Consider the following 57,671-nt stretch of genomic DNA (forward strand, 5'->3'; position numbering starts at 1 on the left):
CCTCATTTTACGGTGGAAACTTTACCACCTAATTTGGTGTCCGGGATCATTAAACCACTACATAGGCTGGTCAATAAAATATAGGAAACATTACAATAATATCTCCTATTTAGGTTTAGTTTAAAAAGGCATGACACCCATTTTGATACCTTTTATATCTTGTGAGTTACTCCAGTAATTACATGTTGGCGTAACATTGATATCAACAGAATTTTGTTTAGATGTGTAGGCGGTTAAAGCAAAACTTACCATTTCTTTAAAGTTAGGAGCTGTACTATCGATTGCTAGGCGGCGTGTAGAAGCACAAGCGGGCATGCCTGATTTATCACCGTCAATATCAATAAATAGGATGCTATTGGCTCCACTATAGTAGATCCCAGCACCTACTATGGTCCTATTTCGATAATAATCTTCGGCTAATACATTCGTGGTAATAACTAGACCACATAAAATAAAAAGTAATTTTTTCATCGTTGTTTCATTATTGTAAAAGAGTTTAGTGCTATTTAATATAAAGCGCAGTTAGCTGACAGACGATATCATTGCCTCCGGTCGGAACACTGCGATCATCCACTTCCATTTTTATCGATTTTCCTGTTGTCCATGCCATTAACAAAGATGACAACAAGTGGCTGTCTTCCTTTAATAGATCAGCCGCATCCTGACGACAAGCTGTATCACCCCAAGGCGCAGGGTTTACATACACTCTGATCGTATCTTGAGTATTCGGTGATGCTGGGCGATTCGATGATATTGGGTGTATCTGAGTAATGGTAACATCACGGTTAGTATGACCTGCATATGCCATACCTGGGAGCAAGGCTAGAATAAAGCCTAATAACTTTGTAATATTAGTTCTATTATTCACAGTCTAATCCCTAATATGTAGATTTGAGATTGACATATGACAATTCACATTTGGGATGACCTTCCTTTATTCTTAGCCCTATTTTTTTACCTGCCATATAAGCAGATAAGAGACTAGAATAAATATGTGATGCATTTGCAGCATTAGGATTGAGGGTAAAATAAACACCAGATACTGTCTGACAATTAGCCTTTCTTTCATCTAGCGGTGTACCAATATAAATATCCCCTTCAGCATTTGTATACAATGTTTCTATGGTTGATATACATCCCCAAGTGGTACATTGATCTGCAAATGAAAAAGTTGAAAAAAATATCAACAGAAATGGTAGTAGCTTTAATTTCATTATATTGTTCCTAAATTTATGTACGAATTTAATTACCAATAAACACCAAACCAATTAAACCCTTGAAAAGTACTGTTGGTACTATTAAAGGGTGCACAAGTCCCCTCAACAGAAAAAGTAACAGGTTTAGCTTGAGCCTTAGCCGTCAAGTAACTTGAAAGAGCAGCCCGACAAGACTCTGGCGTAACTCCATATTTTTTTTCACTAATATTGCACGCATACCACCATGCTCCACCGCTCCCCTGATATAATCCCAATGTGCCGTCTTTGGTTACAAAATGATAAGGGAAGTTTTTTGAACAAGTAGAAGATTGTGCTTGTACCGAAAAACTAAAGATAGTCAGCATTGCTAAAGCAAATACTCTCATAACGTGTATTCCTTATAGATTTACAGCATTCAATAGCGCAGAAATGTTTTTATTTGTTATCCAAAAGTGTTCCACCAAATAATGGGTGGAACACTTGTTAATAACTAAGAGGTTATTTTAAATACACATAAGTTGGTAAATAGCCCGATTCAAAATCGAGGGTAAAACCGAATTTTTCATAGGCATATCGAGCAGCCGTTAACAAAGGCAAAGACACATAACCTTGGAACCGGCCGCTGAAATCCTCATCATGCGTCCACCACTCTTTGTGCATTTCGAGTGCTCGATGCATAGCGTTGCGATAGCCTTCCTGATCTTGCTGATGAACTGCTCGCATGACATCAAAAAAACCTAGCGTGATAGTAATACAATGAAAAGGCACCCACTCTCCCAGAGTAGAAGTATCTTTATTTTCGATAAGCTCAGTCAGCTGTTCAATGGCTGCGGAAATATCATCGCTTGTCTTAAGGCCAAGCATATGCAAAACAATTTCACAGTGCAGCGAACTGTTAATTCCAAGAAATTCTACTTGGTTACTGTCCAATAGTGCCATCAATGCATTCAGATCATGGTATCGCCCTGCAATAATGGTTATGTAAACCATGTTAAGCCAGTCAGGTGATGGGATATGTTGCTTTTTGCCTCTCGCCGGTACTTCAAAGTCGACACCTTGATAGGCAAAAGACACCACATCGCCTTCAGGCTGAGTCAGTGTGCGCTGCCATAAGGTTAAGTATTGCTGGGCAGACAATACATGCTCTGTCACCTCTTGCTGTGAGATTGAAGGCAAGTGATGGCCTATCGCAAATAACTTAAACTGATCTTCATAGCCAGTTTCAAAACCAAAGCGCGCTTTGATTTCATCTTCTAAGGCATTTTGGTTGATTTTGAGGAAACTTTTCAACGTCGCGTCATAGACTCGCTGTTTACCTTTCAAATTTCCTACATGCGACTTTAATGCTTTTCTCATAGCGATGCCGTGACCTCGAACTTAACATTGTTAGTGCGTTTAATACTACCATCTTTATTAAAGATAAGCTCAGCGCCACGGTACTCAATATAATCACTCCTACCAGAACGCTGATATTCTTTTAAGAGATCAAGCGTTTCACCCAACTGCTCCGTTTGATTACGATAGCTTGAATCAAGATCATACTTGTTACTTTCCATCGCTCTATCATACCTTGTTTGCATATTAGCCCAAATGGCTTTGTGATATTCATCACTACCTTGCCTAGCATCAATGATATTACCTTGCTCATTGGTGCCAACTTGACGGGTGCCGTAATGCGGTTTGCCAATACTGGCTTTACTTTCGCCACTAATCAGCTTTTTCACGCCAAACTTATCCACCACCTCATAAAGGCCATCCAGCTGTCCTTGTTCTCCGCGCCCAGGAACTTCAAAAGCCAAAGGTCTAACCGAGACAAACTCAGAGCGGATATTATGCTCAAAGCGGGCCACACCTAACGCATTGCCTAGATTTCTGACTTCAGCATCTAACGCCAGAACTTGATCACGATTTTGGGCAAAGTTTTCGCGCCTTAGCTTCTGCGCGAGTGCATACTTTTCTTTTCTTAAATCAATGGCACGTTCCACCGAGAACATTTGTCCGTCTGGTGGTAGCTTCACCTCTCGCTGCATAAAATCAGCCATATCTTTTTGCGCATCGATACCCAAGTCGATATCGCGTTTGTTTATATGATACTTAGGATCATCGGGTATATTAGCTTGTCGTTTTTCGATTCTTTGCCAATAACCTTGACCGACAATTGTGTATCCGTTCTCGCGCTGCTGAGCATAGCGTTCTGGACTAATCGATGTTTTGGGGTTCTTCTGAACATATCTGAAGTAATCTCCCATATCAGGAAGGCCATCGGAACTGATGTCATCAAAGGATACTTTGCCCGTTTTTAGAGCTTGGTAGGTTTCATTATCAAATTTTGTCGACCAAGTATCATAGTTTTCATTGCCACCTTGCTCACGGTAGAATTCATACTGATTCTGTTTAAATTTGATATTGTTGCTGATCTGTCTAAAGACATCACTCGCAACCTGATCACCTTGCATCGAGAACCTATGAGCAAGGTAGCCGGCGATTTCATCGACCGATGCTTGTTTTAATACTTCTTTGCTAACCGCTGTGACGGCCCCACCGATTGTAATACTAACGGCTGTTTCAAAGCCAAACTGCAAGGCAAGATTGATCATCTCTTGTTTGGCGGCTTCTTTTTCAGCTGCATTGCCACTGGTATACATGTGGTAGAGCTTTGACCCCTTCTCAAAGGTCTCTGGCACTGACATGACAAATTCTTTGGCTGTGTACGCTAGCATCATAGAAGAAAGCAGAGCCATGGACTCCTCTGATGCAAGTAGTACTAAAAGAAGCTGAAGAGCATTGTTTTCTGCCGCATTACCTGCTGTTGATATAGCAATATCAACATTTCCACCAAAGGCAAACACAGTCACACCCGCCATTAAACGCGAGATATCAGCCCCTCTAGCTCGCAAGCTTAGTAGCTCAGCTTTTAATGCTTCAGGGGACAAATCCGTTGCTCCTTGAGATTGAATATGATCGATAAGCTCTCCAGCTACGGCTTTAGTGTCAGTTTCAAGCTCAGTAATGTCTTCTAAATAGGTTTTAGCAACATATTCACCGATCACACCACCTGCAGCGCCCGATGCACATCCAGTGCGATTCGCATCACTATTGCCGCCATTAATACCTGAAATTGCAGTACCGAGCCCGCAGCCTAATGCGGCATGTACGATATATTGTGTTGCAGTATCAATGTCTGGTGCTTTGCCATCGGCTGTACTTGCCGCCTCTCCGATATCGTTAGCCAGCTCTTTACCAATACGCATTACAGCAGACATAGCAAGGCTTTGCACAAAAGCGTCACCAAATTCGTCAAGGCTATGGCCATTGGCAAGTGCTGAAATACCTGTCGTGACGGTTGAGTTAATCACCTGCATTATGGCTTGAGCCGCAAGCTCATTGCCCGCGCCAACAGCAGCATCAACCACATCACTTAGCGATAGTTGAGCCCCGTTTTCTCCGCCAAACATAGGGATATCTAAACCACTTAACACACCTGCGGTTACCATACTTGTCGCAAGGTTCGTTAGTGTCTGTTTTGACGCCAAATGCTTCATGGTCTGATTAACATCAAACCCATTGGCAAGCAGACTCGATGATGTTTGCACTACCAAAGCGCCAAAACCTGCATTTACTGCCGCAGCGAGCGCCACGTTAGAGATAGTAATCGTCGCACCCGCACCAGGCCCAGCGATTGCAAGACCACCAGGGCCCATCGCAACGGCCATAGCGATAGCTAAGATAGCCATAGCCGCAGGGCTTAGTCCTGACTGATCGTAATCCCATTCTTTCATGACTAGCTCAACAGATTCCCAATCTATGTCGCTATATTCAGGGTTGTTACGAATTTCCTGCATCCAAGCCAAATCTGAGCTTTGCGCCAATTCAGCCAGCGTTTGGTCAAGATCTTTTGAACCTGAGGCAACCTGAATCCTGACTCCTGTCGAGGCATCAAGGAATAAACCGCCGCTATTGACAAACTCGGAGTAATAAGCGACTTCTCGTTGATAACCATGACCTTTATGCCTGTAGGCTAATGATCCTTCAGACGAACTTGAATAACTGTAAGACTCCAGCAACTTTGCCAGCTCAAAATCAATCGCCCCATTTTCAGCAATAATTTTTGACATGCCTTTGTTGTCAACGGTTACCGCTTCAAGTAACACATTGCCGTGCACCGTAGAAAGCAGCATACTTTGCCCAGCTTTTAGCAAGGTACGAACAATTTTTGCTTCTGTACCGCTTTCCGCTTCACTCTCTTTAGTACCGAAAACTCCGCCACTTTCAGCCTCGAATTTGCGATCAAACGACTTGAGATCAGCAGCACTTTTTAGCGTAATACCATGACCCGCAAGGATTTGCAGTAGTCCTTGGCTTTGGATTTCTGCTCCCTGTATAAAAACTTGCCCACCGGCAATCAATGACAAGGTGTCAACCGCAGAAAGACTCGTTTGTAAGTTAACTAGGGACGACTCACTATCGGACCAACGCTGACCTGACTCCGCACGCTGGTCTTTTCTCGCCTGAGGAACAAGAATAATGTTGCCATTCGCTCGGATCTTCATTTCACCTTGAGAGCTAAACTCGCCGCCGTGGGTCACAACATCCGTTGCTGAGGAAATGTTAAGGCTACCTAGCGCAGAAATGCTGCCAATTTGATTAAAGGTCTCGGAAAAGCCATGACCATAGTCAAGTCTGGTCACTAAGGTGTTGTTGGTCAGTTTATTGGCAATAAGAGTCACGTCATCGCCAGTAATAGTACCAGATAAGTTTTGTAACTCGCGTCCTGTTCGAATCGTAAACTCTTGACCACTAATATGGCCTCTGGTGTTAATAAAGTCTTGCTCGACATCAATAAGCGCTTTGTGCTTAAACTCAACTCGGCTACCATCAATCACAAAAGTTTGAGTATTAATTTCGGCACTCTCTGCCACAAACGTGGATTCAAGTAATTGCTGCTCTTCTATCGTCGCTGATGTTAAGTATAAAAATGGCACCAAGTAATTTTGGCCATTGATGTCACGGATTTCTGGCCAAACAACGTCTTTTGTTAGCGCATTGATTTGCGCTTGAGTTAAACGTTGTCCGAGTTGATAATTATTTTGCTTGGCAATATCCACCGCATTTTCATACAGTTTTTTCGTTTGTTCGTTGTAACTTGAATAGCCAGGTTTACTCAACCAGCTTTTATTCAATATTTGCTGCATCTGCTGGCGAATAACACCGCGCTCAACATAAGGTGAACCAAAACGCGGAGGTAAACTGGTTAATTCAATATCCTGCTCTGATTCAGGCTGGTAGCCAGGGATCAATTCCGGGCGGTCTGCTCTAAGAAGTGTAAAAAAGTGGCCAAAACCATCAAATACACCCAGTTCATTCTTCTCTAACGCACCACGGTAAAGGTATTCATCCACCGACTCCATTAATTCATAACGGGCACTGTAGGTTATAGCCGATTGAATGTCTTCTAGCGCCACGCTGGTTTTGATGGATGCATACACAGGAAATGATAACTGTGTTAACAAAGTTGCAAGCAACGCATTCGAGGTTACTTTTTGCCACAAAGGCGATTTTATTGTGCTCATTTAACCAACTGCCTTTTATGCTTTAAAATTTGGATTAAGGATAAAGAAGGTGATTCCAGAGTTAATAATTGGAATATACTTACTTGGCTTTGGCTTAGGTACAGGTTTATCTGATGTAGCATATGGGCCAAAAATAATATCGCGCATATTCACGTTCCATTTACCAAAGCCTTGGTTTATATGGCCATCAACATAAAACACAAATGGAAATTGCGCCGTTACCTCATTTTTGGTTAAATCAGTCCTAGATGTGGTCCAGTGATCTGTTTTTCTCCTAATACATTTGCGCCAGATTTTTTTGGTACAATAAGTTCTGCTGTGATGAGTCACGGTTGTGGTTTCCCAGATATCACGTAAACTTAAGCCTTCCATCCAGACATTATTTACTGTTCCTACCACATCTTTTTTCACTTCAACTGCACTGTGCTCGTTGTTAAGGGACTGAGATGATAAAATCAGACTCCCTCCAGTATTAATTCTGGCTTGGGGAGATAAGGCCTTAATATATTGGTGATATTTTTTTATTGAAACATCTTGCGGGTTAGATCTTCTAATACAAAACCTACCGAAAATATACCTTTCACAGGTAGAACTTCTGGGTACATCTTCAGTATAAGTAAAAGTATCGGCCCATAAATAATAGCGTTCATTGTCAATTAAAGGCGCTTCGATTACTGTATTCCCAGTCCAAGATTCAGCAATGGATGACATGTTCCAAAAACGCTCTTTAAGTCTAAGATCTAAAGTATTTTCTGCTGATACAATAACTTGGCTGCTTTTATTGTATTCAAGTAACAGTTCAGGAACCTCAACTGACTGACGTTCAATATGGTATGGATTACCATTAGTAAATTGATTCGCTTCAATGCGGATGTTCTGTCCCAGAATAAAGGCCTCAAGTGTTGCTACTTCAACTGGCATCATTGTTTCTGGTGGCGGCGGTACCGATAAACGCGCACCAACTCGCTTTTCATTTATTGAGCTAGCTCTGGAAAGTGCCTGTACTCCCGCTGTAGCAGGGTCATCTTTTGGCAAAAGTCGAAATGGGTATAGCGAACCATTTACTACATCATGGTCTGACTTTAGCAAAATATTTTCACTCAGTAACACACCGCCAAACTGGTTTCTGATCTCTTCTTCACCATTGATATAAATATCGCGCGATGCTTCAACATCACCTTCGTTTACCACTTGCCGAGCCGATAAATAAACGCTTTCTCCCAAAATTGCACCGGTACTTTCAACGGTACCGACAGCAGCAATATTTATCTCGGCAGCACGGATATTATCAATGCCAAACCGAGCGACTCCACCTTCAGGAATGATGCGTATATCTTGGGTAGATTCAAGGTCGACCTTATTGGCAGCAATAATTTGGTCATAGATGAGGATGTCACCATTAGATTTGACATTAACTGACTCAAGAGGAACGATAGATTGATTGTTGTAGCGGCCAACATATGTCCATGCGCCATTGGCGAGAATACGGCCATCTATTGACACATCACCTTGCGCGTAGGTCGATTCTAGATGTAAGTTTCCAACTGCAATATCAGCATTCGAAGTTAAAGTAAGCGCAGTACCGGAAAAGGTATTAAAACTGGCATCTGACTGGCGGTCACTGTAACGAAATGCATTATCTCCCACTATAATTTGCACATCTCCATTTGAGACCTGCAAGGTACCAGCGGTATCGATTTCTTTTACTTCTTTATTAGCGCGTGTTACCACTCGACCTTTCATATTGGTAGTGAAAGGTGCATCGATAGTCACTTTTCCTGCAGCCAGATCAACCAAGCTACTCTGGTTTGCTGAAAAACCTAAGCCAGTGACCGAAATTTCACCTGAAGATAAAGCGATACTGGTTAACTCACCACTCTCATAGATCCCCTCGCCTGTAGCTAAGGTAACTCGCTCAGCATTAGTCACAGAGCAACCGTCACAACGTATGCCTTTAGGCGCCAGAATGACAACATCTGCCGCTCGCCCTTCAACTTTAATCTCAGAGAATGAAGCTATCTGATTAGCATTTAAGGCAAGGACAATTGTTTGAGCGGGTGAACCCGAAAGCTTAGGATTCATTTGAAGTGAATTGGCAAGTACTAAAGTTTTATCTTTTGTATCAAGCTCACTGAACGTATTCAGTGAATAGCCATACTCGTTGGATTTAGAAATTTTTACCAAATATTTTGTCGAGGTTTTAATGATATCAGGAGTATTCGCCCCAGAACCACTTAGAGGTGTTGTGACACCCGCATGAACACTAAAACCTGCAAACAAAGTCAGCAAAGCAAAGCGACACATCACTATTTTCACAACAGGAAAAATTTTATTTTTCATTGGTCAGTTATCATTTTATTTACGAAGGTGAGGCTGGGGATAGTTAATGGAACTTATAGTCTCCAGCAGTAAAAAGGGATTTTTATACAAAATGACAAATTCTAATCTTTTTTTATATATGTTCAACATATCATTTGCAGAGGACTGATATTGCTCACAATAAATTTATTATTTTTATTTATTCTTTCAGTCGCTTAAATTAGGCAAATCTTAAATAAGAGAATTTTTTGCGATCACCTCATCCTGAATGGCCAAACATCACAATTCTCTCCCCATTAACTGTTGGCCGAATAGATAGACTGATTGTCTTAACATCGAAATCTCGCTAGTGTGTATTTCGGTAATTTGTATCCCATCCATACCAATGAGGAGAAAAGCGATGGACAACCAAGCAATCACCTTAAATGCGCTGCAAGTGCTGCTTACTACCCCAGAATTTGATCAAACCGAAATTGAGCAGTACTTTGCCCCGAGTTATCAACAAACCGTCAATGGTGTAGAGTTAGGCTACGCCGAATTTGTCGCGCATGTGGCCAAGCTGAAAAAAGACACAAAAAATAGGCGCGTGACTGTGCTTGCCTGCGCAGCCGAAAAGGAGCATGTGTTTACTCACCACCATGTGTCGGCCGATAAGGTGGATGGGGAAAGTGTCAAATTTGAGGTACTTGCCCACTTCACTCTTTTTGAGGGAAAAATTGTTCGCTGTCAGGAGCTGACTCGGATGATCGAAGGGCAAGCAAAAGATGAAGATTTGGGCAGCCGCCACTAAGAGCGGCCAAAGGCTTAGCGAAACTGCTTGGCTTCGGTTAAATATTCAAAGCCCGCGTTGGCAAGTTTATCGATTAGTTTAGTCTTATCAATATCATAAAATTTCACTAAGCTGTCTAAGTCGCCAAATTCATCACGAAGTTTCATGTTCACCATGCTAAGTAGGATAAAGGTATCCATGGTCTCAAAATTTTCTAGGCTCATTGGTATTCCTTAATGTATTAACTCGCTTACTATATCAAAAACACCTTGGTTTCCTAATAGCCCACCTTTCATAAAACAAAGCGCAGGCCAATGACCTGCGCTTAGAGTTTGTGATTTTAAACTTTACTCAGTTAACCAAGGTTTTTGCGCGCATTTTGGAACATACGCATCCAAGCACCATTTTCACCCCAACCTTCTGGCGCCCATGAGTTCGCGACAGTGCGGAATACTCGCTCTGGGTGTGGCATCATAATGGTGACGCGGCCATCTTGAGTCGTTAAACCTGTAATGGCATTTGGCGAGCCATTCGGGTTATTCGGATATTGCTGAGTCGGTTTGCCGAAGTTGTCGACATAACGAACCGCAACTGTGCCTGATTGCTCAATCGCCGCAAGGTGATCACTACCAGAGACTTCCACTCGCCCTTCACCATGTGACACCGCAATTGGCATCCGTGAGCCTGCCATGCCGTCAAAAAAGACCGAATCAGACTTTTGCACTTCAACCAAACTAAAACGCGCTTCAAAACGCTCCGATTCATTGCGGACAAACCTTGGCCACAGCTCTGCACCCGGAATCAAACTCTTAAGGTTCGACAACATCTGACAGCCGTTACACACGCCGAGTGAAAAGGTATTTTCACGGGTAAAGAAGGTTTCAAATTGCTCACGAGCCCCATCGTTAAACAAAATAGACTTCGCCCAGCCTTCACCTGCGCCTAATACGTCACCGTATGAGAAGCCGCCACACGCCACAAGACCGTGGTATTCATCCAGCGCTACTTGACCTGTCAGGATGTCGCTCATGTGAATATCGGTAGCGTCAAAACCGGCTCTATCAAAGGCTGCGGCCATTTCAACATGGGAATTCACCCCTTGCTCGCGCAAGATGGCCATTTTCGGCCGCGCGCCAGTGGCAATATAAGGTGCCGCGATGTCCTGATTAACATCAAAGCTTAACGACACATTCAAGCCAGGATCGGCATCATCTTGTTTGGCAGCAAACTCTTGGTCAGCACACGCTGGGTTATCGCGCAGTGCTTGCATCTTGTGCGTTGTTTCCGCCCAAATAGTGCGAAGCTCTGTACGAGAGCGCTCAAGCACGACCTCATCACCCGATGTAATGACGAACTTATCTGACGCCTCTACGCGACCAATAACATGCGTACAATTTTCAAGGCCGTGAGCGGCTAAAGTAGACAGTACCGAGTCTAATTCATCGCTGCTTACTTGCACTACAGCACCAAGCTCTTCGTTAAACAAGGTCGCTAAAACGTCTTGCTCTGATGTGCTGGCAATATTTGCCAGATCAACGCGCACGCCGCAATGACCTGCAAAAGCCATTTCAGCCAGAGTCACCACAAGTCCACCATCACCTTTGTCATGGTAAGCCAGCAATTTGTCTTTGCGAACCAGAGTCTGCATCGCATCAAAGAAGCCTTTGAGCTGGTCTGCGTTATCCACATCGGCAGGTTTATCACCCAATTGCTTGTATACTTGCGCAAGCGCCGTCGCACCAAGGCGGTTTTGACCGTTACCCAAATCGATAAACACGAGTGACGTGTCACCGAGCCCTTCAGAGGTCGCTGGAGTAAGAAGCTGAGGCGTCACGGTTTTACGCACATCTTCGACGCGGCCAAAGGCGGTGATCACTAGGGATAATGGTGAGGTCACTTGCTTATCTTCACCTTTATCCTGCCACTGGGTTTTCATTGACATAGAGTCTTTACCAACCGGAATGGTCAAACCAAGTGCAGGACACAGCTCTTCACCCACGGCTTTCACGGCTTGGTATAAGCCCGCATCTTCACCTGGGTGACCCGCTGGCGACATCCAGTTAGCAGAGAGCTTGATATGCTTGATATCACCAATATCGGTTGCCGCAATGTTCGTTAATGCCTCACCCACAGCTAAGCGAGCAGAGGCAGCAAAATCAAGTAGAGCGACGGGGGTGCGCTCGCCCATTGACATCGCTTCGCCGTGGTAGGTGTCATAACTTGCCGCAGTCACCGCGCAGTTCGCTACAGGTACTTGCCAAGGACCCACCATTTGATCACGCGCCACTAAACCTGTCACGCTGCGATCGCCAATGGTGATCAAAAAGGTTTTTTCGGCAACCGCAGGAAGGCGTAATACGCGATCCAGCGCTTGGTCGATTTCAATATTCTTACGCTCAATAGCAGGGCTATCCACTTTCAGTGTGGTGGCTTCACGATGCATCTTAGGTGGCTTACCAAGTAAGATATCCATCGGCATATCGATAGGTGTATTATCGAAATGTGCGTCTTCTAAAGTAAGATGCCGCTCCTTTGTAGCCTCACCAACCACAGCGTATGGGGCACGTTCACGTTGACAAATCGCTTCAAAAACAGGCATATCCTCTTTGGCAACTGCCAATACGTAGCGCTCTTGAGATTCATTACACCAAATCTCAAGTGGGCTCATTCCCGGCTCATCATTAGGCACATCACGCAACTGGAATTTACCACCGCGTTCACCATCATTGACAAGCTCTGGCAAAGCATTAGAAATGCCGCCTGCACCGACATCATGGATAAAGGCGATGGGGTTTTTGTCACCGAGTTGCCAGCAGCGGTCGATAACTTCCTGACAGCGACGTTCCATTTCAGGGTTTTCACGTTGCACTGAAGCAAAGTCTAAATCTTCTGCTGATTGGCCTGAGGCCATTGACGATGCCGCGCCGCCGCCAAGACCAATATTCATCGCTGGACCGCCAAGTACAATTAAACTCGCACCAACAGGGATCTCTTTTTTCTGCACATGCTCATCGCGAATATTGCCCATACCACCAGCGATCATAATGGGCTTATGATAACCGCGTACCTCTTCACCTGCATGAGACGTCACTTTCTCTTCGTAGGTACGGAAATAGCCTAGTAGGTTAGGACGACCGAATTCATTGTTAAATGCAGCGCCACCAAGTGGGCCTTCTAGCATGATGTCCAATGCGTTAACGATGCGATCAGGCTTACCAAAATCCGTTTCCCAAGGCTGCTCAAAGCCCGGAATACGCAAATTAGAGGTAGTAAAACCCACCAAACCGGCTTTGGGCTTGCCGCCAATTCCGGTTGCGCCTTCATCACGAATTTCACCGCCAGAACCGGTTGACGCACCTGGCCATGGCGAAATGGCCGTTGGGTGGTTGTGAGTTTCAACCTTCATCAAGATGTGCGCATCTTCGTGATGATAAGTATATTGACGCGAACTTGGATCAGGGAAGAAACGACCGATTTTCGAACCTGTCATTACCGCCGCGTTATCTTTATAAGCGGATAAAACGTGCTCAGGGGTTGTCTCATAGGTGTTTTTAATCATCTTAAACAGAGATTTGGGCTGCTCAACACCATCAATGGTCCAATCTGCATTAAAGATTTTATGTCGGCAATGCTCAGAGTTCGCCTGTGCAAACATCATAAGCTCAATATCATTGGGGTTGCGACCAAGTTTGGTGAAGTTTTCAACCAAGTAGTCGATTTCATCTTCTGCTAATGCTAGACCTAGCGCGACGTTTGCCTTTTCAAGTGCGGCTCGTCCACCACTTAGAATGTCAACATCAGCAACAGGCGCTGGCTCTGCAACCGTGAATAGGGCCGATGCGGCTTCAAAATCAGTAAATACCACTTCCATCATGCGATCATGAATAATGGCTTTCACTTGGTTTAACTGCGTTTCTGACAACTGGCTCGATGTGTCCAAATAATAGGCCGTACCACGCTCTAGACGTTTGATTTTGCAAAGGCCACAGTTATTGGCAATATCGGTGGATTTTGAAGACCAAGGAGAGATAGTGCCCAGACGCGGTGTTACCAAAAGCAACAGACCTTGCGGCTCATGCTCTTCTATTGTCGGCCCATAAGTCAAAAGCTTTTCCAGTTTCTCAAGCTCAGACGTGTCTAGGTCGTCAGTTAGATCAGCAAAATGCATAAACTCAGCGTAAACTCCTATAACAGGTAAGTCTTGTTCACGGCAAAGTTCGAGTAGTTTGTTAACACGAAACTCAGAAAGAGCTGGGGAGCCACGCAAAATTCTCATGTGCTTAGGTCTCTTGTATTAAGGTAATATGGGAATAGATTCAAAAGGTTATATCAATACCTTGCAAACTTATGCCGATGCTACCTCACGTTTACGAGCGCATTATAAAGGATTTAGTTTTGTGATGTAACACCAAAAGCAACCGTTTGCGTCATTTTTTTCAGCAAATTTGAATTACCGCAACAATCGCAAATATAAATCTTTAGTCGCAACGAGTCGTGATTGACTTGCCTTGTCACGACACTCTGATATAACTGCTCTTAATGGAAATAAGAGAATGTGGTCAATGAAGAAGCATTACTTAACCCCCTGGACAACCTTAGGCATACTGCTGTTTTCCGCCCTAATATTGTCTGGCTGCCAAATCGAATCTGAACCCAAAAGCGATTTAGATCAGATTCGTGAGCGTGGCGTATTGCGTGTGGGGACCTTAAACAATCAGCTTTCCTATTATATCGGTCCAGATGGTCCGGCGGGTTTGGATTATGAGCTAGCGCGAGAATTTGCTAACGAGCTCGGCGTTCAGCTTGAGATGAAACCCGCTTTTCGGATCTCATCACTCTATCCTGCTCTTGAAAATGGCGAAATTGATATTATTGCAGCGGGACTTGTCTCATCCCCAGAGCGTATGGCGCGCTTTCGTCCGGGCCCCGCGTATTACTATGTGAGCCAGCAAGTCATATACAAAAAAGGCAATTGGAGACCCAGAACACTCGAGCAGCTGGTCAGCAAACATAACAGTGATGGTGAACAAGCCGCCACACTTAAAATCGTCAGTGACTCACATATCAAACAGACCTTAAACACAATACGAGAACATCAACATCCCGATTTTGTCTTTGAAGTTGATCCAGAAGCCGAAGTCAGCGACTTACTTAAACAAGTCGCTCAAGGTGAATTGATGTTTACCGTCGCAGACTCTGTGGAACTTTCTCTTTCACAACGTATTTATCCCGAAATCGCCGTTGCGTTTGAGCTGACTGAAGACCAGCCCATTTCATGGTTTGTACGCCGCTCTGAAGATGAAAGCCTCTACGCACTATTAATTGAATTTTTTGGTTACACCAAACAATCAGGCCACCTTGCCGCGCTCGAAGAAAAATACATCGGCCATGTTGGCAGTTTTGATTATGTAGATACTCGAGCGTTTATCCGCGCTTTAAACAGCAAGTTACCAAAGTGGGCGCCACTGTTTAAACAATATTCGGATGAATTTGACTGGCGATTAGTCGCAGCTCTCGCCTATCAAGAATCTCACTGGAACCCGCGCGCAAAATCACCTACAGGAGTGCGGGGTATGATGATGTTAACCTTACCGACAGCCAAAAGTGTCGGTGTAACCAACCGCCTTGATCCACAACAATCGGTGCGAGGCGGCGTTGAGTATTTGCGCCGTATCGCTTCTCGTATTCCTGAATCTATCGCCATGCATGAGAAGATATGGTTCGCTCTTGCGGCCTACAATGTCGGCTATGGACATATGATGGACGCCAGAAGATTAACCAAAAAACAAGGTGCCAATCCCGACTCATGGGCCGATGTGAAAGATCGGTTGCCCTTACTGAGGCAAAAGAAATACTTCAGCCAAACTGAGTATGGTTATGCAAGAGGAGATGAAGCGAAAAATTATGTCGAAAATATTCGTCGTTACTATCAAAGCATCATCGGCCATATTGATCAAAAGCCCATAGAGGATAACGACGGTAGTATTGATGACTTGGCTGTCATTGAGCCGATAGAACTTGAACAACAAACTGAGTTGGAAGAAGACGACCAAGAGCCAATATCAGAGCAACTCCAAGAGTAATCAAAGTTTCATAATTCAAGTGCGACTTAGCACTTGAATTATCACACTTCGCCCATACATAGTAATTTGTCTTTAATCTAACCCCAAGTAGGAGGGTGTTTTCATGCGTAGACGCGTAGTTCAGTCAAGACGCCTTAATAAAACCGTTGCTGCGAATCGCCGTAAAAGGATGCTAAGCAACAATAAGAAAAAAGTGATTGCACGTCATAGAGCTTTTATGCAGCTTATCTGTGCCTAGGCACAGTGACCTACCCCCATATTAATCACGATTGGCAGAGCCTGAATCTTTTCAAATCCAACTTTTCAATGCAAAAGAACAGGCTCTCGAAAGGCCCCACTTTCTACCCTTTACTCTGCTTGAGTGCTTTCTTTTCTTTACGGCGACGTTGAAAAAAAGCTTGAAGCTGCTCACGGCATTCATCCTCTAGCAAGCCCTGCTCTATCTCAGCATAGTGATACGCTGCTTGATGTTCGAACAAATTTAGTACTGTGCCCGCAGCACCCGCTTTTAAATCTGGCGCACCAAAAACAATTCGCTTTACTCTGCTATGAAGTAAGGCTCCTGCGCACATTGGGCAAGGTTCAAGCGTCACGTAAAGCGTGGTATCCAGTAGTCGATAATTTTTAATTATCTGACCCGCTTTGCGCAGCACTTGCATTTCCGCATGGGCTGTGGCGTCGTGATGAGAAATAGACTGATTCCAACCTTCGGCAATAATCTCTCCTTCTCTGACCAAAACGGCCCCAACAGGGACTTCTCCTTGTCGCTCGGCCTGAGCCGCCAGCTCCATGGCTCTACGCATAAACAGATGATCTTGTTCGTTAAATTTAGATTGTGACAAAGGAGAACCTACCTATTTCGTTTGGTACTCGATAATTTTACAATTAACGCAAGATAAGTAAAAGTGTCCAAAGCGCCGCTTTGCGATTAACACGGTTTCGTTAAGGCTTTGCCATTGTATGCCCAGCAAACACACTATTGAGCCTGACCGATAGCACACGATGTTTTCCATCTTGCCAACACACTTGAACCTGCACTTGCTTCACTTGCGCCCCATCAATCAGAATAGGCTCAACCAAACAGAGGACCTGATACTGACCATCATCAGATACGTCGCATTGAGCCTTAATCTCACAATGCTCTGGCCAATGACCATAAGCGGAAAAAGTTTCTAAACTGGCCTCAGCTAAGTGAACAGCAGCCCATTTTTTCTCAGCCGCGCCAGCTTTCGTTTCAATATCAATATGGAACTTCACCAGTCCAATCCCACTTAGTGCAACTATCGCTAGCGCAACCAAGACTTCAACTAAACTCGTACCTGTCTGCTTAGAAATCATACCAACTGCCTGCTGCCCATGATAAGAAATGGAAGTCTCTTGCAACAGCTTGCGTTACCTGCTGGCGGTACTCGGTATTCAGTCCCCCACTAACCAAAGCGTAGCTATTTGGAGCATCCAGCACCAATCCGCCAAGCGGATAAAAATGGCCATGTTGAAAATAACTCACCGTCTCCTCGCTTAGCTGAGCCACTGAGGATAACTGCGCTATGGTGTGATTTAAGATAGACGGAGGGCGGCTAACCCGTGTCTTGGGCCAATCAGTATATTGAGTGTGGATGCCAGACGTAACCAAATGGTAGATAAATCCCTTCAAAGGCTGCTGAGCCGAAATGGAGACGATCCCATTGTGAAAAACCACCATTAAACCCGATTCCAAGTAACTGTCGATGGCAAGATTGAGAGCATGGATATCTGGCTCGTTCAACTCACACCCACCAAACACCCAGATAAGATCGTGAGAAGCTCTGACTAAACTGATAATGCTTTCAGCACAATTTTGGTTAAATGTCGCTTTGGGCAATCTGTCAGCATGACTCGGTATAGAGTCTCTCAGTGAGTGAGGCACATAAGCCAATCGCGATGTGTCCGACATCACACTAAACCACTCGCTTCGCTCAACATTAAATACCTCCTTAAAAGGATCAACGCTGGGCTCAAACTGAAAGTCTTTCTGCGTGTCTTCAAGCTTCCACACTAAGCGGGTGTAGTGCGAATCGGAACAGCGTCGAGGTGTTGATGAAGGGATGGCAGCAAGGTTGCCATGCCCCACTTGGCTTGACATCAAGGATTTGCTGGCAAAACTTTTGGCAAAAAGCGCTCCTGCATAGCGAAGCGAATAGCACTGCCATTGGGAGTGATTCAACCTTTGACCTATGCTCGGTGCCACTTTCAAATTCCCATTAACGAGAAAATGTGACCGAGTCGTAATAGGGCTTTTGATCTGGAGCTCTGGTAGGTAAAAAGCTTTGCTTAATCTGACGTAACCACTGCTGGAGCGTATAATATTAGGCCTTTGCTGTTCAATTATCAGCTCATCCAAATCAAGTAAAGCGATGCAATCACTCAGGTTTTGTGCCAACTGGCCTGTTCGCCGCATCTTGGCGTAGGCACATTCCAGTCCACCTTCTGCCCGCCAATATGAGCGGCGACTATCAAGATAATCATTGCTGTGCTTAATTTGATATAATAAGCCCTTGGCATTTGCCATTACCAGCATAAGCAGCAAACCTAACATCAGGCTGGTCATAATAATGGTGGTCGCACCATACTCAGGTTTCATGTTAAGGATTCCTAGAACGAATAGAAAACGAAACGGAGATATTTTTTTCTGGCCAACGGGTCAGAGCCGTGGTGACACTGATGAGTAGTAACTGAGATAAAGTCGAGCCAGCAATTAAGGTTTGTTTGTTGACATCGAATGCGGTGACAAGGATTTGCTTGTGATCAAATAAGGTATTGCATGTGTTGCCAAAATGCGCGTTAAAGGCTTGAGCCTCAATGCGAGACATCACCCGTGGCAGCTTGATTTCGCATATTCTAAGTTGATTTGGGTAGCGCTCATCACGCTGATAAACCACGTTGGTATACGCTTCTTCAGTGCCTAGTTCGCCAGCAAGATAGGCGTAAGCAACAAGAGAAGTATTGGGCTGCGAAATAACATGATACACATCATCGGCTCCTAACACTTTGATGCTTTGGCCTAACTCTCCTCCATACCCCGCTCGATACAAATCCTGCTTCATCATCTGTACGACGCTATGAGTACTTTGTATCAGTAATCTGCGTTTATTGCTCGCATTGGCGATTTTCGCATTGTGTAGCAGTAAACTGATGAGCGCCATGATAACTAACACACTCATCGCCATAGACACAAGGCATTCAACCAAGGTCATTCCCACGCATTGCCTTTTATACGTCAACACACGTCATAGCCTAAACGTGCTGTATCAGGCGCGCACACCCGAACAATTGCCGAGCGAAAATGCGTTCTAAGCTCAAGTAGCAGCTCGGGATTCGACTTGGGATAAAAGACTAATCGGCCACTTTTGGGTCTACCGTGGCTGGCATCAAAACGGATTCGATTTGCGCTGTAATTTGAGCTCAGCGTGATACCTTGAAAAGATTGCCCCGAAAGCTGCATTAATACCGTTGCGTGCGCCATTTCCTGATCATCGGCAAGCTTTAGCTGCCAATTTAAATCGGTTTCACTGACATGAATCCAAAGCGTCTGCCTACGCAATATTGCCTGAGATTTAGCCAGCAGTATCAATCCTCGTAATTCACTGGCAAGGCGTATCATCATGGTGGTTTCCGAAACAGAACGAACACTGGGTATCGCCCATAACAGAGTCAAGCTCATCAATCCAAGCACCAAAACCAACTCGGGTAAGGTAAATCCACGAGGCATTTCTCAACTTCTCCTGCAACCATCGATGTGCTGAAAACCCATACTTGGTTGGATGTTAACACTGCTCAACAATACAGTAAGTTCAACCTTGAGTAAGATTCGAGACAATGGGTACAAATAAGTGCAAACTTAGTAAAAAAAGTTTAAATGCCATGACCTTAATCGAGCTATTAGTCGTGATGGTTTTGGTCAGTCTGCTGGCGCTGCTCGCTTACCCCAACTATCAGCAGCAACTAAGATCTGCACACCGAACCACAGCGATCAGCGATCTCATCAAACTGCAATTGGAACTTGAGTATCGCGACAATCAGGGTGATGAATGGGAAAATTTGATAGTTGAAGGGAGATGCCAAATCTGTCGCTCAAAGCCAGAACATTTTCGCTTTGAAATACACAATGATTCTGATGCAAACTATCTCATTAAAGCCATAGCACAAGAGCAAAGTCAGCAGACTTTAGACAACTGCCTCGTTGCAAATAACAGCGATTATTTGAGCATCGATGCACGTAACCAAGAGTTTCCCAAAGATTGCTGGCAATAAAAAAGCCTGCATTCATTGCAGGCTTTCAAAACACGCTAGCGCTTAGCTGGTTAGGTCATCAAAAAACTTTTTAACGCCATTGAAAAAGCCCTCAGCTTTAGGCTTATGTCGAGTTGCCGCTTCCCCGCCGCAAGAGTCTTCAAATTCTTTCAGTAGCTCTTTTTGACGGCTGCTTAAATTAACCGGCGTTTCGACCACAAGTTTGACGATCAAATCACCGATGCCGCCTCCGCGAACCCCTTTGACACCTTTACCGCGCATACGGAACATACGACCAGTTTGTGTTTCGGTTGGTACTTTAAGATTGACACGGCCATCCAATGTTGGCACTTCAACTTCACCACCTAATGCCGCCATAGCAAAGCTCACTGGCACTTCGCAGTACAGGTTATTGCCATCACGCTCAAAAATATGGTGCTCTTTGACATGAACTTGAACATACAAATCACCCGCTGGCGCGCCCATTTCGCCCGCTTCACCTTCACCAGATAAGCGGATACGGTCGCCAGTGTCTACGCCTGCTGGAATTTTAACGTTGAGCGTTTTGGTTTTCTGTTTGCGTCCTTGCCCATGACATGAGTTACAAGGATCTTTAATGATTTTACCTTTACCGTGACACGTTGGACAGGTTTGCTGCACAGCAAAAAAGCCCTGACGCATCTGCACTTGACCATGGCCATGACAGGTACCACAAGTTTCCGGCGCTGACCCTTTTTTCGCCCCGCTACCATCACAGACATCACAGTTAACAAGAGTGGGTACTTCAATCTCTTTAGAGACGCCACGCACCGCTTCTTCAAGTGATAATTCCATGTTGTAGCGTAAATCTGCACCGCGCTGAGCTCGTTGCTGACCACCGCCTCGGCGACCACCACCAAAGATATCACCAAATACATCGCCAAAAATATCGCCAAAGTCAGCGCCTGCTCCACCACCGAAGCCTCCACCGCCCATACCACCTTGCTCAAATGCAGCATGTCCGTATTGGTCGTACGCTGCTTTTTTCTGTGGATCAAGCAAGACTTCGTACGCTTCTTTTACTTCTTTAAATTTATCAGACGCCGTCTCGTCACCCTGATTACGATCGGGGTGGAACTTCATTGCAAGGCGCTTGTAGGCCTTTTTAATATCACGCTCTGATGCATCGCGGCCAACGCCTAATACTTCGTAAAAATCACGTTTTGACATTTTCTTCGTCACCAATTTAGTACTGCAAACGACCTTTGTCGCTTGGTGTTTATATCATTCTAGATAAGGATTCGAGACCTGCGCTTCGAGAACCATTATCTAGACTGACAAGTTGCTTACAAACATACGGGCGCATGAGTTACCCCAAACGCCCGCAATCTTGCATCAAGCTAAGCCCGAGTTAAAACTTATTTTTTCTCGTCTTTAACTTCTTCAAACTCAGCATCAACAACATCATCGTCTTGCTTAGGCTGTTCACCAGCTTCCGCGCCTGCTTGTTGTGCTTGAGCTTTTTGCTGAGCGATTTCCATTAGCTTTTGAGAAACCGTCATAAGCGCTTGAACTTTAGTGTCAATAGCGTCTTTATCGTCGCCACTTTTCGCTGCTTCAAGTTCAGAGATTGCAGTTTCAATTTTCTCTTTGTCTTCCGCTGGTAGAGCGTCACCCGCTTCTTCAACTTGCTTACGAGTACCGTGAATCATCTGGTCAGCTTGGTTACGAGCAGCCGCTAATTCTTCGAACTTCTTGTCCGCTTCCTTGTTTGCTTCTGCTTCTTGCACCATTTTCTCGATTTCTTCGTCGCTTAGACCACCAGACGCTTGGATAGTAATCTTCTGCTCTTTACCCGTTTGCTTATCTTTAGCTGAAACGTGCAAGATACCATCTGCATCAAGGTCGAAAGTCACTTCGATTTGAGGCATACCACGCGGTGCAGGCTGAATACCTTCTAGGTTAAATTGGCCTAGAGATTTGTTGTACATAGCCTGTTTACGCTCACCTTGAAGAACATGGATAGTCACCGCGTTCTGGTTATCTTCAGCAGTTGAGAAGACTTGGTTCGCTTTGGTTGGGATAGTGGTGTTCTTCTCAACGAGCTTAGTCATCACACCGCCCATGGTCTCAATACCTAGAGACAGAGGCGTTACGTCTAGAAGAAGAACATCTTTGACGTCACCCGCTAGTACACCACCTTGAACTGCAGCACCCATAGCAACAGCTTCATCAGGGTTCACATCTTTACGAGCTTCTTTACCAAAGAATTCCGCGACTTTAGCTTGAACCATTGGCATACGAGTCTGACCACCAACTAGGATAACGTCAGTAATGTCGCCAACCGAAAGATCCGCATCCGCTAGAGCCACTTTCAAAGGTTCAAGAGAACGTTGTACTAGGTCTTCCACTAGAGATTCAAGTTTTGCACGTGTTACTTTGACGTTCATGTGCTTAGGACCGGTCGCATCAGCGGTTACGTAAGGTAGGTTTACGTCCGTCTGAGAAGTAGAAGAAAGCTCAATTTTGGCTTTTTCTGCGGCTTCTTTCACACGCTGCATCGCTAGAGGATCGTTCTTAAGATCGATACCTTGCTCTTTCTTGAACTCATCAACCAAGTAGTTGATCATGCGGTTATCAAAGTCTTCACCACCTAGGTGAGTATCACCGTTAGTTGCTAATACTTCGAACGTTTTCTCGCCTTCAACTTCATCAATCTCAATGATAGAGATATCGAATGTACCACCACCAAGGTCGTAAACCGCGATAGTGCGATCGCCACCTTTCTTATCAAGACCGTAGGCCAGTGCGGCAGCCGTTGGCTCGTTGATGATACGTTTTACTTCTAAGCCAGCAATACGGCCAGCATCTTTTGTTGCTTGACGCTGTGCATCGTTAAAGTAAGCAGGCACTGTGATAACGGCACCAGTGACTTCCTCACCAAGAAAGTCTTCAGCCGTTTTCTTCATTTTTTTCAATACTTCAGCAGACACTTGTGGTGCAGCCATCTTCTGGCCTTGTGCTTCTACCCAAGCGTCACCGTTATCAGCCTTAACAATTTTGTAAGGCATGATTTCGATATCACGCTGAACTTCTTCATCTTCAAAGCGACGACCAATTAGACGCTTAATTGCAAATAGCGTGTTTTCTGGGTTGGTTACCGCTTGACGTTTCGCTGGCTGGCCTACTAATGTCTCACCATCGGTATACGCAATAACCGATGCCGTTGTACGCTCACCTTCTGCGTTTTCAATTACGCGAGGCTTGTCACCGTCAAGAACAGCGACACAAGAGTTAGTAGTACCTAAGTCAATACCAATGATTTTACCCATCAGGCTATCTCCGAATAAATTCTATTTTCGTTTTGCTATATCCCCTATGTGGGGATGGAGAATAGGGATTCAACCCTTATCCACAAACTAAAATAATTTTGTTTGTTTCACTTATGCCAAATAAATAAGGGCGGTAAATGTCTTTTCAAGGGGATAGTGAAAAAAAAATGAAAATATTTTTGCTATAAAAAAGCGAGGCTATTGGCCTCGCTTCAGATTAGATTGATTCAGATTCGAATATTAAGCATTGGCTTCAGAGGCTGCTAATTCCTGCTCTTGCTTACCAATTTCACCTTCCGTTTTGGCGACAATGGTATTCACCGCGGTATCACCGACGACGTTTGAGGAGGTACAGAACATGTCATTGATACGGTCAACCGCAGCAATGATGGCTAAGCCTTCTGGTGGCAAGCCCAATTGGTGAAGCAATACACCTACCATAACAACACCGCCACCCGGAACACCGCCTGCGCCGATAGAAAGCAGAAGAATGGTTAAACCGAGCGTAAACACATCCGCCGTGTTAATCGGCTGACCAAAAGCGTTAGCAACAAAAATAGTTGCAAGTGCAATATAGATAGACACACCCGACATATTCATGGTTGCGCCTAGTGGCACACCAAAGCCTGCGACTGACTCAGACACTTTAAGCTTCTCGGTCAGGGTTCGCATGGTCACAGGGATCGTCGCATTTGAACTCGCTGTCGAGAGCGAAAAGAGGATTTGTTCACGGGTTGCACGAAGGAAAGCTTTTGGAGACGTTCCTGTCGTAATGCCAACCGCCATTGGGTAGAAGACAAAAATCCAGAACACCAACATGGTAATCACGAGCGCGACATAGCTTGCAACAGAGCCTAACGTATGGGCATCCAACGTTGCACCTAATTGAATCATAAGCGCAAACACACCGTATGGAGCAAGGCTCATTACCAAGCCGACCAACTTCATCATGATTTCATTCGCCATTTTAAAGGTGCGAATGGCTGGGCCACCTCGTGAATCCAATGCTTGGATGGCAAGGCCTGTCAGAATCGCCATAAAGATGATTTGTAACATATCACCGTTAGCAAAAGCTTGAATTGGATTGCTCGGTACGATGTTAACGACCAAAGAAAAGATATCTGGGGTTTCCGTTGTGGTCAGCTTTACTGACTCTGAAATCGTGCCTGCTAAATTGGCATCAGCACCAGGTTGTACAATCAACCCCACGGTCAACGCCACCGCGATAGCGATAATGGTATTGATGATATAAAGCGCAAAGGTTTTTCCACCAAGACGGCCGAATGCGCTAATGTCTTTGAGATCAACAATGCCGCAGACGATAGACACGTAAACTAAAGGCACGACAAGCAGTTTGATCAAGGATACAAACATGCCTCCTGCCCCTTCTGCTGCGCCAAGTAGATAAGTATCAAAGATAGCGACCCCGCTAAACAGATACTGTATCGCAGTACCGATAAGTAAGCCTGCAAATAAGCCTACGAAAATTTTGCTCGATAGAGATTTGTCCATCATGCATCTCCAGGATGTTGTGTATGTATTTTATGGTTTTATAATTTAAACTGCCCATTTACGAGACAGGAATCGCACATAATACACACAAAGGCAACAAAATAAAGCCACTGTTTACGTTAGTGTTACATTTATCCAATAGGAAATTAATTTTCTTATCAGCCTATCTCAGGAAATAATTCAATAAATCAATACATTCAACCGCCATCTTGTCAGTGCTCTGACAAGATAAAAAAAGAGAGGCAAATGCCTCTCTTCGTTCGGTTAGATATATGCTCAGGTTATTACTTGGACACCATCACCATCGCTGGGCGAATAACTCGACCGTTCAGCTCATAACCTTTTTGCATCACAAACATGACGGTATTTGATTCATGATCCGGACTTTCTTGAATCGACATGGCTTGGTGCATCTCTGGATTGAAAGTTTCGCCTTCAGGATTAATTTCTTTAAGGCCAAATTTTGCCACCGCATCAACAAACGTTTTATGGGTTAGCTCAACCCCTTCAATGATCGGCTTAACCGCTTCATTCTCAGCATCGGCAGACTGAATTGCACGCTCTAAGTTATCAATAACCGGCAGCAATTCCTCAGCAAATCGGTTCAAAGCATATTTGCGGGCTTTATCGATTTCAGCTTCTGTACGGCGGCGCATATTTTCAACTTCAGCCTTAGCACGTAATACCGAATCTTGTTGTTCCTTCACTTTGGCTTCGCTAGAAAGTAAAGCCGCCTCAAGTTGAGCAATCTTTGAATCTGACTCAACGCTTTCCGTCTCTTCGTTCCATTCGATATCAGCTTCTGTACCTACAACTTCGGCTTCAATATCTTGTACCGTCTCTTGCTGCTGTAGTTCTTCTTGGTTAATTTTGTTTTCTTCGTTGCTCATGATATCTCCAGAATTTAATTCCATCTGTATCTAATGCTTCACGTTTATTGCTTTTTAGATACATAAAAATTCGCATAAATAGCTAACTTGCCATTATTATGGGGATGAAGATTGTCGAATCAAGCCTATTTAGTGCGGAAAACCTATGAAAAAGCCTTTTGAAGTGATCGCCATCATTGGTAAACCCAGAGATCAGCAAGCCATTCAGACTCATAGAGACTTATATAACTGGCTCAAATTTGAAGGCTATCAGGTTTTTATTGATGACCGATTGGCTGACATTTTAAGCGATATACCACGCGAGGACTTCTCTAGCCTTATCGAGCTTGGTAAAGCCGCTGATCTGGCGATTGTTGTCGGCGGTGATGGTAACATGCTTGGGGCAGCCAGAGTTCTGTCTCGATTTAATATTGCTGTTATCGGCGTGAACCGAGGAAGCCTTGGCTTTTTAACTGACCTCAATCCTGAAGATTTTCAAACCGCGTTAAAAAAAGTATTGGATGGCGAATTTATTACTGAAGAGCGATTTTTGCTCGAAGCCGAGGTGCATCGCCACGGGCAAGTGAAAAGCCACAATGCGGCATTAAATGAAGCCGTCCTTCACCCGGGGCAAGTGGCACATATGATTGAATTTGAAGTGTATATTGATAAAAACTTTGCTTTCTCTCTGCGTGCAGATGGTCTGATAGTTTCAACGCCAACAGGCTCAACTGCCTATTCGTTGTCAGGTGGCGGCCCTATTCTCTCTCCGAGCCTAAATGCCATTTCTCTGGTACCCATGTTTCCACATACGCTTTCAAGTCGACCTCTGGTTGTCGATAGTAAACGTCGAATTCGGCTTGTGGTGTCACCAGAAAATAGAGGGACTCAAGAAGTCAGTTGTGATGGACAAGTGTCTTTGCCTGTATCGCCAGGGGATGAGGTCCATATCTATCAGAGCCCGAATACATTGCACTTAATTCACCCTAAAGATTACAGCTACTATCACGTACTGAGAAACAAACTTGGTTGGTCGAGCCGATTATTTTAAGCTGAGTACACTTTTGGTTTTTGAGAAAGGTTAATGACGTCATTAACCTTCCCTATCGGCAAACCGCTACTTAATCACACCACACACAATTCTTGCGCCGCCACCACCAAGTGGTGCAGGATGGTCAGAATGGTTATCGCCTCCGGCATGAATCATCAATGCACGGTTTTTCACATCAGTTAACTGTACTCTTGGTGCTAATACAGGTTGAGTTGCCATACCTTTTGCATCGACATAAAGCGCAGGTAAATCACCAAGATGGTTGTCATCAGTCCAAGGGGTTCCATGCTTACCTGTTTGTTTGGGATCATAATGCCCACCAGCTGCGCCACCCAACACGGTTTTACCCTCTTTCATGGCGCTGTCACATGACGCGTTAGTATGAACATGAAATCCATGTAATCCAGAAGGTAAGCCACTCAAATTTGGGGTAAAAACGGTGCCATAAGACGTTTGTTCAATTGAAACGCTACCAACGGATTTTCCTGAATTTAGGTCCACCATATCGACATTCGTCGTCCCCGCCATTGCCGTTGCCGAACAAAACATCATCAAGGATACAAGTTTTGCTTTGTGCATTAGGTATTCTCCATTTCTATTTCGTGTAACACCAAAGTACTTAGGTTACAGGCTATTGTTCTACAAACTTCATTGACTATAACGCTTAACGTTATCATTCGTGAAATTAAAACCACCTATTAATAACATAGGAAATACCAATCTCTATGTGAGTGACAAAACAACAATATTTTGGTTTACTCTTCTTTACTGTATAAAGAAACAGTATATACTGTTTCTTTATACAGTATTGGTAATTCAAATAGGTGCAAAAATGCTGGCTCATTTAAGTGTTAATAACTTTGCCATTGTTAAATCGCTGCAACTTGAACTTTCACAAGGCATGACAACCATCACAGGCGAAACTGGGGCAGGCAAATCCATTGCGATAGATGCTCTAGGGCTGTGTTTAGGAGGACGAGCCGATGCCAGCATGGTAAGACAAGGGGAAGAAAAAACCGAAGTCAGTGCCGCCTTCACTTTAGAAGACAACATGAATGCCACACGCTGGCTGGAAGACAATGATTTGCTCGATGGCAATGACTGTATTTTGCGCAGAATCATCAATAAAGAGGGCCGCTCAAGAGCCTTTATTAACGGCAGTCCAGTGCCACTTTCACAGCTCAAAAGTTTAGGGCAGTTATTGATCAACATTCATGGCCAGCATGCTCATCACCTGCTAATGAAAAATGATCACCAAATGGCAATGTTAGACCAATACGCTGGACACGGAAATTTATTAAAAAATACCCGGAATGCTTACCAAATTTGGCGTGAAGCGGATAACCACCTAAAACGACTCAAAGAAAATAGCGCAGCCAATTTGGCGCAAAAACAACTCCTTGAGTATCAAATCAAAGAGCTTAATGAGCTTGCTCTTGACGAGGATGAATATGAACAACTCGAACAAGAACACAAACGACTATCCAATAGCGGAGAATTGGCCTGCATCTGTCAACAAGCCATCGAACTTATATACGAAGGTGAAGAAGTTAATGCGCTTGGTATTCTCCAATCAGCCAACCACTCCTTAGCTCAACTAGCAGAGCTAGATAATACATTGAGCCAACTTCCGGATATGCTCGCAGAAGCCATCATCCAAATTGAGGAAACAAACCGTGAGCTACGTAGCTACCTTGAGAACATAGAGGTCGATCCTGCACGAATGAACTATGTTGAGGAACGTTTTTCAAAAGTTATGTCCATGGCTCGTAAACATCATGTACTGCCTAGTGAGCTATACCAGCATCACCAAGACTTGCTCGCACAAATTGCCGAACTGGATTGCTCAGATGAGAAGCTAGAGGAATTGCAACAAGGCGTTGAGCAGGCCTACCAAAACTTTCTTATCAAAGCCAAGAAACTCGATAAGTCACGCTGCCGTTATGCCAAAGAGCTCAACAAGTTAATCACCACCAGTATGCATGAACTGAGTATGGAAAAAGCGCAGTTTTGTATCCAAGTGGATAAGCTCAGCTCACACCCTTCTCCTCTTGGCATTAATAGCGTCTGTTTCTTAGTGTCGACGAATCCGGGGCAACCACTAGAGCCAATCGCTAAGGTCGCATCGGGAGGAGAGCTGTCACGAATATCACTTGCCATACAAGTTATCACCGCGCAAAAGGTTGACACCCCAAGCCTTATTTTTGATGAGGTTGATGTAGGAATAAGTGGCCCAACAGCTGCTGTGGTGGGCAAGATGCTGCGTAAACTGGGAGAGTCAACGCAGGTTCTTTGTGTCACTCACCTGCCCCAAGTTGCAGGCTGTGGTCACCAACAACTCTTTGTCGCCAAACAAACCAAAGCAGGAAAAACCGAAACACAAATGCGCGCACTGGATAATGAACAAAGAATCTCCGAGCTCGCCCGTTTGTTAGGCGGCAGTGAAATTACTGAATCAACCATAGCCAATGCCAGAGAGTTGCTGATAGCTGCATAAATACAGAGCATTAACCAGAGACTTTATTAAGATTTGCTAAGAGATTGCAACTTAATTCAAAAATCGAGGTCTGAAACTGTTCAAAACAAGATGAGTTTTTTACTTTAGCGCTCAGCTTGTTTATTATCAGCCCAATTTAAGAAGTTTCCGTTACAAGAATTGATTCATATGCAAATAAAAAAGTGGCTTGTTATTGCGCTCCCACTCTCGATGACACTTTTATCAGGCTGTTCTCTACTGGAAAGGCTTGTATACCGGATTGATATCAATCAAGGTAACTATGTAGAGCAAAAAGCCGTCGACCAGCTGAAATTTGGCATGACCAAAGAGCAAGTTCGCTTTGTTCTAGGCTCACCCATGCTAGTCGAAAATGGTTATCCCAATACTTGGTATTATATTGATCATCAAACTGAAGGGCACCAAGATTCTGTGCAAAAGAACCTTATCGCCCACTTTAATGATAAAGGTGAGCTGATCAATATTGAAGGTGACTTCCCAACCAGTCCAAGTTTTTTTGAAAAGATCCATTAAAGCCGTTGCTTTAAACATAGGTTTAGAATAAGCCTTTAAAACATAGATAAAAGAAAAGGGTTGAAGTCTAGGCTTCAACCCTTTTCTTTTAACCGATTAAATAGCAAATCTTGGGCTTGTGAATAGGCACATAACCGTGATGGTCACTAAGGTGTTTTGGACTCAAGGCTAGGGTCTTTTCTATGCGGACTTAGCTTGCCTCCGGTGACAGGATCTGCACCACCCTCGAGTTTGGCTTGCTGTGCTCTTTTACGGCGAATCTCTTTCGGATCAGCAAGAAGAGGGCGATAAATTTCTATCCTATCTTTGTCTCTGACAGTGGCGTCCAGCTTCACATTGCGGCTAAATACACCAACCTTATTCACCGACAAGTCCACTTCTGGATATCGCTCCAAAACTCCCGATTGACGGATAATTTCTTCAACCGTCATCGATTGGTTGACCACTAGAGTGTATACCCGTTGCTCATGTGGCAAAGCATACACCACTTCAACATGGATCATCTCAGACTCAATACTCATAGCATGAATACACCTGTTTTGCGCGCTGGGTAAATGCACTCACCATATTGCTGGTTAATTCACTAAAGATCTTACCAAACGCCAATTCAACCATTTTACTGGAAAATTCAAACTCCAGTTTGAGTTCAACCTTACACGCCTTTTCATCCAGAGCAGTAAAAAACCACCCCCCTTTCAAGGTTTTGAATGGTCCGTCAACAAGGTTCATTAAAATGGCTTCCCCCTGAACCAATTCGTTTGATGTGGTAAAGGTTTTACTGATCCCCGCTTTCGAGACATCAACAGAAGCCACCATCGCAGATTGACTCGACTCAATCACTTTCGAACCTGAACAGCCTGGCAAAAACTCTGGGTAGCGGGCAACATCGTTAACTAAATCAAACATCTGCTGGGCGCTAAATGACACCAGAGCCGAACGACTGACTTGCTTCATATAGATTCCTCGTCATACATGCCAAAACCGCTGGCATGTATCAATTTTACTTTTATTTTTGCACTTAGCGCAAATAAAGGGATTTCTTATCTTAGCACCTAGCCGTATAATGGCCCCATTATGGCAAAGAAAAAATCAAAACAAAAAGCGGGTAGCAATACCATCGCGCTCAACAAAAAAGCTCGCCACGAATATTTTATCGAAGATGAAATTGAAGCTGGCATGGAGCTACAAGGGTGGGAAGTGAAAGCCCTTCGCCAAGGTAAAGCCAATATTTCTGAAAGTTACGTATTTATGCGTGACGGTGAAGCCTTTGTGAGTGGCATGACAATCACTCCTCTTAATCAGGCATCGACGCATGTTGTCGCCAATCCGACACGTGTGCGTAAACTTCTTATGAGTCGTCGCGAACTGGATAATTTGCTGGGACGCATCAATCGCGAAGGCATGACATTAACAGCGCTCTCGCTCTACTGGTCACGCTCTTGGGTGAAGATCAAAATCGGTGTGGCTAAAGGTAAAAAGCTTCACGACAAACGAGACGATCTGAAAGACAAAGATTGGCAACGCCAGAAAGCTCGAGTGATGAAGAGCTCACTGCGCTAATATTAACCACTTAAACGCATAGCGCTAGACAGTACGTCTGTTTCTGGTACTATGCAAATAACACTTTGGGGCTGATTTAGGATTCGACAGGAATTTTGCAGTCTAAGGTGCATGCCGTGGGGCGGTTGGCCACGTAAAAAGCCGCAAAAAAATAGTCGCAAACGACGACTTTATCGGTTCAGAACGCCTAGCGGCGTAATTCTAGTCTAAACCACTAGCTGACCTCTCTCGCCCTAGCTTCCGCACGTAAGACGGGGAACAACGAGGGATCAAACCCAAACGCGCTAGCCCGGATTCTCCCGCCTGAGAGATGAACGGCGAAATTTAATTCAGGCTAGTCATTCGTTCGCGTGTCGGTTCGCAGGTGGGTGGCGAAATTAAAGATCGACTAAGCATGTAGTACCGAAGATGAATGGTTTTTGGACGCGGGTTCAACTCCCGCCAGCTCCACCAAACGTTTGGAAAGGCCCAACTCACCAGAGTTGGGCCTTTTTGTATTCTATATCGATTAGAATTTATTTCACCATTTCCCAATATTCGCGCTTTTATAACGACTCCTCCAAATATCCCCTAGTGGGGATAATGTGGAAATTATCCCCACTAGGGGATATACTCTGATTTATCCTCACTAGAGGATATTAAGATGTCGCATATTCATAGAGGTCCGACGCCAATGATATATAGTCCAAAACAATTAGCAGACATAATGTTACTCACACGTCAGAAGAATGGCTGGACACAATCAGAACTTGCGAAAAAAGTTGGCATCAAGCAAGCGACAATCTCAAATTTTGAGAATAACCCAAATAAAACAACGCTTTCTACTTTCTTTAAGCTTGCTCAAGCAATGGATCTAACATTGAGTATCCAAGAAAAAACGCAAACAACTTCCTCAGATGACCATGATGGTGAGAGTTGGTAATGCAAAAGCTCATCGCATACATGAATGGTGAACTGGTTGGCACCTTAGAGAAGCAAACCAATGGGGCTCATATTTTCCAATATGATCAAAGCTGGGTAAACAATACGATGACCCGACCACTATCCTTGTCTTTAAAGCTTCAATTACGATCTATCACTTCTGACGCCGTGATAAACTATTTTGACAACCTCTTACCAGATAGCCCTCTCGTCAGAGACCGGATACTTGCACGGTATAAGGCTTCATCCAAACAGCCTTTTGACCTCCTCAAAGAAGTCGGAAAAGATAGTGTGGGTGCTATCACCTTACTTCCCCCCGAACTTCCCTATAAAAAAGAGCCACTCAACTATGAAGTACTGGATGAAAAAAAACTAGAGGCGGTTCTTTGTGCCTATCAGTCTAATATTCCCCTCGGAATGATCGAGGAAGAAGAGGACTTTAGAATTTCTGTTGCAGGCGCTCAAGAGAAAACGGCTCTCCTATTCGCTGATGGGCAGTGGTGTATACCTAAAGGGAACACTCCCACCACTCACATTATCAAGCTGCCAATCGGTGAAATACAGCAAGCAAACGCAACACTCGATCTGAAAGACAGTGTTGAAAACGAGTATCTTTGTATAGAACTGGCCAGAGCGCTCGGATTCGCAGTCCCCAATATCAACATAATCAAAACCCGCAAGATCAAAGCTTTAGCAATAGAGCGATTCGATAGGCGATGGACTAAAGATCAAACTAACTTGCTCCGTCTACCTCAAGAGGATATTTGTCAAGTGTTTGGGATACCGTCATCCATGAAGTATGAATCTCAGGGTGGCCCAGATATATCACAGATCATGGCGCTATTGATGGGGTCAAGCAATGCATTAGAAGATCGACATAACTTTATGCGCTTCCAAGTCTTTCAATGGCTCATTGGTGCAACAGACGGGCATGGCAAAAACTTTTCTATCTATATTGATAAAGGTGGAAGCTATCGACTCACTCCATTCTACGATATTTTGTCTGCCTACCCATTACTGGGAGGAAAAGGGCTCAACATCCGAAAACTAAAACTGTCGATGGGTTTGAAAGCGACAAAAGGCAAAAAATATGAAATCTATAAAGTTCTGCCTCGCCACTTTTTAGATACCGCCAAAGCCGTTAATTTCAGTCAAGAGGCCATGCAAGAGATACTCAATGAAATGAAAGAAGCATTACCTCAAGCCATCTTAAAAGTAAGTACTGCGCTACCTGAAGATTTTCCTAAACACATTGCAGACTCAATTTTTGACAACAGCAAGAAAATAGCGAACAAGATTTAACGCCATAGCGCAAGCAACAATTTTAGTGGGCGCTATAGTCTGTGCTGCCGCGTACATCGCGATTGAATTGATATGGAGTGAATATCAAGTATCAAAGAAAATTGTCAAGGAGTTAGAGAATGCTACCCAAAACTAAGATTAGGATAGCCATAGTCTTTATATGGATGTTCTTTTTTCCTATTTGGGCTTATGTCTCTTCTGTTGTACTTGACGATTACTTTGATTTATTAAACAACGCTTCGACGTGGTTTCAACCTAGCTATAGTAAATATTGCTTTATGCCAAAACGTGTTCAGCCATTCCATTCAAAACTCAACTCAGGAAAGTGGGTTTGGATTTCGTCGATAAAACGAGTGGTATTCGGGAGCCCCCAGTTCCTTGCAACATAATAGCTTTGTCCCTCATAGATAAACTCAGGTTCTAGATGAGTGCGATATTTTTTGTATTTATCTTCAGTCTTTTTTATCTCATCAAATTTTTTGAGTAGCTGAAACGAGCACGTTTTGTTGTATCTAAGATATTGAAAAGCCTCTTCGTCAATAAGATTATTCTTCGCTAGTGCTAACACTGTATGCAGGCCAATATCCGACTTTTTAAAGTCCTTTTCAAACAGCTCGCCATTGACAAATAAGCTCAAGACCGAACGATCTTTGCTGCCACTGCGGGCAGCTCTCTCTTCTCGCTTCTTGTGTCTCACTTCAATTTGATAATCTAAAGCTTCGGGGAGGGGGATGATTTGCTCAACGTTCAGTAGCAAGCGTTCTCCCAAACGATGAGGATTGAGGCGGACGCAAGTTACGTCCAGTCCCATATCGTTCAACCATAATACAGATGTTGTTATTTCCTTAGAAAAATTTCTCGCAGCAAGAACAATCCGCGTTTCCTTGCCAAAGTCATCTTCTTGTGGTGCGTCCCAATCCAGAAAATCAAGCAGTGAGCTTTGCGCATCTATATCCTGCTCAGTCTGAGTTAGAAAATCTGCATAGGCACTTACCGCTTGCTCCCACGTCAGGTTCGCTACCATAGCAGCATATCTAATAGCTTGAAGCTCCATATGGCCACCATCGTCATCTCGCTTTAGCTCTACGACGACTAGATTGGCATTTTTATCGACTGCCAATAAATCAACACGACGGTTTGAATCAACAAAGTGTCCATATTCTTCGGCAATAACCAGCGAATCCTCTAAGATGGCACCAATATTGGTTCTTAGCAGACGCTGTATATCCTGTCTTTCTCTGAGTCTTTCTGCTTCAAATGAAGTACTCTCTATTCGAATGAGAGTATCGCTAGCCAGTTCATAAATCGCCATTACTTCACCTCACTTAACATATCAAAGATAACCCTAGCAAAGTCCCTAGCTTTGTTCGGATCTGACAACAGCTGCATCATTTGCTCTTGATGAGAGTCATTGCTATCTAAAATCGCATCATCAATCGCACGAGGAAAGTCGCCTAACATGGCTTGTTCACGAGTATTATTAGCAATTTGGCTCATGACAATGTCATTCTCGGTAAGCTTATCACGCACGGTAAAGGCATAATTGAGCATATCTTTATCGGTAAGGTTGTCGATGATAAATATCTCGTTCAATCGCTCAATCACACGTGACAAAAACTCTTCTTTTTTGTTCTTTGGTTTTGCGGTACCAATGTCATTACTTGGCTGAAGTTTGTACCCCGCCTCATTTTCTTTAAGCTTAATGTCCTGTTGGCGGATTTTTGATAAACGATAGTGGCTCATCACTACATTACTAAGATCTAACTCATCTTCATCAATCGCTTGCTCGCGCAGCATGGGGCGCAGATGGCGTGCATATAGGCTCAGCTTCTCTAGCTCTTTATCGTCGTAATCAACAATCTGTGACATGAACTCATAGAAGCGGACAAAGCTGCCTAAATCCTTCTTGAATATCTCAAGGCGGTCTTTCTCTTGCTTGCACTCTTTGAAGGTATTTTCCGCATTGGCGATTAACACCGCGTCGCCTGTTTTCTTGGTGCGTTCAAACACGCTCTTAGCGTGAAGGTATTCTTCTACCGCTGAGGCGTAACGCTTGCGCCAACGATCTATCGCGGGCTTACAGATATTGCTGATCGCCGCATTGGATTTATTCTTGGTAAAGAAGGCAGCAACGAACTGCTCTACCTCTGTCCATAAGAAAATGCCACTGGCACGCAGCTTCTCTGAGAGATCAAAAATCTTGTCAGGATCAGATACATCCTCAAGCTCTGCTACTTGGTAATATGGCTGAAAAGCGTCGAGGATGTCTTGCGGATCATTGTAGAAATCGAGCACAAAGGTGCCGCACTCCGCTTTACCTTGATAAGTGCGGTTTAAGCGCGAAAGGGTCTGTACACACTCAACACCTGCCAGCTTCTTATCGACATACATTGCGCAGAGTTTCGGTTGGTCAAAACCCGTTTGGAATTTATTAGCGACCAACATGACTTGGTAATCATAGGTGTCAAAGGCTTTGCGCAACTCACGACCTTTGAGATCAGGATTCATATTGTACTCAGTGAACTTCTGATCCAGTAATGCAGCGCTATCTGGATCAGTATCGTGAAACTCAACTTCACCAGAAAACGCCACCATTGCTCGTATGCCCGCGTAGCCATGCTCTGCCACATACTTATCAAACGCCAGCTTGTAGCGCACCGCTTCTTTACGTGAGCTAGTGACCACCATCGCCTTAGCTTGACCGCCAAGTAATCCCATGATGTTCTTTTTGAAGTGCTCAACAATCACTTTGACTTTCTGTGAGATGTTGTGGTCATGCAAGCGTACCCAGTTATTGAGCTTCACCTTAGCTTTTCCTGAATCCACTTCTTTATCTTCTGCTTCCAGCTTTTGTTTAAGCTGGTAGATCACCTTGTAGTTGGTGTAATTCCGTAACACATCAAGAATAAAACCTTCTTCAATCGCCTGACGCATCGAGTAGATATGGTAGGCTTCTGGTAAGTTACGTTTGGAAGGCGGCATGTCAGGATCTGGGCACCGTCCAAATAGCTGTAGTGTTTTGGCTTTTGGTGTTGCTGTAAAAGCGTAAAAGCTGATATTCGCACTTCCCCGACGCGCTTCCATCGCATTGTTTAGACAATCCTCACTATCAAGAGGGGCTTCACTATCAAGGTCATCTTTCATCAGCACCTCTTTCATTTTTCGAGAGGTAGAATGACCTTGTGACGAATGTGCTTCATCAGCAATAATGGCATAGCAGCGCTGTTTGAGAGACGCTGAATGTTCAATCGCTTTTAACACGTGTGGGAAAGTTTGGATGGTCACTATAATGATTGGCTGCGAGCTTTCCAGAGCCGCTGCTAATTTCTCTGATTTCGATCCATTACCTTCTTTGTGGTTGATGCGCCCCACCACACCATCGGCATGTTCAAACTGATAGATGGTGTCTTGCAGCTGATCATCCAGAACGGTGCGATCTGTCACCACTATCACTGAATTAAATTGTTTGTTGCCGTTGGCGTCATACAATGTCGAGAGTTGGTGCGCTGTCCATGCAATCGAGTTGGACTTGCCCGAGCCCGCACTGTGTTGAATGAGGTATTTATTACCGGTTCCCTCATTAATCGCCGCATCAACCAGTTTTGTCACCACCTCCCACTGGTGGTAACGTGGGAAGATCAGGGTTTCTTTTTTGGTCTTGCGCCCTTCCCAATCTTCCTTTTGTTCAATTTGCAGATGGATAAAAAGCCCAATGATATTAAGCAGGTTATCTGGCGTTAATACTTTATTCCACAGGTAGTCGGTGGCATAGCGGTTTGCATCGTCTGGAATATCGTTACCCTTACCGCCATCATGTGTGCCTTGGTTAAATGGCAGGAAGAATGTCTCTTCACCCGCAAGCTTGGTTGTCATGTAGACTTCATACTGGCTTACCGCGAAATGCACTAAAGCGCCGCGTTTAAAAGAGAGCAACGGCTCTGGCTTTTTGGTGGCAGGGTCTTTCGCTAAACGGGTCAGCTTGTACTGCGCAATGGCGTTTTCTACCGCTTGTTTGAACTCAGATTTCAGCTCAAGGGTAGAGACGGGTAAACCGTTAACGAACAGCACCAAGTCAATACGCCAGCGCTTTGCTGTTTTCTCGCTCAAGGCTGTCGCCTTCTTTTCTGTTTCTAGTTCCTGCTCTTTTGAAATATGGGGGCTGTAAACTAGCTCTGGCACAATACGGCAGATATTACGTTGATAACGCGCTAAGGTTTCTGGGTTAAGATTGTGCTCTGGCTTAAATTGACATAATTCAAAACGGGCATTGCGGATTTTTAAACCGTGGCGCAAAACGCCCAAGGTGCCAAAGGTGCGTGATGCGCGATCAGTAACATTCTCATCGGCTTTTTTTAGCTGCGTGACCAAAGCATCAAGGAAGTGACGCTCAGAATCTGTTGGGAAGACTTTGCAAAATTTCTGCCACTCTTTTGGCTGGGTTTGTTTGATAAAGCTCAGCACATCTGCCTCAAAAAGCGCCGATTCGCGGTTATAGCCTTCGCCACTGCCCTGCACCCAGCCATTAGCCACCATCTGACTAATGATGTCGTCTTGAAATACTTTTTCTTGTGTGGTGTCTTTCATTATTTTTTTCTTATTATTTTAAGTTAGCCAACTGAAATAAAAAGCCACTCTGCTTTCTTAAGCGAGAGTGGCAATAGGTTTAGACGGTTTGTTCCATAGCTTGGTATTCAGATATTGGTGCTTGCCCGTCTTTCAAGGTAAAGTGCCGAACATCGATTTTGCCTGTGACTGCGGCTGAGATTAGTGCTGTGCGGCGTTCTTGCATGAGTTTTATTGCCTTGTCTGCTTTTTCCAAAAGAACATCAAATCTGGGTAATTCAGATTCAAGGAAACTCACAATATCTTTTTGTTCATCAATTGGGGGAGCGGTAACCTTAAACTTGCGCACAATATCAGCATTCAAGTTCATTTGGCTAGTTTCATTACCACCATCACGTATGGCGTGGTAGCCCGCAATAAAGAACACTTTTAGGTACTCATTGAACAAATGGCTGTTTGGTGTAATTGCTACACAAGCTTGATTATACGTAGCATGAACTCCAAGAATAGCAACACGACCACGAGTTACCCCCTGACCATACATTGCCATAAGAAGAGTTCCCGGAGGAGACAACTGCACAGACGTTTGGTTTATGGCAAATTTTGATATCGACTCTTCTGTATTGTAGATCGTTTCATACTTTACTTCACCAGTCTTAATCCAAGGTATATCACCTTCCCAGTATGATAAATTAGAACGATCTGGAGTCGCCCCCGTATTCAGGGATGCATAATATCCCAAGCTAGATATTCCCCAATGCTCTGGCACTTCCCCTAACCACTCCACACCAGAATCTTTCATTGGTGCTTGAGGGTTCAATCCTTTAGTCACCGCATGGCTGATCACCGCTTGCCGCTTTTCTTTCAGCAACTTAATTAGTTGCTGCTGCTTTTCGATCAAGGTGTCAATCTTGGCGGTTTCGTGATCAAGGAAATTGGCTATTTGGGTTTGTTCGACACTCGATGGCAGAAGCAATGGAGACGCCTCTAACTTTTCCGCAGTATAGTGAGCGATCGTTGCCTTGTTACACAGAATGTTAATGAAATCGGATGACTTTAAGCTACCAATCCAATAGTTAAAATATCGAGAACAATTCTGACCCAATGGTCTTACTCTATTGATTGCGTTTTGAATATAGCATTCAGCTAATTCATCGTTCCAAATTGCAGATCGTCCCACATCTCCCCCTTCACTAACCAATACATCTCCTTTCTGTAGACGTAATTTGTGAAGTTCTTCCGGAGAAAACCACATGCTATCAACTCTTGATATATCCATACCTTTCGGTTGGATATTTTGAGCTTTTAAATACGGTTTTATTGAGTCTACGGAAGACTTGGGGCTTTTTTGAAGCATTTTCCCTAAAACAACTTGATACCCATACTTAACCTGCGTCAATTTCCAATGACTAGGATATTCGTCAAGCCATGCAGCATTAGAAGTAGTATATTCTGTATACGCCTGATACTTGCCCATTACGAATGCACCTCTTGCAGTAACTTCATAATATCTGCACTCACCGCATCCAAATCGGCATCAATGGCTTCCAACGCACGCGGTGGTTGGTAAACATAGAAATGGCGGTTAAATGGAATTTCATAACCCACCACACCAATTTCATTGTCTTTGTCATCGCGCTTATCTGCGTTGATCCACGCATCGGCAACGTGTGGCAGCACTTCACGCTTAAAGTAGCTTTCGATTAGGTTTGAGGTTGTAACCGAAGGATCAAGTGGTACATTTTCGTTATCACGCAGGTCACCATCTTGCTGGAACTCAACCACTTTACCTTTGTACTCTTTCAAAGGGCCGCTGTAGGCACATGCCCCATAAAGTGGCTGTGCATCTTCTTTTAGCACTTTCTTGATCACAGGTTCAGCATCTTGGTTTTTCCATGTGACCGCATCAATAAATTGTTTCTTCTGCTTGGCGTCGAACTTGATGCCAGTCGCCTTGAACGTACCTTTCAGCGTCAGTTCAAACTGGTTAAAATCATCAGATTGCTGCGCTTTACCGCCAAGGTTATCACCAACCGCAATTTGCAGAGCTTTGGCATCATCCATTAAGGCTTTTTGGCTGAGCCACAGCTTGCTGTCCAGCACGTCTTTGATTTGCTTTTCTTTTAACTCTGGGAAGTCGGTTTTGATCAATGTACGCACTTCGGCTTCCACTTCAATCAGTGTGCCGTATGTATCTCCCGTCCACTCAGAGCCAAACTGTTCAAAGACCGCCTGCATCACGGCGTTAAATGGCTTAGGGGCAAAGCGTAGTGATTCCACCGCAGCATCGGTGATTTGTGCAGACAAACGTAATGGCCGTTCGATGGTCAGGCGGCGGTAGCCAAACTCATGAGTATCGAAAATCTTAGCCGTTAGTGGTTTACCGCTTTCGGTCAGGGTATCGACCTCAACAAACTCACCAAAGTTCTTGGTGATAGCGCGGATTTCATCATCGGTCAGGAAGTGACGCTTGGAGCCAAGCGACTTGCGCATTTTGTGGCTTAAGTTGGCAGCATTGATAAGCTGCACTTTACCTTTACGCTCTGGGGCTTTCTTGTTGGTCAGCACCCAAACATAGGTCGCAATGCCCGTGTTGTAGAACATGTCGGTTGGCAGCGCAACAATGGCTTCAAGCAGGTCAGCTTCTAAGATGTAGCGACGAATTTCACTTTCACCGCTACCCGCACCACCTGTGAACAGCGGCGAGCCATTTAGGATGATGCCGATACGACCACCATCGGTGACTTGGTTATCAACATTTTTCTTGTCACGCATCTTGCTGATAAGGTGCATCAAGAACAGCAGCGAGCCGTCAGACACACGTGGCAAGCCTGCACCAAAGCGCCCATCAAAGCCTTTTTTAAAGTGCTCGTCTTTGATTTCGCTCTCGATCTTTTTCCAATCAACACCAAACGGCGGGTTAGACAGCATATAGTCAAATTTATCGGTAGGTAGTTGGTCATTCGATAGGGTGTTGCCTAGCTTGATACGGCTAACGTCTTGTCCTTTGATCAGCATATCTGCCTTACAGATTGCGTAGGACTCTGGGTTTAGCTCCTGACCAAATGCACGCATAAAGGCTTTCGGGTTCATCTCATAAACGTATTCCATACCAGATGAGAGGAAGCCGCCTGTGCCCGCTGTTGGGTCATAAATGGTTCGAATAATATCCTCTTTCGATAACGCTTCATCGTCTTCCATAAACACCAAAGAGGTGGTTAAACGCACGATATCACGCGGAGTAAAGTGTTCGCCTGCGGTTTCATTTGAGCTTTCTGCAAATCGGCGGATCAACTCTTCAAACACCAAGCCCATATCGTGATTAGAAATGCGGTTTGGGCTAAGATCTGTGGTGGCAAACTTGTTCACGACTTTGTAAAGCAAGTTGGCATCTTCCAGCAAACCAACAAATTCATCAAAGTTGAAGTGTTCAAAAATTTCACGCGCATCACGAGAAAAAGACTGCACATAGTGACGAAGGTTTGCTTTGATATTACTTTGACCCATCTTGCCAAGATTTAGTGGCGAAGTATTGAAGAACGACAAATTATTGTTACTGCCTTTTTCTTCAAACGTAGCGCGCAGCAACATTTTTTCACGTTGGTTCTCGTCAATAGGAGGGTTACCTTTGGAAACCATTTTTGCGCTCAAGGCATCAATTTTGGGAATTTCAGCAAGTACAGAGCCTTTACTCTCTTCAAGAACGCATTCTAGACGACGAAGCAGGGTAAAGGGCAGAATAACACGGCCGTATTGAGATTGTTTGAAGTCACCGCGAAGCAGGTCGGCAACCGACCAAATGAAGGCAGCGGTTTGGGAGAAGTTGTTGTTAGTCATAAAACCTAGCACACTACTATGTAATTGGGGCTAGTATACAAAAAATCAGTTTCGTCGTCTGTGAGTTCAACACTAAATGGGTTTACTTAAGCGCTTTATTTGCATCTTATTTGTTACACAAAGAGCGGTGACTTATTACCCTTATAAAAGCTTAAAATCGCTGCTTAATTGTTGCCAATGCTGCCTAAGTGCTGATTTATGCTCAGCTTCCATCGGAAGTTGTTGCAATAAATCAGGCCAGTTTTTTCTCGCTATTTCCATCCATTCTGTTCATCAACAAATTTAGCTTACAGCCTATGAGTAATCATTTACTCACAAAGAATATCCTTAACTACAAGTGAGTAAATAATTACTCATTACTTGAAAAAAAGCAATTTACGAGTAGAGTTTTACTCATTAATAAGTAGAGGTGTTGTCGATGGAAGAGCTAACCGTACAAGCTTTTATCAAAGGTGAATGGATAGATATTGGTATCATCTCATTTCCTAAAAGTCGCCAACATAATTTCCGAGTGACTGAACTCAACTACCTCAGCGACTATGCGCTAGAACATCACGATAAAGATGACTTTCACGCTGTTTCACTAAACCACCCTGTCTCATTCTTTTTTGATGACATGGGTAAGCCTAGATGGTTAACATTTCTAGACGATATTATGCCTAGTGGCGCTAGTAGACGGTACTGGGTTAAGCACCTAGATATTGAAGACCTTAGTTCTGATGAACAAGACTATGTTTTGCTCAAATTTGGCACAATGTCGCCTATTGGTAACTTAAGAGTAAAAGACTCTCTTCCTGAGCGCTACGAGGAGTACCAGAACAAATCTTGGAGATGCCAGCCGTTGGACTTAATCATATATCAGAGAAGCTCACTAAATGGGGGCTACTATGAATAAGCCAAGCAATAAAGAGTCAGTACAAGATACGGTAGCTCGTCTAAGAGCAAACCGAAATCAACATCAGCCCAAGACTGGGACGGATGCAACTCATTCGACCAAAGAACGATCGCAACTTTATACTCCGACTAGATCGAAAGCCTCAAAAAACACCAAAGCAGTAAATGCAGCAGAACGCAAAACCGAGGCAAACAAAATCATCAAACACTTATTGCTTGGAGAGCTAACACAAGGCCAAGCGCTGAAAAGTTTACGCATTAATATACTGGGGTTCAAACAGGATGTGTTCGCAAGGCTTGTCGATGTCTCAAGAAAAACCCTCTCAGATATAGAGAATGATCGGGGCAGCTATAATACAGAGATTCTCAACAGGGTATTCAAACCATTTGGCTTAAAAGTCGGACTACTCCCTTCTTCTCCCGATGCGTTAAAATCGCTATTAACAGATGGTGAGGATGGATAAAGTGGAAAATATCCCCATTAGGGGATAATGATGTAACTCAATACGCATACGGACGGGTTTACAACAAAACCAACCCAAACCTACTGCGAATACAGCTGCCGAATCGGTTCTGGCTCGATGTAATCGATCCACTCATTGGTTTCGAGCTGTTTGAGCTTATCTTCAGGTCCTGCGACCACTAACACTTGGAGATCATCTAGGGAATCGAGAACTTCTAACTGTTTGGTTTGCAAAAGCTCGCGCACTGGTTGCTGCTTTCCTTGATGGTATTTGACATAAAATCTCGACGGCTCGCTCTCTATCTTTGCCAATTGGCTATCTTTCACCATTGGATCTTGGCCTGCTGCCAGTGTCACCACTGGCAGACAAAGCGAGACAAGAGCAAAACCAATAGTGCGCCGTGTTAACGTTCGCTTTCTCATATTATCTCCCTACAATGACCAGCGAGCAAAAGCCTTGCCAGTAAACTCTTTACTGTCCGATTCTTGACGATTGAACTCTTCTCCATTGTGAGTGGCGAGCAAAGTGACCCCTTGATAGGCTTTAAAACCGTACACCAGCACTTGGTATGTGCCGGCTTTGGGTACATCAATCGAGCAAGTTTCATGGTTGCCCTCTTCCATAGAGCGGCAATCATTGGCGTTTTTTGTCGGCACGCCATTAAAGCGTACATAGATATCAGCATCGCCCGTGCCACCACTTAATTCAAAACGCGCTTTCGTTGCGCTTTTGGGGACTTCAAAGGTATACACTTCACGTGACTTACTGGCGCCAAACAAATCTAACTTAGCCATGCCATTATCCAGTACTTTATTGCCCGCATCTGGCCCATTACAACCCAACTCAAGATACGCCTTGGCCGCCTTTACATTGACCAAGCCATAACCGGTGAGATTATCACGTCCCTCAGGGCCAAGATCGGTGGCTGAGACGGTCAGAGCTCTGCGTACTTGTTGCGCGCTACAGTTGGGATAATAGCTCCAAACCAAACCTGCCACTCCGGTAACATAAGGCGCAGCCATCGAGGTGCCATTGTAGTATTGGTAATCCTCACCAGTGGTTGTTTGTACTGTCGCGGTTTGACCAATTTTGTTTGCCAGCGCTAATCCAAGCTCGCGGTCGACTGTCACAGACACCATGCGATAGGCGTCGTCGTCATCAAGCAAAAATGGATTTTGTAGCCCAGGTAAGCTTGGGTTACTAAACACAATCGCCGCTTTCGCCCCAGCGTCATAGCAAGCTTTGATTGGGTCAATCTCGGGTCTGAAATCTGGGGCTTGATTCTCAATACGTTCGGTTAGACAAATTTTTTCCGCCATATCACCACAAACGTAATGGCCTGATGACACATCACACATTGCAAGAGGCGCGGTAACACTGCCCGCAACAGGCGCAAATTGATATGGGTCAGAGGCGTTATTAGCCACCCTCGACACTTTACGGTTATGAGGAACCACACCACGCTCAAAATAGTGTTGATCCTTAATCCAAATATCCGCGAGAACGCCCTCCCCCATAGTGACCGTCGACAAAATAGCCATGCCTGGCGCGGCAACATCGACCTGATCCGTCGCTTGGGAAAATGCCGCATGATGATTTTGATTATCAACAGCCGCTATCGACATCACTGAGTCATAAGAGGCGGGATAGCTGTGGGTGGTATTGCCCGCATTACCAGACGCGGCAATCAGCAGCACCCCATCGTCATACAAAGATTGCAAAACATCGCGCTCGGTTCGGCTTGCAATGCTGCCGCCTAAACTCATATTCACAATGTTCGCCCCCTTATCAGCGCAAGTCTCAACCGCTTTAACAAAGCTCGACGAATAGCCCCAACCTGACTGATTAAAGACTTTGACTATGTGCAAATTGACATGTTGGTTAGGCATTATGCCCTTAACCCCTTCCCCATTGGCAATAGCAGCGATGATCCCCGCAACATGTGTACCATGCGCATTATCGGTACCAGGGGATTTCCACGATCCCGTACCGCTATCATCACTGCCACTGACTCGGTTACCACTGAGATCGTGATGCGTCATATCATAGCCAGAGTCAATGATGCAGATGGTGCGATTACCGGCATTCTCGTCACTCACGATCTCAGCGTTCACCGCCGTATAACCCCAAGGTATGGTTTCACTGAGCAAGTAGCGTGGGGGATCAAGTTCAACGTACTCGACTTGACGATTGTTCTGCAGTTTGGAGAGATCTTGTTTGTCGATTTGAACGCTATACGTGGACGGCTTGCCGAGGTTTTCTATCTCTTTCGCATTCGCTTGCTCAAGTAGGGCCTGATTCGATTGGGACACAGATTGCAGCGAGCGAGTCATGCGCATTGGTGCGGGTGGATTGGCTTTAAATTTAACAATATACCTTGTTGGTAGATCCGCTTCATTAAACGCAGCAAAAGATTCAAATGAAAAACTGGTTGTTGCCACTGCCATTGTCGATAGGAAAAATATCCTTTTGATTTTATTGGTCATTCTGTGCATAGACTCTGATCCTTCTGAGCTATTTTTATTGTTTTATTCCCATGAACCATTGTTTTATTCCCATAAACCGCCACGGTTTCAACAGGCTGAGGGAACCTTAGCTATAAAGGACGCTCACAAAACAACCAACACTTTATAAAATATAAACATCATAAATAGGCGAGCAATCAATTAATCAACTAAATAAGTGAACATAAAATCATTCAAAGATAAAAAAGTGAGACATAAATCAACAAAAAGCAGATAATGACAGCATTAAATTGAGCTTTTATTCCACTTGGAATCTCTAAGCTCATCAAAACTAAACCAAATTATTGCTCAGTCTCACGACTGACAAAGGTCATGTTTAAAACGAACTCGCGTAGAAATACGTTAATGTGGTTAAATAGACCCAAGCGATAACTGCCTAGACAACACGCTTAGTGCAGAACGTTCACACTCGATGAGGAAAATCTTTTGCTTGCTATTATTCGCCTGATTCTGGCTGCCGTTTTTATTGTCTTTACGACATTATTTGCCTTGGTGTATTGCTTGTTTAGTCCAAGAAACCCAAAACATGTGTACTTTTTCTGTCGCTGGTTCAATCAGCTACAAAAAATTGTCGGCGTCAAACTGATTCATAGAGGTCTTGAGAGAGCACCAACGCCAGCGAAAAGTGTCTATATCTCCAATCACCAAAGTATCTACGACTTTGTTACCGATCCCGGTATGCTCAGGCCAAGAACCGTATCGCTTGGGAAAAAAGACCTACTGTGGCTGCCGTTTTTTGGTCAGCTCTACTGGATCACTGGCAATATTCTGATCAACAGAGAAAACAAATCTCAAGCCAGAGATACCATCAAGCAAGTTGCCGAAGCCATTCATCAGAGAGATTTGTCTGTTTGGGTATACCCAGAGGGAACTCGCAGCAAGGGACGAGGGTTACTACCGTTTAAAACAGGGGCCTTTAGAATGGCGATCGAAGCAGGCGTTCCTATCACCCCTATGTGCGTAAGTACAACGCATAACAAAATCGACCTTAACCGAAGAAATAACGGGATTGTTATTGCAGAGATGCTTGAGCCGATAGATGTCTCCGGCTACAAATTGGAGGATGCAAGAAAGCTCGCCCTGCATTGCCACCAATTGATGGCGGCTAAAATAGCAGAGCTGGACCAAGAAGTTGCCCAGCTCGAAGAAGACGCGTCTCGTTCAGATAAAACGCAATTAATTTAATACAAACTGATCCATCAAGGCGACCATACGGCCGATCTCAGGTTTAGTCAGGGTGTCATTGGCACCCAAAGCTAATGCTTTCTCACGGTTATCATCACTCATCAATGAGGAAAACATGATGATCGGCATTTCTTTATAAACATCGGACTCACGTAATCTCTTAACTAAGTGCATGCCATCCATACGCGGCATTTCAACGTCACTTACAACCGCATCAACTAATTCGCTCACCGCTATCTCTTCTTTTTTCGCGACTTCAGCAAGCTCCATCAATTTCTCGTGCGCTTCGCCACCATCTTTACAGGCAATGATGTTATAACCCGCAGAGCTTAGCGTGTCCTGAATCAGGCTACGTATAAAGGCAGAGTCATCGACCACCATGATCGTTTTGGCGTTGCGTTTGGTCACCATTTTCTGATTAAGATCGACACTTCTATCTGCCGTAACATCATATTTTTCCATACTCAATTCTGGATTAATGTCTGCGATAATCTTTTCAAAATCGAGAATCATTATTAGGTTTTGATCTTTACGTACCACAGCAACGACACAATCTTGCTCACCTGCTTCAAGGAATTGGCTTGGCGATTCAACATCATTCCAAGATATCCTATGGATACGACTGATACTGTCGATCAAAAATCCATTGGTCATGCGGTTAAAGTCAGTAACGATAACAAACTTCTTATCGATGTCCTGACTCGTCGGCACACCTAGCCAGCCTGCTAAATCGACAAGGGGAGTCAGTATATCTCGGGAAGAAAACACCCCTATCATGTGTGGTTGAGCGTTCGGATAGTCTGACGTCTCAGGAACTTGAATAACTTCACGCACTTTGGCAACGTTAATGCCGTAATAACAGGTCTTTGTCGAGCCATCCGGCATCTGCTTTACCAAGTGAAACTCAATAATCTCAAGTTCATTGGTGCCACTTTCTGTAAGAATTGTACTGCTTGAAGTGCTCATAATGGGTTTTACTCATTCTCGGTATCAATTACACGTACGTTAGGGCATCGGCCCACGTAACTACCTTCTTTGTGCTACCTCATCATTTACCCAGCAAATGTATAAGGTAAAAGTAAACTATCTCATCTATCACTATAAATACTAGAATAATTCTTCAATATCGTCGTAAGCTCCTGCCTTGCTCACACTATGATACGATAATTGCTTCCTCTCAAAGTATAAGCCCCGCTCGACAAACTTTCCTCAGCGACAAAATTCTGTTTATAAATTAAACGTTTATCTGTTAAGAATTTGCAGCTTTGCATTCAATTCTTCTGTATAAGTCCAACTCATCTCAACTAACAATAGGCCTCACTTTCATCTAACGCGTCATTTTTTTCACGAACACCACCACAAACAACGCCATCGTAAAACTGCCTAGAAAAGCTTCCAATGCGGCGATAAATCTCGCAAACCCAACCGGTGATATGTCGCCGTAACCAAGTGTTGTGAAGGTTACAACACTAAAATAGACAGAGTTTAAAAACTCAAACAAATAAAACTGCCAGCCGCTGAGATTTTCGTATATTGGATGAGCACCTGTCGTATCGAGGAAAAAGTAGGCTAAGGCACACATCAGGATCAAGAAGACGGAAAAGCCAACCACCCGCATAGGATCTTCTCCGTAGCCACAGAACAAATCAACCGTCTTGGACACAAACCGATTCATACTAAGTCTTGGCATCTGATAACGCCGAAAACGCATCTCTTTTTTAAAAAAGTCACCTGCCATATCAAACAAACCCTGCTTTTCACATTGTTTGCGAATATTACGGCATACCTCTTCTGCTTCCTGGTATAAGGGAGCAACCCTATGATATTGGCGATCCTTTCGAGCTTCCCTCACCTGATCTTCTTGTTTTAGGTAGCGACCCCACTCAATATTTTCCAACTTAGCTCGCGCCAAATCAGCACCAAGCAAGTTACAATTATTCAGTTTGGCACAATGAAGGTTAGCGCCCATCATCTTAGTTTTCATTAAAGATGAACCACGTAAATCTAGCCCAAAAAAGTGCGCATCTGTCAGGTCTGCTCGATAAAAATCTACATCACGGCATGAATACCCCTTCTTGCTACCGCGGTTCACTAAATTGATGTCTGCTAGGTTCGTTCTTGCCAACTGAAATCCGTCTAAAGGTTTACCTTCTGCGGCCCATTGTTCAACCTTGTCTTTTACGTCATCTTTGCTTTTATCGACTTTGGGATCATGCCAGTAACATAAACCAGACTCTCCACACGGTTGATCGCAGCTCCAGCCATCAGGATTTTGATAGCTGCATTGGCCTTGAGTCGATTCCATATAAACTGCCTTGTAAACATCTCAGTAAATCGATCTTTACTGATAATACTAATTGTAGTGGTGACTCATTCACTCGCAAATGATATTTACAAATCAGTTAATAACTATTTGTTGTTTCAGCCAACTTTTAAACAACTGAGTATTGGGGGCGTCACAATGAGTAATAATAAAATACCCCGCATTAGCACGAATTTCAGGAAAAGGCGCTATCAGCCTTTTCTCGCTAAGCTCGTTTTTTAACAACGCCTTACGGGCTAATGCCACCCCAATACCCGCTTCTGCTGCCGCCATCGCCATATCGGTTCTATTGAAGAAATGACCTCGGCGGACATCAAGGTCGATATGGTGTTGGTTTACCCAAAACTGCCACTCTTGTTCCTTCTTAGCCCCATGCCAAGGCATCGCATCGTGAAGCAAAGTGGCTCTTTGCCAAATCAAGTCTGGCTCGGAGACACCGATAGTACGAATTTTTTGAAAGTAATCTGGACTCAATACAGGAAGGAGAAACTCTTCCATCAATAATTCAGTATTCGCCGTTTTGTAAGGCATTGGCCCATAGTCAATCGCAATATCAAAATCACGACAACCACTATCAACAAGCGCGCCTTCTGCAAAGATCTGCACCTGAATATCAGGATGAGTAGTCTGAAAATCATCCAAGCGCGGCACCAACCATTTATAAGCAAGAGAGGGGGTCAGTTTAAGCCTTACCGGTTTGTTGTTCGCCTCTTTGCTCAATTGCTCAATGGTTTCTTCAATCGCAGTCAGGTGAGGCGATATGGATTCCACCAGCTTGTGGCCAAGGTTAGTTAAACGAATACCACGCGCATGGCGTTCAAAAACAATAAAACCAAGACGCTCTTCAACCAATTGCAACTGCTGACTAATTGCACCTGTGGTGATATTTAGCCGATTCGCTGCGCTAGACAGACTTGGATGACGGGCCAAAATACTCACAAGGTGAATACCATTTAAAACAGAAGAGTTCACAATAAGCCTTTAGTTTTTTTAAAAGGTAACGTTAATTTTTATCGATTGTCATACAAATGTAAATACACCAAAGTAGCGTAATGTCCTCAAGGAGAATCTGGCTATGAAAGTGATTGTGTTAGGAAGTGGTGTCATCGGTCTAACAAGCGCATGGTATCTAAACCAAGCAGGTTGCGATGTGACTGTCATAGATAGACAATCTCGCTCGGCACAAGAAACGAGCTTTGCCAACGCAGGACAAATATCCTATGGCTATTCATCTCCTTGGGCTGCGCCTGGAATACCCCTCAAAGCAATAAGATGGTTGATAGAAAAACATGCACCACTCAAGATAAAGCCGAGTCTCAGCCCTGACTTATTGCTCTGGTCGAGCCAAATGCTCCACCAATGCACCCTAGAAAGATATCGTATCAACAAAGCGCGCATGCTGCATATCTCGCTGCATAGCCGAAAGTGTTTAGAAAAATTAAATGAAGAACATCAGATAAATTATCAAGGTAGAAGTCTAGGAACCTTGCAAGTGTTTCGCACAGAAAAGCAACTTAAGGCCGTCGAAAAAGATATCTCACTCCTTAAAGAAAGTGATACTCGTTATCAAGTGTTTGATCGCTCAGAATGCCTCAAACAAGAGCCGGGCCTTGCGAATATGCAAGGAACACTTGCTGGTGGCTTATATCTTCCAGATGATCAGACGGGCGACTGCTATTTATTTTGCCAACAACTGCAAAGTATGGCTCAAAAGGCTGGCGTTACTTTTATGTTTGGTACCCATGTTCAGAAGCTCAACCTTGATAAACGAAACATTCATAGTGTTGAAACGTCCCAAGGCAATCTAACGGCAGACAAATTTATCGTTGCACTCGGAAGCTACTCAAAACGCCTATTAGCACCTCTTGGGATCGACCTTCCTATTTATCCAGTAAAAGGGTATTCGCTCACTTTGCCGGTAATCAGTGATGAACATGCGCCGCACTCCACCATAATGGATGAGAGTTACAAAGTTGCGGTCACTCGATTCAATAACAGAATACGTGTCGCAGGCACCGCAGAGCTCGCTGGGTTTGATCCCTCTCTACCCGAAAAACGACTATCGACCCTAAACCACGTGGTTTCAAACTTATTCCCCAACGGCACTGACCTATCAAAAGCTGAATATTGGAGTGGATTTCGACCAATGACGCCGGATGGCACACCCATTATAGGTCAAACGTCGATTGAAAATTTGTATACCAATACAGGACATGGCACCTTAGGCTGGACGATGGCCTGTGGCTCAGCCGATATACTCACTCAAATGATGACTCAGCCGCCAAGCAGCCAATACAAACACCTTAATTTGCATCGATATACAGACAAGATAAATGAACATTCTCACATTTAACCGAACCAAACCTGTTAATCAAATGTTTCACAGCTAACCAAGACGATCATTGCCTTTGGTTTGTTCGTCTCTAACCCCATCAAAAATACCAGCACACACAAGGCCGCATAAGCATATCAATGGGCACAAAACACCCTATTTTTATTCCGATACTGACTCCTTGAGTGGCTTAGCGTTTATTCATTGTTTTGTGTTTGAGTTCACGCAAACCAACTTTACCAGCCAAAAAATTTAACAATAGAGTTACAAAAAGGTTAATATCCAGAGCAGAAAACCACCAATCAAAATAATACAGGGAAAATACTTATGCAGTCATTAGTTGATTTTCTGAATGGAATTATCTGGAGCCCAGCACTGATTTATCTTTGCTTGGGCGCGGGGTTGTTCTACTCAATCATGACGCGATTTGTCCAAATTCGCCATTTTGGCGAGATGTGGCGACTTCTCCTTTCAGGAAAAAGCTCAACAAAAGGGATCTCATCCTTTCAAGCTCTTGCCGTATCCTTATCTGGACGCGTGGGTACAGGAAACATTGCCGGCGTTGCCGCGGCTATTGGGTTTGGCGGCCCAGGCGCTGTATTTTGGATGTGGGTTGTGGCATTTTTTGGCGCTGCGACCGCATACGCAGAATCAACCCTAGCTCAAATATACAAAGAGGAAGATAACGGCGAGTTTCGTGGTGGTCCAGCCTATTACATCGAAAAAGCTATGGGTCAACAATGGTATGCTTGGGTCTTTGCCATCGCAACTATTCTCGCCTGTGGATTTTTGCTACCTGGTGTACAATCAAATAGCATCGGTAATGCTGTCGAAGGGGCTTTTGGCTCAGGAGGCATGGTCGAAACCGCAATAGGAACTTTTAGCTTTGCCAAAATCTTTACTGGTACCGTTATCTCGGTGATTCTGGCATTCATCATTTTTGGCGGTGTAAAACGAATTGCTAACTTCACTCAAATTGTGGTTCCTTTCATGGCGCTGGCGTACATAATCACTGCATTTGTGATTATCTTACTCAACGTCGATCAAATACCTACAGTGTTCTCTATGATCATTGGCGATGCCTTTACTCCTATGGCTGGAGCAGGAGCTGCAATTGGTTGGGGAGTTAAGCGCGGTGTGTATTCCAACGAAGCAGGACAAGGAACAGGGCCTCATGCAGCAGCAGCAGCCAGCGTCGATCACCCAGCACAACAAGGTCTGGTGCAGTCATTTTCAATCTATATTGATACCTTGCTAGTGTGCTCTGCAACCGCCTTTATGATCATTATCACAGGGGCATACAATGTACACGGAGCAGAAGGCTTCATCGTACAGAATGTTGCTGCCGACATTGCAGCCAATGGACCGATGTTTACTCAATTGGCGATTGAAAGCGTCCTTCCGGGTATAGGAAAACCATTTATTGCGGTTGCTCTATTCTTCTTCGCCTTTACAACAATTCTTGCCTATTACTACATCGCTGAAACAAATGTGGCCTATATCCGTCGTCACATCAAAGTTAATGGATTGATGTTCCTATTGAAAGTGGCGATGATCGCCGTTGTGTTCTACGGTACAGTTAAGACTGCCAATTTAGCATGGGCGATGGGTGATGTTGGGGTTGGCCTAATGGCATGGCTAAACATCGTTGGTATTCTGATCATTTTCTTTATGGCAAAGCCTGCGTTAAAAGCGTTGCGTGACTATGAGGAACAGCAAAAGCAAGGTGTAACAGAATACACATTCAACCCTGTAAAACTTGGTATTAAAGGGGCTGATTATTGGGAAGGTAAATATCGTCGTAAGACGGGTAAAGAGCCTACAGCAGAAGTCGAGTCCGAACCGGTAGAGCAGCCCTCTACCTAAGGACAAAAAAATTAAGATAAAAAGCAGTGGTGAAAGGGGTTAGCAATACGCTAACCCCTTTATATTTTGAGCCTTAACACTATGGACACTGTATTTCATCCCAGAACCAATTTGACCTAAGCGGGGTATCCCAAACCCCAGGAGCATTTTTAGCCATAAAACACTTTCCATTATGGATCACTTTATCGCCATTACTCACTTGAGTAACGCCTTCTTGCCAAGGTATCAAGTCATCAGGATTCGGCTGTGTCGGTCCGTCAGATATCGCTTGCCAAGGGCCTCCTAAATCTGGTCTATCGCCTTTTGTCCACCACTTAGCTTTATAAACCGTTTCTTTATAAGTCACTTCGTCACCGGCCACATATTCTTTGTTTACATTCCACTCTTTGCCTTTGCTAGGATCTGGCTGCTCAAGCTGGTCAACAATACGAACTTCCGGCCACTGAGCGTGAGACTGATAGAAATTAGTGACACATTTTTCATAATCACCTTCGACAAGCGCTGAATATGCAGTTTGAAAACCCACTAAATCACACTCAAATGAATAGCCCTCTGGACGATCAGGATAATATTTCCAGTTGCCATCCCAATTGGTGTAAAGAACATCCTTTGCACCATCAAGGTTTAGACTTCCATAAGGTGTTTGCTGCCAACATGTGTCCTTCTCATCCAGCTCACGAGTGACCTGATAATAATCGGACAATCCCTGCCAATATTTAATTCGATTAACTGGCTGTCCTTTGTCCTTATTCTGCGCCCCGCACTCAATGCCACCATTAATAATATTGATCGTGGTACCAAACCCATAACCAATTCCCGCATCAACTTCTCGCTGAGATGGCTGCCAAGTTCGGTCAATCACATGTAACATGGCGGGTTTTGGGGCTTGTGGGGTGAGAAAAAACCAAATTGCTGAAGCCAAGTTGAGCCATGAATCTGCCACTAGGCTGGGATTGTTAAGTAAAACGGCCGCATCACCGTCAAACATCACCTCAGAGAAGGCACCATAATTAAAGTGGTAGGATAACTGCTTTGCTCCTCGCCCAAAATATCCCTGCTCAGCACCACATGGCCATTTTTTGTTTTGCCAATTATTCTCTCCACACCCCGTGATATAACCAATATCACCTTCAGACCAACCCATTTCTCGAACATGAACCAAGGCTTGCTGCCACTCCTCTAGACCAAGTGGGTTATCAGAAATATTATCCTTTGCGATATGGCCACCCGTTTCCTGAGCAAAATGAGCAAATGCGGTGACGATTGAGCGCTTGCAAATTGCATCCGAATCCCGGCCATCAGAATATTGCCCACAGAAGGCGGGAAACTTACCGATTGCTCGCAAAAAGCGAGTATAGGAATATTCGGGGGCTGCCATATGTGTGAGAAAGTCCCACTCTTGTTTCGTAAATACTCGCTCTGCTCGCTTAACATTACTCGGGTTAGTGTCTAACCCAGGACTTATCGCTTCAACAATAGTGTTAGGGGCCGTTCTAAGTGCTTGAGACCACACTTGGTACATGGGGTTTGCGGTTTTTGCGTCCTCAACCTCTTGGATATCCGTTCGCTTGATAACATATCCATTCGGATTGAGAGGATCAGGCTGAATATTCATTGCAATCCCGCTTGGAGAGATGGCGGAGATAAACAGCGTCGCTATCAGGTAATTTGCTTTTCTCATCACACTTTTCCTTGTCGTAGGGAGCAAGAAAAGGTTAGAAAAAGCCACACAAATATTCAGTGCCCAGTCATGAAGCGAATCTTAAGTTGCGAGTGACTTTGAGGTAATAGGAAGCAAACCAGCCCTAGAGGCCGACAAAAATGCCAAATGGCTTCAAAAATGTTCTCGTGCAAATGAGGCGAGAAAAATTAGTCCAAAAAACAAAAAAGCCAGCATTAAGCTGGCTTATAAAAAATTAGCGGACAATTATTCCCATTCAATGGTCGCGGGTGGTTTTCCAGAAATATCGTAAACCACGCGCGAGATACCATCAATTTCGTTGATAATACGGTTAGAGACCTTACCTAAGAAATCGTATGGCAGATGAGCCCAATGCGCGGTCATAAAGTCGATGGTTTCGACTGCTCGCAAAGAGACCACCCAATCGTATTTACGGCCATCACCCATGACCCCAACAGAGCGAACTGGCAAAAATACCGTAAAGGCTTGAGAAACTTTGTGGTATAGGTCTGCCGCATGAAGCTCTTCAATAAAAATCGCATCCGCTCGACGCAGTAAATCACAATATTCTTTCTTCACTTCCCCAAGCACTCGAACGCCAAGACCTGGGCCTGGGAAAGGATGACGATAAAGCATGTCATAAGGGAGACCAAGCTCTAGACCAATCTTGCGCACTTCGTCTTTAAATAGCTCACGAAGCGGTTCAACTAGGCCCATTTCCATATCATCGGGTAAACCACCCACATTGTGGTGTGATTTAATTACATGTGCTTTACCTGTCTTAGACGCAGCAGATTCAATCACATCAGGATAAATAGTACCTTGCGCTAACCATTTAGCATTCTTCAGTTTCTTCGATTCTTCATCAAAGACATCGACAAACACATGACCTATGGTCTTGCGTTTATCTTCTGGGTCTGACTTACCTTCAAGCGCCGACAAAAAGCGCTCTTCAGCATCAACTTTGATGATGTTAAGACCAAACTTATCGCCAAACATGTCCATGACTTGTTGGCCTTCATTGAGTCGAAGCAGGCCATTGTCAACAAATACGCAAGTCAGCTTGTCACCAATGGCACGATGAACCAACATAGCAACAACCGAAGAGTCAACACCACCGGATAGACCAAGAATCACTTCATCACCGCCGACTTGCTCTTTAATGCGCGCAACGGCATCTTCGATGATCGATTCTGAAGTCCAAAGACGCTCACAGCCACAAACGCCAAGTACGAAGTTCTCTAGCATCTGTAGACCATTTTTGGTGTGCGTGACTTCGGGATGAAATTGCACGCCAAAGTACTTCTTGTCTTCATTGGCCATTGCTGCATAAGGGCAAGTGTCGGTTTCACCGACCTTAACGAAACCCTCAGGGATCTCGACCACTTTATCACCATGGCTCATCCAAACGTCTTGCGTTGCTTCAAGATCCTTAAAGATAGAAGACTCACCAGAAACCTCTACTGCAGCATAACCGAATTCACGTTCGTTTGACGTAGAGACCTTACCACCTAACTGTTCAGCCATGGTTTGCATTCCGTAGCAAACACCAAGCAAAGGTACACCAGAATCAAATACATATTGAGGAGCACGAGGCGAATTGTCTTCGGTAACACTTTCTGGACCACCAGATAGTATGATGCCATTCGGATTGAACTCACGAATATCAGCTTCATCCACATCCCAGCTCCAAAGCTCACAATAAACGCCTATTTCACGAACACGGCGAGCGACAAGTTGGGTGTACTGAGAACCGAAGTCCAAGATCAGAATACGTTGGTCATGGATATTTTTAGTCATTTTGAGCGGTCTTATAAACTTTGTTATTAAAACAGAGGCGAGCATACTCGCCTCTTATTGATGCATTAAACAAGGGCTAACATTTAGGGAATGATGTTTGTAACTATCAACCTAAACGGTAGTTTGGCGCTTCTTTAGTAATTTGAACATCATGTACATGAGACTCTTTCATGCCAGCACCTGAGATGCGAACAAACTCCGCTTTAGTGCGCATGACTTCGATAGTCGCGCTACCTGTCAATCCCATACTAGAGCGCAAGCCACCCATTTGCTGATGTACTATCTCTTTTAAGCGGCCTTTGTACGCAATGCGACCTTCAATGCCTTCTGGAACCAGCTTGTCAGCAGCATTGTCTGATTGGAAGTAACGATCGGACGACCCTTGAGACATAGCGCCCAAAGAACCCATACCTCTGTAGGCTTTGTAAGAGCGGCCGTTAT

General features: G+C 44.3%; 47 protein-coding genes, 1 other RNA gene and 1 pseudogene (1 of these 49 running past the window's edge). 16 read left to right on the forward strand and 33 right to left on the reverse strand.

The genetic code is table 11. The features are described from left to right. Positions 1-120: 120 nt before the first annotated feature. From QQK21_RS16435 to QQK21_RS16465, 7 genes are all read right to left on the reverse strand, one after another. The gene (locus tag QQK21_RS16435) at positions 121-471 is read right to left on the reverse strand and encodes a hypothetical protein (RefSeq protein ID WP_284193274.1); all 351 of its coding nucleotides are present in this window, start codon (positions 469-471) and stop codon (positions 121-123) included. Positions 472-502: 31 nt separating this feature from the next. Next, on the reverse strand, positions 503-868 hold the full coding sequence (locus QQK21_RS16440; RefSeq protein WP_284193275.1) for a hypothetical protein: 366 nt from the start codon (positions 866-868) through the stop codon (positions 503-505). 10 nt (positions 869-878) lie between these two features. After that, positions 879-1,214, reverse strand: a complete 336-nt coding sequence (locus QQK21_RS16445) for a hypothetical protein (protein ID WP_284193276.1) — start codon at positions 1,212-1,214, stop codon at positions 879-881. Positions 1,215-1,246: 32 nt separating this feature from the next. Beyond that, positions 1,247-1,582 carry a hypothetical protein gene (locus QQK21_RS16450; protein WP_284193277.1) on the reverse strand — a complete coding sequence of 112 codons (336 nt, stop codon included), beginning with the start codon at positions 1,580-1,582 and terminating at the stop codon, positions 1,247-1,249. Between the two features lie 112 nt (positions 1,583-1,694). After that, complete coding sequence (locus QQK21_RS16455; RefSeq protein WP_284193278.1) at positions 1,695-2,552, reverse strand: immunity 49 family protein; 858 nt, start codon at positions 2,550-2,552, stop codon at positions 1,695-1,697. Then, on the reverse strand, positions 2,549-6,766 hold the full coding sequence (locus QQK21_RS16460; RefSeq protein WP_284193279.1) for a DUF637 domain-containing protein: 4,218 nt from the start codon (positions 6,764-6,766) through the stop codon (positions 2,549-2,551). The genes QQK21_RS16455 and QQK21_RS16460 overlap by 4 nt, the downstream gene beginning before the upstream one ends. 15 nt (positions 6,767-6,781) lie before the next feature. After that, complete coding sequence (locus tag QQK21_RS16465) at positions 6,782-9,106, reverse strand: two-partner secretion domain-containing protein (protein ID WP_284193280.1); 2,325 nt, start codon at positions 9,104-9,106, stop codon at positions 6,782-6,784. 379 nt (positions 9,107-9,485) lie between these two features. Here QQK21_RS16465 and QQK21_RS16470 point away from each other — a divergent pair, with 379 nt between their 5' ends. Then, positions 9,486-9,875, forward strand: a complete 390-nt coding sequence (locus tag QQK21_RS16470; protein ID WP_284193281.1) for a nuclear transport factor 2 family protein — start codon at positions 9,486-9,488, stop codon at positions 9,873-9,875. Positions 9,876-9,889: 14 nt separating this feature from the next. Here the strand turns inward: QQK21_RS16470 and QQK21_RS16475 are convergent, their stop codons facing one another. Next, the gene (locus QQK21_RS16475) at positions 9,890-10,078 is read right to left on the reverse strand and encodes a DUF4250 domain-containing protein (RefSeq protein ID WP_284193282.1); all 189 of its coding nucleotides are present in this window, start codon (positions 10,076-10,078) and stop codon (positions 9,890-9,892) included. Between the two features lie 131 nt (positions 10,079-10,209). Next, positions 10,210-14,130, reverse strand: coding sequence for a phosphoribosylformylglycinamidine synthase (purL, locus tag QQK21_RS16480; RefSeq protein WP_284193283.1), 3,921 nt, complete (start codon positions 14,128-14,130; stop codon positions 10,210-10,212). Positions 14,131-14,416: 286 nt separating this feature from the next. Here purL and mltF point away from each other — a divergent pair, with 286 nt between their 5' ends. Together mltF and QQK21_RS16490 are read left to right on the forward strand one after the other, a co-directional pair. Next, entirely contained in the window at positions 14,417-15,937 is a 1,521-nt protein-coding gene (mltF, locus tag QQK21_RS16485; RefSeq protein WP_284193399.1) for a membrane-bound lytic murein transglycosylase MltF, read from the forward strand. Between the two features lie 103 nt (positions 15,938-16,040). After that, positions 16,041-16,175, forward strand: coding sequence for a hypothetical protein (locus QQK21_RS16490; RefSeq protein WP_284193284.1), 135 nt, complete (start codon positions 16,041-16,043; stop codon positions 16,173-16,175). A 103-nt stretch (positions 16,176-16,278) separates the two neighbouring features. Here the strand turns inward: QQK21_RS16490 and tadA are convergent, their stop codons facing one another. From tadA to QQK21_RS16515, 5 genes are all read right to left on the reverse strand, one after another. Beyond that, a complete protein-coding gene (gene tadA / locus QQK21_RS16495; RefSeq protein ID WP_284193285.1) occupies positions 16,279-16,779 on the reverse strand; it encodes a tRNA adenosine(34) deaminase TadA in 501 nt (166 codons plus the stop codon). 100 nt (positions 16,780-16,879) lie between these two features. Beyond that, a complete protein-coding gene (locus tag QQK21_RS16500; RefSeq protein WP_284193286.1) occupies positions 16,880-17,275 on the reverse strand; it encodes a type IV pilus modification PilV family protein in 396 nt (131 codons plus the stop codon). Beyond that, positions 17,265-18,557: a hypothetical protein gene (locus tag QQK21_RS16505; RefSeq protein WP_284193287.1), complete on the reverse strand. Its 1,293-nt coding sequence runs from the start codon at positions 18,555-18,557 to the stop codon at positions 17,265-17,267. The genes QQK21_RS16500 and QQK21_RS16505 overlap by 11 nt, the downstream gene beginning before the upstream one ends. Before the next feature lies 1 nt (position 18,558). Then, positions 18,559-19,200, reverse strand: coding sequence for a PilW family protein (locus tag QQK21_RS16510; protein ID WP_284193288.1), 642 nt, complete (start codon positions 19,198-19,200; stop codon positions 18,559-18,561). Beyond that, the gene (locus tag QQK21_RS16515) at positions 19,194-19,685 is read right to left on the reverse strand and encodes a GspH/FimT family pseudopilin (RefSeq protein ID WP_284193289.1); all 492 of its coding nucleotides are present in this window, start codon (positions 19,683-19,685) and stop codon (positions 19,194-19,196) included. The genes QQK21_RS16510 and QQK21_RS16515 overlap by 7 nt, the downstream gene beginning before the upstream one ends. Before the next feature lie 107 nt (positions 19,686-19,792). On the opposite strand from QQK21_RS16515, the gene QQK21_RS16520 reads away from it, so the two are divergent. Then, entirely contained in the window at positions 19,793-20,227 is a 435-nt protein-coding gene (locus QQK21_RS16520; protein ID WP_284193290.1) for a type IV pilin protein, read from the forward strand. A gap of 42 nt (positions 20,228-20,269) precedes the next feature. Here the strand turns inward: QQK21_RS16520 and dnaJ are convergent, their stop codons facing one another. From dnaJ to grpE, 4 genes are all read right to left on the reverse strand, one after another. Beyond that, on the reverse strand, positions 20,270-21,415 hold the full coding sequence (dnaJ, locus tag QQK21_RS16525; protein WP_284193291.1) for a molecular chaperone DnaJ: 1,146 nt from the start codon (positions 21,413-21,415) through the stop codon (positions 20,270-20,272). 188 nt (positions 21,416-21,603) lie between these two features. Beyond that, a complete protein-coding gene (gene dnaK, locus QQK21_RS16530) occupies positions 21,604-23,517 on the reverse strand; it encodes a molecular chaperone DnaK (protein WP_284193292.1) in 1,914 nt (637 codons plus the stop codon). 240 nt (positions 23,518-23,757) lie between these two features. Beyond that, complete coding sequence (locus QQK21_RS16535) at positions 23,758-25,029, reverse strand: dicarboxylate/amino acid:cation symporter (protein ID WP_284193400.1); 1,272 nt, start codon at positions 25,027-25,029, stop codon at positions 23,758-23,760. Between the two features lie 284 nt (positions 25,030-25,313). Beyond that, the gene (grpE, locus tag QQK21_RS16540; RefSeq protein WP_284193293.1) at positions 25,314-25,919 is read right to left on the reverse strand and encodes a nucleotide exchange factor GrpE; all 606 of its coding nucleotides are present in this window, start codon (positions 25,917-25,919) and stop codon (positions 25,314-25,316) included. 145 nt (positions 25,920-26,064) lie between these two features. Between grpE and nadK the strand changes: the two genes are divergently transcribed. After that, a complete protein-coding gene (nadK, locus tag QQK21_RS16545) occupies positions 26,065-26,949 on the forward strand; it encodes an NAD(+) kinase (protein WP_284193294.1) in 885 nt (294 codons plus the stop codon). 66 nt (positions 26,950-27,015) lie between these two features. Here nadK and sodC read toward each other — a convergent pair whose 3' ends face one another. Beyond that, complete coding sequence (gene sodC, locus QQK21_RS16550; protein WP_284193295.1) at positions 27,016-27,528, reverse strand: superoxide dismutase [Cu-Zn] SodC; 513 nt, start codon at positions 27,526-27,528, stop codon at positions 27,016-27,018. 253 nt (positions 27,529-27,781) lie between these two features. Here sodC and recN point away from each other — a divergent pair, with 253 nt between their 5' ends. Both recN and bamE read left to right on the forward strand, forming a co-directional pair. Continuing rightward, positions 27,782-29,446: a DNA repair protein RecN gene (gene recN, locus QQK21_RS16555; protein WP_284193296.1), complete on the forward strand. Its 1,665-nt coding sequence runs from the start codon at positions 27,782-27,784 to the stop codon at positions 29,444-29,446. Positions 29,447-29,614: 168 nt separating this feature from the next. Continuing rightward, positions 29,615-29,977 carry an outer membrane protein assembly factor BamE gene (bamE, locus tag QQK21_RS16560; protein ID WP_284193297.1) on the forward strand — a complete coding sequence of 121 codons (363 nt, stop codon included), beginning with the start codon at positions 29,615-29,617 and terminating at the stop codon, positions 29,975-29,977. 146 nt (positions 29,978-30,123) lie between these two features. Here the strand turns inward: bamE and QQK21_RS16565 are convergent, their stop codons facing one another. Next, a complete protein-coding gene (locus QQK21_RS16565) occupies positions 30,124-30,498 on the reverse strand; it encodes an RnfH family protein (protein WP_284193298.1) in 375 nt (124 codons plus the stop codon). Further along, on the reverse strand, positions 30,488-30,931 hold the full coding sequence (locus QQK21_RS16570; RefSeq protein ID WP_284193299.1) for an SRPBCC family protein: 444 nt from the start codon (positions 30,929-30,931) through the stop codon (positions 30,488-30,490). The genes QQK21_RS16565 and QQK21_RS16570 overlap by 11 nt, the downstream gene beginning before the upstream one ends. Positions 30,932-31,051: 120 nt before the next feature. Between QQK21_RS16570 and smpB the strand changes: the two genes are divergently transcribed. The 4 genes from smpB to QQK21_RS16590 all read left to right on the forward strand — a co-directional run bounded on the left by smpB (position 31,052) and on the right by QQK21_RS16590 (position 33,760). Then, on the forward strand, positions 31,052-31,537 hold the full coding sequence (gene smpB / locus QQK21_RS16575) for an SsrA-binding protein SmpB (protein WP_114786504.1): 486 nt from the start codon (positions 31,052-31,054) through the stop codon (positions 31,535-31,537). Positions 31,538-31,604: 67 nt separating this feature from the next. Continuing rightward, positions 31,605-31,990: a transfer-messenger RNA gene (ssrA, locus tag QQK21_RS16580) on the forward strand. Positions 31,991-32,210: 220 nt separating this feature from the next. Continuing rightward, positions 32,211-32,459 (forward strand): type II toxin-antitoxin system antitoxin HipB, encoded by a 249-nt coding sequence (gene hipB / locus QQK21_RS16585; RefSeq protein ID WP_284193401.1) that lies wholly within the window; start codon positions 32,211-32,213, stop codon positions 32,457-32,459. Then, positions 32,459-33,760, forward strand: coding sequence for a type II toxin-antitoxin system HipA family toxin (locus QQK21_RS16590; RefSeq protein WP_284193300.1), 1,302 nt, complete (start codon positions 32,459-32,461; stop codon positions 33,758-33,760). Before hipB ends, QQK21_RS16590 begins: the two co-directional genes overlap by 1 nt. Before the next feature lie 292 nt (positions 33,761-34,052). Here the strand turns inward: QQK21_RS16590 and QQK21_RS16595 are convergent, their stop codons facing one another. The 4 genes from QQK21_RS16595 to QQK21_RS16610 form a co-directional block, all read right to left on the reverse strand. Further along, positions 34,053-35,072 carry a PDDEXK family nuclease gene (locus tag QQK21_RS16595; protein ID WP_284193301.1) on the reverse strand — a complete coding sequence of 340 codons (1,020 nt, stop codon included), beginning with the start codon at positions 35,070-35,072 and terminating at the stop codon, positions 34,053-34,055. Next, entirely contained in the window at positions 35,072-38,344 is a 3,273-nt protein-coding gene (locus tag QQK21_RS16600; RefSeq protein WP_284193302.1) for a type I restriction endonuclease subunit R, read from the reverse strand. Before QQK21_RS16600 ends, QQK21_RS16595 begins: the two co-directional genes overlap by 1 nt. 79 nt (positions 38,345-38,423) lie before the next feature. Further along, positions 38,424-39,800 carry a restriction endonuclease subunit S gene (locus QQK21_RS16605; protein ID WP_284193303.1) on the reverse strand — a complete coding sequence of 459 codons (1,377 nt, stop codon included), beginning with the start codon at positions 39,798-39,800 and terminating at the stop codon, positions 38,424-38,426. Further along, positions 39,800-42,160 (reverse strand): type I restriction-modification system subunit M, encoded by a 2,361-nt coding sequence (locus QQK21_RS16610; protein ID WP_284193304.1) that lies wholly within the window; start codon positions 42,158-42,160, stop codon positions 39,800-39,802. The genes QQK21_RS16605 and QQK21_RS16610 overlap by 1 nt, the downstream gene beginning before the upstream one ends. Positions 42,161-42,578: 418 nt before the next feature. Here QQK21_RS16610 and QQK21_RS16615 point away from each other — a divergent pair. Then, positions 42,579-42,980 (forward strand): annotated as a pseudogene (locus QQK21_RS16615) (type II toxin-antitoxin system HipA family toxin); the annotation flags it as partial. A 55-nt stretch (positions 42,981-43,035) separates the two neighbouring features. Further along, a complete protein-coding gene (locus QQK21_RS16620; RefSeq protein ID WP_284193305.1) occupies positions 43,036-43,518 on the forward strand; it encodes a helix-turn-helix transcriptional regulator in 483 nt (160 codons plus the stop codon). Between the two features lie 80 nt (positions 43,519-43,598). On the opposite strand, the gene QQK21_RS16625 is transcribed toward QQK21_RS16620, so the two are convergent. Both QQK21_RS16625 and QQK21_RS16630 read right to left on the reverse strand, forming a co-directional pair. Beyond that, positions 43,599-43,940 carry an ATPase gene (locus tag QQK21_RS16625; RefSeq protein WP_284193306.1) on the reverse strand — a complete coding sequence of 114 codons (342 nt, stop codon included), beginning with the start codon at positions 43,938-43,940 and terminating at the stop codon, positions 43,599-43,601. 9 nt (positions 43,941-43,949) lie between these two features. Further along, the gene (locus QQK21_RS16630; protein WP_284193307.1) at positions 43,950-46,013 is read right to left on the reverse strand and encodes a S8 family serine peptidase; all 2,064 of its coding nucleotides are present in this window, start codon (positions 46,011-46,013) and stop codon (positions 43,950-43,952) included. Between the two features lie 456 nt (positions 46,014-46,469). Here QQK21_RS16630 and QQK21_RS16635 point away from each other — a divergent pair, with 456 nt between their 5' ends. Next, positions 46,470-47,228 carry a 1-acylglycerol-3-phosphate O-acyltransferase gene (locus tag QQK21_RS16635; RefSeq protein WP_284193308.1) on the forward strand — a complete coding sequence of 253 codons (759 nt, stop codon included), beginning with the start codon at positions 46,470-46,472 and terminating at the stop codon, positions 47,226-47,228. On the opposite strand, the gene QQK21_RS16640 is transcribed toward QQK21_RS16635, so the two are convergent. The 3 genes from QQK21_RS16640 to QQK21_RS16650 form a co-directional block, all read right to left on the reverse strand. After that, a complete protein-coding gene (locus QQK21_RS16640; protein WP_284193309.1) occupies positions 47,220-48,194 on the reverse strand; it encodes a chemotaxis protein in 975 nt (324 codons plus the stop codon). The two genes, QQK21_RS16635 and QQK21_RS16640, sit on opposite strands and share 9 nt — an antisense overlap. 361 nt (positions 48,195-48,555) lie before the next feature. After that, a complete protein-coding gene (locus tag QQK21_RS16645; RefSeq protein ID WP_284193310.1) occupies positions 48,556-49,533 on the reverse strand; it encodes an ion channel in 978 nt (325 codons plus the stop codon). Between the two features lie 93 nt (positions 49,534-49,626). After that, positions 49,627-50,523 (reverse strand): LysR substrate-binding domain-containing protein, encoded by an 897-nt coding sequence (locus QQK21_RS16650; protein WP_284193311.1) that lies wholly within the window; start codon positions 50,521-50,523, stop codon positions 49,627-49,629. A 103-nt stretch (positions 50,524-50,626) separates the two neighbouring features. Between QQK21_RS16650 and QQK21_RS16655 the strand changes: the two genes are divergently transcribed. Both QQK21_RS16655 and QQK21_RS16660 read left to right on the forward strand, forming a co-directional pair. After that, positions 50,627-51,904 (forward strand): D-amino acid dehydrogenase, encoded by a 1,278-nt coding sequence (locus QQK21_RS16655; RefSeq protein WP_284193312.1) that lies wholly within the window; start codon positions 50,627-50,629, stop codon positions 51,902-51,904. 306 nt (positions 51,905-52,210) lie between these two features. Continuing rightward, positions 52,211-53,749, forward strand: coding sequence for an alanine/glycine:cation symporter family protein (locus QQK21_RS16660; RefSeq protein ID WP_284193313.1), 1,539 nt, complete (start codon positions 52,211-52,213; stop codon positions 53,747-53,749). 79 nt (positions 53,750-53,828) lie between these two features. On the opposite strand, the gene QQK21_RS16665 is transcribed toward QQK21_RS16660, so the two are convergent. The 3 genes from QQK21_RS16665 to guaB form a co-directional block, all read right to left on the reverse strand. After that, positions 53,829-55,430, reverse strand: a complete 1,602-nt coding sequence (locus QQK21_RS16665) for a chitinase (RefSeq protein ID WP_284193314.1) — start codon at positions 55,428-55,430, stop codon at positions 53,829-53,831. Positions 55,431-55,676: 246 nt separating this feature from the next. Next, positions 55,677-57,230 (reverse strand): glutamine-hydrolyzing GMP synthase, encoded by a 1,554-nt coding sequence (gene guaA, locus QQK21_RS16670; protein ID WP_284193315.1) that lies wholly within the window; start codon positions 57,228-57,230, stop codon positions 55,677-55,679. 106 nt (positions 57,231-57,336) lie between these two features. Next, positions 57,337-57,671, reverse strand: partial view of an IMP dehydrogenase gene (gene guaB / locus QQK21_RS16675; protein WP_284193316.1) — the 3' end only. Its footprint extends 1,129 nt past the window's final position; 335 of the gene's 1,464 nt are visible here — the last part of the coding sequence; its start codon lies off the right edge, out of view; its stop codon occupies positions 57,337-57,339.

The sequence above is a fragment of the Vibrio zhanjiangensis genome, assembly GCF_030161235.1.
Classification (GTDB): Bacteria; Pseudomonadota; Gammaproteobacteria; order Enterobacterales; family Vibrionaceae; genus Vibrio; species Vibrio zhanjiangensis.

Excerpts from the sequence above, each read along its gene's own strand:
- QQK21_RS16435 (WP_284193274.1), bottom strand. The coding sequence starts at position 471 with ATGAAAAAATTACTTTTTATTTTATGTGGTCTAGTTATTACCACGAAT.
- QQK21_RS16445 (WP_284193276.1), bottom strand. The coding sequence starts at position 1,214 with ATGAAATTAAAGCTACTACCATTTCTGTTGATATTTTTTTCAACTTTT.
- QQK21_RS16450 (WP_284193277.1), bottom strand. The coding sequence starts at position 1,582 with ATGAGAGTATTTGCTTTAGCAATGCTGACTATCTTTAGTTTTTCGGTA.
- QQK21_RS16455 (WP_284193278.1), bottom strand. The coding sequence starts at position 2,552 with ATGAGAAAAGCATTAAAGTCGCATGTAGGAAATTTGAAAGGTAAACAG.
- QQK21_RS16460 (WP_284193279.1), bottom strand. The coding sequence starts at position 6,766 with ATGAGCACAATAAAATCGCCTTTGTGGCAAAAAGTAACCTCGAATGCG.
- QQK21_RS16465 (WP_284193280.1), bottom strand. The coding sequence starts at position 9,106 with ATGAAAAATAAAATTTTTCCTGTTGTGAAAATAGTGATGTGTCGCTTT.
- QQK21_RS16470 (WP_284193281.1), top strand. The coding sequence starts at position 9,486 with ATGGACAACCAAGCAATCACCTTAAATGCGCTGCAAGTGCTGCTTACT.
- QQK21_RS16475 (WP_284193282.1), bottom strand. The coding sequence starts at position 10,078 with ATGAGCCTAGAAAATTTTGAGACCATGGATACCTTTATCCTACTTAGC.
- purL (WP_284193283.1), bottom strand. The coding sequence starts at position 14,130 with ATGAGAATTTTGCGTGGCTCCCCAGCTCTTTCTGAGTTTCGTGTTAAC.
- mltF (WP_284193399.1), top strand. The coding sequence starts at position 14,417 with ATGAAGAAGCATTACTTAACCCCCTGGACAACCTTAGGCATACTGCTG.
- QQK21_RS16490 (WP_284193284.1), top strand. The coding sequence starts at position 16,041 with ATGCGTAGACGCGTAGTTCAGTCAAGACGCCTTAATAAAACCGTTGCT.
- QQK21_RS16500 (WP_284193286.1), bottom strand. The coding sequence starts at position 17,275 with ATGATTTCTAAGCAGACAGGTACGAGTTTAGTTGAAGTCTTGGTTGCG.
- QQK21_RS16505 (WP_284193287.1), bottom strand. The coding sequence starts at position 18,557 with ATGAAACCTGAGTATGGTGCGACCACCATTATTATGACCAGCCTGATG.
- QQK21_RS16515 (WP_284193289.1), bottom strand. The coding sequence starts at position 19,685 with ATGCCTCGTGGATTTACCTTACCCGAGTTGGTTTTGGTGCTTGGATTG.
- QQK21_RS16520 (WP_284193290.1), top strand. The coding sequence starts at position 19,793 with ATGGGTACAAATAAGTGCAAACTTAGTAAAAAAAGTTTAAATGCCATG.
- dnaJ (WP_284193291.1), bottom strand. The coding sequence starts at position 21,415 with ATGTCAAAACGTGATTTTTACGAAGTATTAGGCGTTGGCCGCGATGCA.
- dnaK (WP_284193292.1), bottom strand. The coding sequence starts at position 23,517 with ATGGGTAAAATCATTGGTATTGACTTAGGTACTACTAACTCTTGTGTC.
- QQK21_RS16535 (WP_284193400.1), bottom strand. The coding sequence starts at position 25,029 with ATGGACAAATCTCTATCGAGCAAAATTTTCGTAGGCTTATTTGCAGGC.
- grpE (WP_284193293.1), bottom strand. The coding sequence starts at position 25,919 with ATGAGCAACGAAGAAAACAAAATTAACCAAGAAGAACTACAGCAGCAA.
- nadK (WP_284193294.1), top strand. The coding sequence starts at position 26,065 with ATGAAAAAGCCTTTTGAAGTGATCGCCATCATTGGTAAACCCAGAGAT.
- sodC (WP_284193295.1), bottom strand. The coding sequence starts at position 27,528 with ATGCACAAAGCAAAACTTGTATCCTTGATGATGTTTTGTTCGGCAACG.
- recN (WP_284193296.1), top strand. The coding sequence starts at position 27,782 with ATGCTGGCTCATTTAAGTGTTAATAACTTTGCCATTGTTAAATCGCTG.
- bamE (WP_284193297.1), top strand. The coding sequence starts at position 29,615 with ATGCAAATAAAAAAGTGGCTTGTTATTGCGCTCCCACTCTCGATGACA.
- QQK21_RS16565 (WP_284193298.1), bottom strand. The coding sequence starts at position 30,498 with ATGAGTATTGAGTCTGAGATGATCCATGTTGAAGTGGTGTATGCTTTG.
- QQK21_RS16570 (WP_284193299.1), bottom strand. The coding sequence starts at position 30,931 with ATGAAGCAAGTCAGTCGTTCGGCTCTGGTGTCATTTAGCGCCCAGCAG.
- smpB (WP_114786504.1), top strand. The coding sequence starts at position 31,052 with ATGGCAAAGAAAAAATCAAAACAAAAAGCGGGTAGCAATACCATCGCG.
- hipB (WP_284193401.1), top strand. The coding sequence starts at position 32,211 with ATGATATATAGTCCAAAACAATTAGCAGACATAATGTTACTCACACGT.
- QQK21_RS16590 (WP_284193300.1), top strand. The coding sequence starts at position 32,459 with ATGCAAAAGCTCATCGCATACATGAATGGTGAACTGGTTGGCACCTTA.
- QQK21_RS16595 (WP_284193301.1), bottom strand. The coding sequence starts at position 35,072 with ATGGCGATTTATGAACTGGCTAGCGATACTCTCATTCGAATAGAGAGT.
- QQK21_RS16600 (WP_284193302.1), bottom strand. The coding sequence starts at position 38,344 with ATGAAAGACACCACACAAGAAAAAGTATTTCAAGACGACATCATTAGT.
- QQK21_RS16605 (WP_284193303.1), bottom strand. The coding sequence starts at position 39,800 with ATGGGCAAGTATCAGGCGTATACAGAATATACTACTTCTAATGCTGCA.
- QQK21_RS16610 (WP_284193304.1), bottom strand. The coding sequence starts at position 42,160 with ATGACTAACAACAACTTCTCCCAAACCGCTGCCTTCATTTGGTCGGTT.
- QQK21_RS16620 (WP_284193305.1), top strand. The coding sequence starts at position 43,036 with ATGGGGGCTACTATGAATAAGCCAAGCAATAAAGAGTCAGTACAAGAT.
- QQK21_RS16625 (WP_284193306.1), bottom strand. The coding sequence starts at position 43,940 with ATGAGAAAGCGAACGTTAACACGGCGCACTATTGGTTTTGCTCTTGTC.
- QQK21_RS16630 (WP_284193307.1), bottom strand. The coding sequence starts at position 46,013 with ATGCACAGAATGACCAATAAAATCAAAAGGATATTTTTCCTATCGACA.
- QQK21_RS16640 (WP_284193309.1), bottom strand. The coding sequence starts at position 48,194 with ATGAGCACTTCAAGCAGTACAATTCTTACAGAAAGTGGCACCAATGAA.
- QQK21_RS16645 (WP_284193310.1), bottom strand. The coding sequence starts at position 49,533 with ATGGAATCGACTCAAGGCCAATGCAGCTATCAAAATCCTGATGGCTGG.
- QQK21_RS16655 (WP_284193312.1), top strand. The coding sequence starts at position 50,627 with ATGAAAGTGATTGTGTTAGGAAGTGGTGTCATCGGTCTAACAAGCGCA.
- QQK21_RS16660 (WP_284193313.1), top strand. The coding sequence starts at position 52,211 with ATGCAGTCATTAGTTGATTTTCTGAATGGAATTATCTGGAGCCCAGCA.
- QQK21_RS16665 (WP_284193314.1), bottom strand. The coding sequence starts at position 55,430 with ATGAGAAAAGCAAATTACCTGATAGCGACGCTGTTTATCTCCGCCATC.
- guaA (WP_284193315.1), bottom strand. The coding sequence starts at position 57,230 with ATGACTAAAAATATCCATGACCAACGTATTCTGATCTTGGACTTCGGT.